53 protein-coding genes and 1 pseudogene (1 of these 54 cut by a window edge) are annotated in these 56,239 nt (G+C 70.4%); 28 read left to right on the forward strand and 26 right to left on the reverse strand.

Annotated features, from left to right (window positions below; all coding sequences use genetic code 11):
* The first annotated feature begins 184 nt into the window (after nt 1–184).
* The gene (locus ACWCQS_RS26800; protein WP_451006810.1) at nt 185–721 is read left to right on the forward strand and encodes a DUF4383 domain-containing protein; all 537 of its coding nucleotides are present in this window, start codon (nt 185–187) and stop codon (nt 719–721) included.
* Nucleotides 722–730: 9 nt separating this feature from the next.
* Nucleotides 731–949 carry an FmdB family zinc ribbon protein gene (locus ACWCQS_RS26805; RefSeq protein ID WP_388621916.1) on the forward strand — a complete coding sequence of 73 codons (219 nt, stop codon included), beginning with the start codon at nt 731–733 and terminating at the stop codon, nt 947–949.
* Here ACWCQS_RS26805 and ACWCQS_RS26810 read toward each other — a convergent pair.
* From ACWCQS_RS26810 to ACWCQS_RS26820, 3 genes are read right to left on the reverse strand one after another with little or no spacing between them, the layout of a single operon-like run.
* Complete coding sequence (locus tag ACWCQS_RS26810) at nt 946–1,758, reverse strand: HAD family hydrolase (protein ID WP_451006811.1); 813 nt, start codon at nt 1,756–1,758, stop codon at nt 946–948. The two genes, ACWCQS_RS26805 and ACWCQS_RS26810, sit on opposite strands and share 4 nt — an antisense overlap.
* Nucleotides 1,758–4,196 (reverse strand): phosphoribosyltransferase, encoded by a 2,439-nt coding sequence (locus tag ACWCQS_RS26815; protein ID WP_451006812.1) that lies wholly within the window; start codon nt 4,194–4,196, stop codon nt 1,758–1,760. The genes ACWCQS_RS26810 and ACWCQS_RS26815 overlap by 1 nt, the downstream gene beginning before the upstream one ends.
* Nucleotides 4,193–5,362 carry an HpcH/HpaI aldolase/citrate lyase family protein gene (locus ACWCQS_RS26820; RefSeq protein WP_451006813.1) on the reverse strand — a complete coding sequence of 390 codons (1,170 nt, stop codon included), beginning with the start codon at nt 5,360–5,362 and terminating at the stop codon, nt 4,193–4,195. Before ACWCQS_RS26820 ends, ACWCQS_RS26815 begins: the two co-directional genes overlap by 4 nt.
* A gap of 188 nt (nt 5,363–5,550) precedes the next feature.
* Between ACWCQS_RS26820 and ACWCQS_RS26825 the strand changes: the two genes are divergently transcribed.
* Nucleotides 5,551–6,273 carry a TerD family protein gene (locus ACWCQS_RS26825; protein WP_451006814.1) on the forward strand — a complete coding sequence of 241 codons (723 nt, stop codon included), beginning with the start codon at nt 5,551–5,553 and terminating at the stop codon, nt 6,271–6,273.
* A 91-nt stretch (nt 6,274–6,364) separates the two neighbouring features.
* Here the strand turns inward: ACWCQS_RS26825 and ACWCQS_RS26830 are convergent, their stop codons facing one another.
* The 6 genes from ACWCQS_RS26830 to ACWCQS_RS26855 form a co-directional block, all read right to left on the reverse strand.
* Nucleotides 6,365–7,102 (reverse strand): TerD family protein, encoded by a 738-nt coding sequence (locus ACWCQS_RS26830; RefSeq protein WP_451006815.1) that lies wholly within the window; start codon nt 7,100–7,102, stop codon nt 6,365–6,367.
* 142 nt (nt 7,103–7,244) lie between these two features.
* Complete coding sequence (locus ACWCQS_RS26835; RefSeq protein ID WP_451006816.1) at nt 7,245–8,384, reverse strand: DUF475 domain-containing protein; 1,140 nt, start codon at nt 8,382–8,384, stop codon at nt 7,245–7,247.
* Nucleotides 8,385–8,564: 180 nt separating this feature from the next.
* On the reverse strand, nt 8,565–9,143 hold the full coding sequence (locus ACWCQS_RS26840; RefSeq protein ID WP_351798132.1) for a TerD family protein: 579 nt from the start codon (nt 9,141–9,143) through the stop codon (nt 8,565–8,567).
* Nucleotides 9,144–9,250: 107 nt separating this feature from the next.
* The gene (locus ACWCQS_RS26845; protein ID WP_451006817.1) at nt 9,251–9,826 is read right to left on the reverse strand and encodes a calcium homeostasis/redox stress adaptation protein; all 576 of its coding nucleotides are present in this window, start codon (nt 9,824–9,826) and stop codon (nt 9,251–9,253) included.
* Nucleotides 9,827–9,974: 148 nt separating this feature from the next.
* Complete coding sequence (locus ACWCQS_RS26850; RefSeq protein ID WP_451006818.1) at nt 9,975–10,433, reverse strand: peroxiredoxin; 459 nt, start codon at nt 10,431–10,433, stop codon at nt 9,975–9,977.
* Between the two features lie 134 nt (nt 10,434–10,567).
* Nucleotides 10,568–11,005, reverse strand: a complete 438-nt coding sequence (locus tag ACWCQS_RS26855; protein WP_361244565.1) for a DUF3052 domain-containing protein — start codon at nt 11,003–11,005, stop codon at nt 10,568–10,570.
* A 416-nt stretch (nt 11,006–11,421) separates the two neighbouring features.
* Between ACWCQS_RS26855 and aceE the strand changes: the two genes are divergently transcribed.
* Entirely contained in the window at nt 11,422–14,169 is a 2,748-nt protein-coding gene (gene aceE / locus ACWCQS_RS26860; RefSeq protein WP_451006819.1) for a pyruvate dehydrogenase (acetyl-transferring), homodimeric type, read from the forward strand.
* 415 nt (nt 14,170–14,584) lie between these two features.
* On the opposite strand, the gene ACWCQS_RS26865 is transcribed toward aceE, so the two are convergent.
* A complete protein-coding gene (locus ACWCQS_RS26865; protein WP_451006820.1) occupies nt 14,585–16,204 on the reverse strand; it encodes an MFS transporter in 1,620 nt (539 codons plus the stop codon).
* Between the two features lie 66 nt (nt 16,205–16,270).
* Between ACWCQS_RS26865 and ACWCQS_RS26870 the strand changes: the two genes are divergently transcribed.
* The 3 genes from ACWCQS_RS26870 to ACWCQS_RS26880 all read left to right on the forward strand — a co-directional run bounded on the left by ACWCQS_RS26870 (nt 16,271) and on the right by ACWCQS_RS26880 (nt 19,122).
* Nucleotides 16,271–16,906, forward strand: coding sequence for a TetR family transcriptional regulator (locus tag ACWCQS_RS26870; protein WP_451006821.1), 636 nt, complete (start codon nt 16,271–16,273; stop codon nt 16,904–16,906).
* Between the two features lie 83 nt (nt 16,907–16,989).
* On the forward strand, nt 16,990–18,207 hold the full coding sequence (locus ACWCQS_RS26875; RefSeq protein ID WP_451006822.1) for an alpha/beta hydrolase: 1,218 nt from the start codon (nt 16,990–16,992) through the stop codon (nt 18,205–18,207).
* A 66-nt stretch (nt 18,208–18,273) separates the two neighbouring features.
* A complete protein-coding gene (locus ACWCQS_RS26880; RefSeq protein ID WP_451006823.1) occupies nt 18,274–19,122 on the forward strand; it encodes a DUF4429 domain-containing protein in 849 nt (282 codons plus the stop codon).
* Between the two features lies 1 nt (nt 19,123).
* On the opposite strand, the gene ACWCQS_RS26885 is transcribed toward ACWCQS_RS26880, so the two are convergent.
* Nucleotides 19,124–20,140: an aldo/keto reductase gene (locus ACWCQS_RS26885; RefSeq protein WP_451006824.1), complete on the reverse strand. Its 1,017-nt coding sequence runs from the start codon at nt 20,138–20,140 to the stop codon at nt 19,124–19,126.
* Entirely contained in the window at nt 20,137–20,601 is a 465-nt protein-coding gene (locus ACWCQS_RS26890) for a MerR family transcriptional regulator (RefSeq protein WP_451006825.1), read from the reverse strand. Before ACWCQS_RS26890 ends, ACWCQS_RS26885 begins: the two co-directional genes overlap by 4 nt.
* Before the next feature lie 95 nt (nt 20,602–20,696).
* On the opposite strand from ACWCQS_RS26890, the gene ACWCQS_RS26895 reads away from it, so the two are divergent.
* Together ACWCQS_RS26895 and ACWCQS_RS26900 are read left to right on the forward strand one after the other, a co-directional pair.
* Nucleotides 20,697–21,173, forward strand: a complete 477-nt coding sequence (locus ACWCQS_RS26895) for a GNAT family N-acetyltransferase (RefSeq protein ID WP_451006826.1) — start codon at nt 20,697–20,699, stop codon at nt 21,171–21,173.
* Between the two features lie 19 nt (nt 21,174–21,192).
* Nucleotides 21,193–22,023: a serine hydrolase domain-containing protein gene (locus ACWCQS_RS26900; protein ID WP_451006827.1), complete on the forward strand. Its 831-nt coding sequence runs from the start codon at nt 21,193–21,195 to the stop codon at nt 22,021–22,023.
* A gap of 9 nt (nt 22,024–22,032) precedes the next feature.
* Here the strand turns inward: ACWCQS_RS26900 and ACWCQS_RS26905 are convergent, their stop codons facing one another.
* Nucleotides 22,033–22,686 (reverse strand): pirin family protein, encoded by a 654-nt coding sequence (locus tag ACWCQS_RS26905; protein ID WP_451006920.1) that lies wholly within the window; start codon nt 22,684–22,686, stop codon nt 22,033–22,035.
* Nucleotides 22,687–22,759: 73 nt separating this feature from the next.
* Here ACWCQS_RS26905 and ACWCQS_RS26910 point away from each other — a divergent pair, with 73 nt between their 5' ends.
* From ACWCQS_RS26910 to fabF, 5 genes are all read left to right on the forward strand, one after another.
* Nucleotides 22,760–23,977, forward strand: a complete 1,218-nt coding sequence (locus tag ACWCQS_RS26910) for a PucR family transcriptional regulator (RefSeq protein WP_388621947.1) — start codon at nt 22,760–22,762, stop codon at nt 23,975–23,977.
* 89 nt (nt 23,978–24,066) lie between these two features.
* Nucleotides 24,067–24,984, forward strand: a complete 918-nt coding sequence (locus ACWCQS_RS26915; protein ID WP_451006828.1) for an ACP S-malonyltransferase — start codon at nt 24,067–24,069, stop codon at nt 24,982–24,984.
* Between the two features lie 10 nt (nt 24,985–24,994).
* The gene (locus ACWCQS_RS26920; RefSeq protein WP_451006829.1) at nt 24,995–26,026 is read left to right on the forward strand and encodes a beta-ketoacyl-ACP synthase 3; all 1,032 of its coding nucleotides are present in this window, start codon (nt 24,995–24,997) and stop codon (nt 26,024–26,026) included.
* An 82-nt stretch (nt 26,027–26,108) separates the two neighbouring features.
* The gene (locus ACWCQS_RS26925) at nt 26,109–26,357 is read left to right on the forward strand and encodes an acyl carrier protein (RefSeq protein WP_135785772.1); all 249 of its coding nucleotides are present in this window, start codon (nt 26,109–26,111) and stop codon (nt 26,355–26,357) included.
* 84 nt (nt 26,358–26,441) lie between these two features.
* Complete coding sequence (gene fabF, locus ACWCQS_RS26930) at nt 26,442–27,704, forward strand: beta-ketoacyl-ACP synthase II (protein WP_451006830.1); 1,263 nt, start codon at nt 26,442–26,444, stop codon at nt 27,702–27,704.
* 78 nt (nt 27,705–27,782) lie between these two features.
* On the opposite strand, the gene ACWCQS_RS26935 is transcribed toward fabF, so the two are convergent.
* A complete protein-coding gene (locus ACWCQS_RS26935; RefSeq protein ID WP_030341287.1) occupies nt 27,783–28,277 on the reverse strand; it encodes a DUF3145 domain-containing protein in 495 nt (164 codons plus the stop codon).
* Between the two features lie 276 nt (nt 28,278–28,553).
* Between ACWCQS_RS26935 and ACWCQS_RS26940 the strand changes: the two genes are divergently transcribed.
* A complete protein-coding gene (locus ACWCQS_RS26940) occupies nt 28,554–29,447 on the forward strand; it encodes an SGNH/GDSL hydrolase family protein (protein ID WP_451006831.1) in 894 nt (297 codons plus the stop codon).
* Nucleotides 29,448–29,473: 26 nt separating this feature from the next.
* Nucleotides 29,474–30,445, forward strand: a complete 972-nt coding sequence (locus ACWCQS_RS26945; protein WP_451006832.1) for an aldose epimerase family protein — start codon at nt 29,474–29,476, stop codon at nt 30,443–30,445.
* On the opposite strand, the gene ACWCQS_RS26950 is transcribed toward ACWCQS_RS26945, so the two are convergent.
* The 4 genes and pseudogenes from ACWCQS_RS26950 to ACWCQS_RS26965 all read right to left on the reverse strand — a co-directional run bounded on the left by ACWCQS_RS26950 (nt 30,442) and on the right by ACWCQS_RS26965 (nt 33,291).
* Nucleotides 30,442–31,347, reverse strand: a complete 906-nt coding sequence (locus ACWCQS_RS26950; RefSeq protein WP_451006833.1) for a hypothetical protein — start codon at nt 31,345–31,347, stop codon at nt 30,442–30,444. The two genes, ACWCQS_RS26945 and ACWCQS_RS26950, sit on opposite strands and share 4 nt — an antisense overlap.
* A gap of 139 nt (nt 31,348–31,486) precedes the next feature.
* Nucleotides 31,487–31,999 (reverse strand): annotated as a pseudogene (locus tag ACWCQS_RS26955) (fibronectin type III-like domain-contianing protein); the annotation flags it as partial.
* Nucleotides 32,000–32,081: 82 nt separating this feature from the next.
* Entirely contained in the window at nt 32,082–32,468 is a 387-nt protein-coding gene (locus ACWCQS_RS26960; RefSeq protein WP_451006834.1) for a RidA family protein, read from the reverse strand.
* 10 nt (nt 32,469–32,478) lie between these two features.
* Nucleotides 32,479–33,291, reverse strand: coding sequence for an NAD(P)-dependent oxidoreductase (locus tag ACWCQS_RS26965; RefSeq protein WP_451006835.1), 813 nt, complete (start codon nt 33,289–33,291; stop codon nt 32,479–32,481).
* 59 nt (nt 33,292–33,350) lie between these two features.
* Here ACWCQS_RS26965 and ACWCQS_RS26970 point away from each other — a divergent pair, with 59 nt between their 5' ends.
* Nucleotides 33,351–34,298, forward strand: coding sequence for a LysR family transcriptional regulator (locus tag ACWCQS_RS26970; RefSeq protein ID WP_451006836.1), 948 nt, complete (start codon nt 33,351–33,353; stop codon nt 34,296–34,298).
* 15 nt (nt 34,299–34,313) lie between these two features.
* On the opposite strand, the gene ACWCQS_RS26975 is transcribed toward ACWCQS_RS26970, so the two are convergent.
* Genes ACWCQS_RS26975 through ACWCQS_RS26985 form a run of 3 tightly spaced genes read right to left on the reverse strand, consistent with a single transcriptional unit; the run spans nt 34,314 to nt 36,199 of the window.
* Nucleotides 34,314–34,928: a LysE family translocator gene (locus ACWCQS_RS26975; protein ID WP_451006837.1), complete on the reverse strand. Its 615-nt coding sequence runs from the start codon at nt 34,926–34,928 to the stop codon at nt 34,314–34,316.
* Nucleotides 34,925–35,719: an EI24 domain-containing protein gene (locus tag ACWCQS_RS26980; protein WP_451006838.1), complete on the reverse strand. Its 795-nt coding sequence runs from the start codon at nt 35,717–35,719 to the stop codon at nt 34,925–34,927. The genes ACWCQS_RS26975 and ACWCQS_RS26980 overlap by 4 nt, the downstream gene beginning before the upstream one ends.
* A gap of 42 nt (nt 35,720–35,761) precedes the next feature.
* Nucleotides 35,762–36,199, reverse strand: a complete 438-nt coding sequence (locus ACWCQS_RS26985) for a MarR family winged helix-turn-helix transcriptional regulator (protein WP_450980966.1) — start codon at nt 36,197–36,199, stop codon at nt 35,762–35,764.
* A 91-nt stretch (nt 36,200–36,290) separates the two neighbouring features.
* Here ACWCQS_RS26985 and ACWCQS_RS26990 point away from each other — a divergent pair, with 91 nt between their 5' ends.
* A complete protein-coding gene (locus tag ACWCQS_RS26990; RefSeq protein ID WP_451006839.1) occupies nt 36,291–37,289 on the forward strand; it encodes an NADP-dependent oxidoreductase in 999 nt (332 codons plus the stop codon).
* Between the two features lie 105 nt (nt 37,290–37,394).
* A complete protein-coding gene (locus ACWCQS_RS26995) occupies nt 37,395–37,814 on the forward strand; it encodes an organic hydroperoxide resistance protein (RefSeq protein ID WP_451006840.1) in 420 nt (139 codons plus the stop codon).
* A 162-nt stretch (nt 37,815–37,976) separates the two neighbouring features.
* Here ACWCQS_RS26995 and ACWCQS_RS27000 read toward each other — a convergent pair whose 3' ends face one another.
* A complete protein-coding gene (locus ACWCQS_RS27000; protein ID WP_451006841.1) occupies nt 37,977–39,128 on the reverse strand; it encodes a serine hydrolase domain-containing protein in 1,152 nt (383 codons plus the stop codon).
* Nucleotides 39,129–39,357: 229 nt separating this feature from the next.
* Nucleotides 39,358–40,302 carry an SCO2400 family protein gene (locus tag ACWCQS_RS27005; protein WP_451006842.1) on the reverse strand — a complete coding sequence of 315 codons (945 nt, stop codon included), beginning with the start codon at nt 40,300–40,302 and terminating at the stop codon, nt 39,358–39,360.
* 200 nt (nt 40,303–40,502) lie between these two features.
* Between ACWCQS_RS27005 and ACWCQS_RS27010 the strand changes: the two genes are divergently transcribed.
* The 8 genes from ACWCQS_RS27010 to ACWCQS_RS27045 all read left to right on the forward strand — a co-directional run bounded on the left by ACWCQS_RS27010 (nt 40,503) and on the right by ACWCQS_RS27045 (nt 50,871).
* Nucleotides 40,503–41,660, forward strand: a complete 1,158-nt coding sequence (locus ACWCQS_RS27010; RefSeq protein WP_451006843.1) for a mandelate racemase/muconate lactonizing enzyme family protein — start codon at nt 40,503–40,505, stop codon at nt 41,658–41,660.
* Nucleotides 41,657–42,661, forward strand: coding sequence for a zinc-dependent alcohol dehydrogenase (locus ACWCQS_RS27015; protein WP_451006844.1), 1,005 nt, complete (start codon nt 41,657–41,659; stop codon nt 42,659–42,661). The genes ACWCQS_RS27010 and ACWCQS_RS27015 overlap by 4 nt, the downstream gene beginning before the upstream one ends.
* A gap of 141 nt (nt 42,662–42,802) precedes the next feature.
* Nucleotides 42,803–43,783 (forward strand): hypothetical protein, encoded by a 981-nt coding sequence (locus ACWCQS_RS27020; protein WP_451006845.1) that lies wholly within the window; start codon nt 42,803–42,805, stop codon nt 43,781–43,783.
* 158 nt (nt 43,784–43,941) lie between these two features.
* Nucleotides 43,942–45,051 (forward strand): multiple monosaccharide ABC transporter substrate-binding protein, encoded by a 1,110-nt coding sequence (chvE, locus tag ACWCQS_RS27025; protein WP_451006846.1) that lies wholly within the window; start codon nt 43,942–43,944, stop codon nt 45,049–45,051.
* Between the two features lie 32 nt (nt 45,052–45,083).
* A complete protein-coding gene (mmsA, locus tag ACWCQS_RS27030; RefSeq protein ID WP_451006847.1) occupies nt 45,084–46,634 on the forward strand; it encodes a multiple monosaccharide ABC transporter ATP-binding protein in 1,551 nt (516 codons plus the stop codon).
* Nucleotides 46,631–47,875 (forward strand): multiple monosaccharide ABC transporter permease, encoded by a 1,245-nt coding sequence (gene mmsB / locus ACWCQS_RS27035; protein WP_451006848.1) that lies wholly within the window; start codon nt 46,631–46,633, stop codon nt 47,873–47,875. Before mmsA ends, mmsB begins: the two co-directional genes overlap by 4 nt.
* Nucleotides 47,876–47,935: 60 nt before the next feature.
* On the forward strand, nt 47,936–49,123 hold the full coding sequence (locus ACWCQS_RS27040) for an aldose epimerase family protein (protein ID WP_451006849.1): 1,188 nt from the start codon (nt 47,936–47,938) through the stop codon (nt 49,121–49,123).
* Between the two features lie 125 nt (nt 49,124–49,248).
* Complete coding sequence (locus ACWCQS_RS27045) at nt 49,249–50,871, forward strand: pyridoxal phosphate-dependent aminotransferase (RefSeq protein WP_451006850.1); 1,623 nt, start codon at nt 49,249–49,251, stop codon at nt 50,869–50,871.
* Nucleotides 50,872–50,985: 114 nt separating this feature from the next.
* Here the strand turns inward: ACWCQS_RS27045 and ACWCQS_RS27050 are convergent, their stop codons facing one another.
* Together ACWCQS_RS27050 and ACWCQS_RS27055 are read right to left on the reverse strand one after the other, a co-directional pair.
* Complete coding sequence (locus ACWCQS_RS27050) at nt 50,986–51,636, reverse strand: DUF4360 domain-containing protein (RefSeq protein ID WP_451006851.1); 651 nt, start codon at nt 51,634–51,636, stop codon at nt 50,986–50,988.
* A gap of 132 nt (nt 51,637–51,768) precedes the next feature.
* Nucleotides 51,769–52,227 (reverse strand): RrF2 family transcriptional regulator, encoded by a 459-nt coding sequence (locus ACWCQS_RS27055; RefSeq protein WP_451006852.1) that lies wholly within the window; start codon nt 52,225–52,227, stop codon nt 51,769–51,771.
* 78 nt (nt 52,228–52,305) lie between these two features.
* Between ACWCQS_RS27055 and ACWCQS_RS27060 the strand changes: the two genes are divergently transcribed.
* Nucleotides 52,306–55,263 (forward strand): beta-galactosidase, encoded by a 2,958-nt coding sequence (locus ACWCQS_RS27060; protein ID WP_451006853.1) that lies wholly within the window; start codon nt 52,306–52,308, stop codon nt 55,261–55,263.
* Here ACWCQS_RS27060 and arfA read toward each other — a convergent pair whose 3' ends face one another.
* Nucleotides 55,264–56,239 carry the 3' portion of an arabinosylfuranosidase ArfA gene (gene arfA / locus ACWCQS_RS27065; RefSeq protein WP_451006854.1) on the reverse strand. The gene runs 545 nt beyond the window's last position, so the window shows 976 of its 1,521 coding nt (coding positions 546–1,521); the start codon falls outside the window, past its right edge — the gene reads right to left on this strand; its stop codon occupies nt 55,264–55,266.

Raw genomic sequence — 56,239 nt, forward strand, 5'->3', positions numbered from 1 at the left:
GACCGAGACAGATGCAGTGCGGCAGACGGTGGCGCGGGTAGTGGCCCAGATCCGCGAGGAGCGTGGGGGGCACTGAGCGGGGGCCTGCCGTGGGTGCGCTGTGCTGCGGTCGGTTGCAGGGCGCGGTGTGGCGGGCGGATATTGGATGAACGCATGGCCTCCGCTAGCGCCCGAGGAGGCGGATATGGCCACACACGCAGCGCACACGCGGGACACGGGGCCGCGACGGCGGATCGAGTTCGACAAGCACCTGCCCGTCGACCATCGGCTGAACATGGTCTACCGGATCGGCGCGGGCCTGATCGGCGCGTTCCTCGTCGCCTTCGGCATCCTGGGTCTGATCAACCACATCGGCTTCTTCGACACCGGCGGTGCCACGGTCGCCGGGCTGAACACCAACGGAACGCTGAGCGTGCTGTCGATCGTCGTCGGCGCGATCCTGCTCGCCGGCATGGTGATCGGCGGAAACGTGGCGTCCACGCTGAACCTGGTGTTCGGGGTGCTGTTCCTGCTGAGCGGCTTCCTGAGCCTCGGCCTGCTGGACACCACGCACAATTTCCTGGCGTTCAAGATCCAGAACGTGTTCTTCAGCTTCATCGTGGGCCTGCTGCTGATGACCTTCGGCATGTACGGCCGGGTCGGCTCGACCCTGCCGCACGACAACCCCTACTGGCGGGCCCGGCACCCGGATGCCGTCGAGCGCGAGCAGGCCGGGCAGTAATCTGTGGCCATGCCTCGCTATGAGTACCGCTGCCGTACCTGCGGCGACACGTTCGAACTGAGCCGCCCCATGGCCGAGTCCGCCGCCCCCGCGACGTGCCCTGCGGGGCATGACGACACGGTGAAACTGCTGTCGACGGTGGCGGTGGGCGGCACGGCCACCGCTGCCCCCGCCCCCGCGTCCGGTGGGGGCGGCGGTGGCTGTTGTGGCGGAGGGTGCTGCGGCTAGTCCTGTTGTCGAGCAGCCCGTAGAAACTCCCGGACGATCCTCTCCCCCGCCAGCACCCCCCGCTCGGGCAGCGCGCTGATCTCCGGAGCGGTCCAACCGGTGTCGGACAGCTCGCCATGGCCCGGGCGCCAGCCGCGGTCGGCGGCGAGGAGGAGGTCGGCGTCCAGGAGGGAGTCCCCGGCGGCCAGCGTGCGCTCGGCGCCGGTGCGGCGGGCGATCTCGCGGACGGCCGCGCTCTTGGTGAGCGGCTTCGGTACGGCGTAGATCTTGCGGCCCTGGAGCGAGACGGTCCAGCCGCGGTTCTCCGCCCACACGGCCAGCTCCTTCACCCAGTCCTCGGGCAGCAGCTCGCGCTCGACGACGAGGTAGGTGAACAGGTCCTCGGCGATGCGGTGCTTGCGCACCCAGGCCGGGTCCGCCGAGCGCAGCAGATGGTCGTGGACCTCGGCCAGCGGCGCGCACTCGTCGGCGAGGCGGGCGAGCACACCGGCGTGCCAGTCGGTGTCCGTCACGCCGTCGACCAGCAGATGGCCGCCGTTGGCGCAGATCGCGTACTTCGGGGGCGGCCCGGGCAGGTTGATCCGCTGGTACTGCTTGCGGGTGCGGGTCGTCGTCGGCACGAAGACGGCCGTGTCGCCGAGGTCGGTGAGCAGCTGGGCCGCCGTCTCCGTCATGTAGGAGAGCGGCTTGGCCTCGTGCACCTCCACGCACAGCAGCCGGGGCGCCCGCGCGTCCGGCATGGTCAGCGCGAGGGCCGCCGAGGAGTAGATCAGCGTACGGTCGAGATCGCTCGCCACCAGCACCGGCATCAGACGTTCACCGCCTTGCCGTCGGCGCCCGTGGCACCGCGCGTGTACTTGGGGTGGATCAGCCCGACGCAGGTGTACGGCAGCTCACCGACCTCCTCGACGGGGACTCCCCGCTGCTCGGCGAGCATGCGTACGTGGTCGAGGTCGGCGCCGGCCCCTGCGCGCGCCAGGATCTTCCACGGCACCCGGCGCAGCAGCACCCGGGTGGTCTCGCCGACGCCGGGCTTGACGAGGTTCACGTCGTGGATGCCGTACTCCTCGCTGATCCGCTCCACGGCCCGCCAGCCGGCCCAGGTCGGGTCGCGGTCCTCGGCCATCAGCTCCTTGACCGCGGTGTCGACGGTGTCGGCGACCTCCGGGAAGCGGGCCGAGACGGCGTCGAGGAAGGCCACGGAGACGTCGGCGCCGGCGAGTTCGCGGTAGAACTTCGCGCCGTGGAAGTCGCTCGGGCCGACCAGGTCCGCGCGCAGGACGGTCCGCGATATCAGCCCGGAGACGGTCGAGTTGAGGCAGGCGGAGGGTATGAGGAAGTCCTCGCGGGTGCCGTAGGTGCGCACGCAGGAGCCCGGGTCGGCGAGTACGGCGATCTCCGGGTCGAAGCCGGTGACGCCCTCCTTCGCCTCGAACTCCTCGACGGCCTGGGCGAGTTCGCGGGTGATGGCGCCCTTGCCGGTCCAGCCGTCGACGAACACGACGTCGCGCGGGTCGTGGTGGGCGGCGAGCCAGCGCAGCGCGTTGGCGTCGATGCCCCGGCCGCGCACGATCGACACCGCGTAGTGCGGGAGATCGAGGCCGTGCCGGAACTGCGCCCAGCGGCGCATGAGGATGCCGACCGGGGTGCCCGCGCGGGCGAGCGAGACCAGCACCGGGCGCGGCGACCGCTCGGCGATGACGGCCTCGGTGACCACGCCGACGGCCTGCGCGATCCGGGCGGCGGAGGTGTCGAGGGCCGCGTGGAACAGCTCCTGGTACTGCTCGCTCGGCTGGTACTCCACCGGCAGCGACTCGGCGTAGTGCGCGCCACCGCTCTGGATGGCCTCCTCCCGCTCCTCGGTCGGCGCCTCCAGCGTGACGTCGGAGAGGTCCTGGAGCAGCCAGCCGACCTCCTCGGGCGCGTAGCTGGAGAATGCGGGGCCACGGAGGGGCTCGGGCAGCATGGCCGGCCTTTCGGAAGCGTGCGGTACGTACGACGGGACGACCGCGAGCAGGACGTGCGGGGTGTGTGCGGCGAGGCGGGTCAGCAGGCCGTCGGGCGCGTGCAGGGCGGGGGTGTCGGCGACGGAGTCGACCACGGCGACCACGGCGTCGAAGTCACCGCCCGCGACGTTGTAGGCGTACCGCTCGCCGGACCCGTCGGCCGGGTCGTCGTGCGCGGGAAAGACCAGCCGGGTACGGATCGCATACCCGGGGTCGTCCAGCGCCAGGACGGGCGAGCGGGTGGTGGTGGAGAACCGCACCTCGGCCGGTACGACCTGCTCCAGCTCACGGGCCAGGCGCAGGGGGGCGTACATCAGCTCCTCGGAGCCGAGCACGAGGACACGCCGGGCGGAGGCGGGCAGGGCGTCGGCCACCCGGGCGGCCATGGCGGGCAGCGCGGACTCCAGGCGGGCCCGATGGGCGGGCGTGAAGCCGTGCCGGCCACCGTCGGGGAGGCGGTGGGGCCAGTGGAGCTCCACCCGGGTGACACGGCCGTACGACGGCTCGGGCGAGCCGTGCCGCTGGTCGTGCTCGGCGACCAGCCGCTGCCCCTTGTCCAGCACACCCTCCGGCAGCCGTACGGTCCCGGTGGCGGCGGCGATCAGGTCCACCCGGGCGCCGATCCCGGTGGCGAACCGAGCCATCCGGTCGGCGTCCTCGGGCGAGCGCATGTCGACCAGGGCGACCACCACGTAACGCTTGCGCGGATAGCGTTCGTGCAGCTCACGGATGGTGTTCAGGACCGTGTTCCCGGTGGAGAACTCGTCGTCGACCAGGACCAGCGGACCATCTCCGGTCAGCAGGGCGGGATCCTCGGGGAGCAGCAGATGCGAGGTGGCGTGCGAGTGGCTCTCCTCGAAGCCGCCCGCACGGGCGACCCCGGCCACCGGCCGACGCGTGGAGTGCAGATACGGCGCCGCACCCAGGCCGTCGGCCACGGCGTGGCCCAGCCCGGTCGCGGTCTCCGCGTAACCCAGGACCACCGCACTCCGCGCCTCCCCCTCGGAGAGCATCGCGGCGACCTGTCGGCCGAGCCGGAACCCATGCCCGTACACCACCGCCGGCGACTGCGGAACGTGCTTGCCGAGCACGTTCGACACCAGCAGATGGGCCCGCTTGGGATTGCGCCGCAGGGCGAGCCCGAGCAGGGCTCGCAGGCCGTCGTCCCCCACGAGTTCGACGCCCAGCCGCTCGGCGACCCAGCTGCCGGACCAGACCCCGTGGTTCACTGCGTTCTTCATGCGTTCCTTATTCCGGCGGCGAGCAGCTCGACGAAGCCGACGTCCTCGTGGGCCACGCCGAAGGCCTCGGCGCGCAGCAGGGTCCGCTCGGCCCAGGCGCGGTGCGGCTTCACCTCGTTCATCTTGTTCGTGTAGGCCGACCGGAGTACACCCCCGCCGCCGCGTTCCGGCCGCAGGATGTCCTGGGCGTCGCTGTACTCCTCGTGGCTGACCACGGACAGCGCGTGGACGGGCAGCACGTGGGAGGGGTGGATGCAGGTCTTGCCGAGCAGGCCGTTGGCCTGGTCGAGGGAGATCTCCCGCAGCAGTCCGTCCATGGCGTGCTCGATCAGCCTCTCGCGCAGCTCGACGGCCTGCACCTCCAGGAAGGGGCTCTGCCTCAGCTGGGGCTTGAACATGCGCTCGGAGACCCGGAAGTACTCCCACACGGGTCCGGTCACGGTGAATCCGGTGCCGTCGGCCCGGCCCAGCATGTTCACGACGTCGGCGATCACCGAGGCGACGATCTGCACGTCGTAGGCGGTCATGTCGGGGGCGCGGCGCAGGCCGTAGGAGGAGCAGAAGTCGGTCACGCCGAGGCGCAGGGCGAGCACCCGGTCGCGGTACTTGTCGACCGCGCGGGCGATGCCCTCCAGGGTGTCCACGCGGGACTCGCGGTAGAGCAGCTCCGGGGACTCCAGGACGGGCATGGCGAACAGCCGGCGTCCGCTGAGCGCCTCGGCGGCCGTCAGGGCCTCCAGGAAGGGGATGCCGCGCTCCTCGGTGAACTTGGGCAGCACGAACCCGGACAGCAGCCGCACGGACGCGCCGAGGCGCCGTACGAGGTCGGGGATCTGCTCGGGGGCGCGCACCCGGATGAAGAGCAGCGGGGGCTCTGCGCCGGGCCGGGCGGCCAGGTCGGCGAACTGCCGGACGAGGTTCTCCTCACCGGCCACCACGTCCGCGTCGTCGATCGAGTCCTCCAGGCACAGCACCATCGAGACCACGCCGTTCCCGGCCTGCTTGACGATGTCGTCGGCGAGCCGCGGCCTGGTGGCCGGGCTGTACAGGGTGGCGCCGAGGGCGGCGGCGAGCAGCCGGGCCGGAGAGTCGGCGGTGAACGCGCACGGCTCCCGGTGGAAGAGGCGCTGCCGCACCTCGGGGGCGATGTGCCCGAAATGACGCATAGAACTCCCCCAGGGCGATGAGCCCGAGTCTCAGTGTTCGGTAAAGGGTGGCCGGTAATAGTACGTAGGGATCTGTGTCAGAGGTTCCCGGCGGGCATGAATTTCCGGTAACTCGCCCGTGTCGGCCACGCGCTGGGTCACCACCCCCCGCATTGTCGTGGCCAGGACCGAGAAGGCAGGATGACCGCATGACGCACGCGATGCTGAAGGGGTCGAACATCCCGCTGGAAGCCACCACGGTCCGCGCCGTGCTGCGCTGGGCGCCCGGACAGGAGGTCCCCGACGTGGACGCCTCGGCGCTGCTGCTGGGCCCCGACGGCCGTGTGCGCACCGACGAGGACTTCGTCTTCTACAACCAGCCCCGGCACCCCTCCGGAAAGGTGTGGCGGCTGGGCAAGAAGCGCGTCGCCGAGGGGCTGACCGACACGATCCAGACGGACCTGCCCGGCGTCGAGCCCGACGTCGGCCGGATCCTGCTGGTCGCGTCCGCGGACGGGGTCACCTTCGACCGGGTGCCGGCGCTGTGCATCCTGCTGTACGACGCCGCGGTCGCCGACGCCGAGCCGCTGGCCCGGTTCGAGATCAAGCCGGAGACCGGTGCGGAGACGGCGCTGATCTGCGGTGAGCTGTACCGGCGCGGGGAGGGCTGGAAGTTCCGCGCGCTGGGCGAGGGGTATTCGAACGGGCTGAAGGGGCTCGCGACGGACTTCGGTATCTCGGTGGACGAGTCGGAGGAGGTGCCTCCGGTGGTTCCGCAGCAGCCGCCCGCCTATGGGTATCCGCAGCCGACGTCGGCTCCGCCGGCGTATGGGTACCCTCAGCCGGTGCCGGTGCCGGTGCCAGTGGGCGCGGGGCCGGTGGATCCGAACTTCCGGTTGCCTCCGCAGGGGCCGCAGTTCATCGGGCGGTGAGTGCGCCTCATGGCTCGGGGCCGCGTGTGATTTTGCGGGTGCGGGTGCGTCGTGGTTCTTCGCGCAGTTCCCCGCGCCCCTTCGGGGCGCTTCACCTCTCCACCTTCGTCTTGTAACCCCTGCCCCACTGCAGCCCCCACCCGTACAACCGGTCCAGCTCGCCCTGGAAGCCGTACACGAACTTCACCTCCCGGCGTACGACCAGCTCGCCCTTGACGTTCTCGATCATCACCACCGCGCACGAGCGGGCCTGCGGATGCCGCTCGTCCAGGCCTATCTCGATCCGAGGACCGTTGCTGGGGTAGAGAGTCACGATCGCGTGGGTCCGGTCGAAGGCCGGGGTCTGGTCGTAGATGTAGACGAAGACCAGCAGGCGCTTGATGGCGTCGCGGTGGTCGAGGTTGACGTACATCGTCTCGCCGGACGCCGAGCCGAACCGGTCGTCGCCGCTGAGCTTTATGTACGGCGGTGCGTTGACGTCGCCGAGGTAGTTGCCGAGCGGCTGGACGACGCCCTTGGTGCCGTCGGTCAGTTCGTACAGGCAGCCCAGGTCGAGGTCGACGTTGACCATGCTCTGGCCGTGGCCGAGGACCTCCGGTGGCCTGAGGGCCCTGAAGGGGTGCCGGAAGAGGCTGGTGCGCTGGTTGCTGTCGAAGTCGGAGGTGCGCATCCGCCAGGTGAGGTTGATGCGCAGATGGCCGGTGGCCGCGTCCTGCTTGGTGAGGGACACCGTCTGGTGCCGCCTGGTCAGTTCGATGGAGTTCGTCGAGGCGTTGCCCGCGTCGAATTCGGCGGCGCCGGCGCCCCGCAGCCCGTCGAAGAAACCCATTCCCGCCCCCAGGTGCTCATGTACTCGTTCACCACGCCGTCGGGGCGGCCGACCGCGTCGGCCGCCCCGATTCAGAGCGTTCCTCGCCCGGCGGGGTGTCACACCCCGTCACGGCCCGGATCTGTCCCGTAGGGGACCCGGCTCACACCCCTGAGGAGACCTCGGCCCTCTCGTCGGTGCCCTCGCCCTCGGCCGCCAGCGCGCGGTTGCGGCGGACGGAGGACCAGAAGGACAGGGCGATCAGGACGACGCCGACGAGACCGGTGATGACCTCGTTGATCTCGTACTGGATGGTGACCATGAGGATCACGGCCAGGGCGCCGATCGCGTAGTGGGCGCCGTGCTCCAGGAAGACGTAGTCGTCGAGGGTGCCCTGGCGGACCAGGTAGACCGTGAGCGAGCGGACGTACATCGCTCCGATGCCGAGGCCGAGGGCCATCATCACGATGTCGTTGGTGATGGCGAAGGCGCCGATCACACCGTCGAAGGAGAAGGACGCGTCCAGGACTTCCAGGTAGAGGAACATGAAGAACGCGGCCTGGCCGGCCAGCAGCACCGCCGACTTCTTCTTGCCGGTGCGGGCGGCCTCTTCCTCCTCCTCGTGCTCGCGCTCCTCCTCTTCCTCCAACCGGTCCTCGAAGTAGCCGGACAGACCGCCGACGATCATGTACGTGATCAGGCCGGCGATACCGGCGATCAGGACCGTCTGCGCCTTGTCGACATGGGCGCCGCCGTGCTGGTGGGCGTGGGTGGCGAAGGTGAAGGAGGTGATCAGCAGGACGATCAGCGAGACGCAGACCGACAGCATGTCGATCTTGCCGAGCTTGGCCAGCGGCCGCTCCAGCCACTGCAGCCACTGGATGTCCCGGTCCTCGAAGATGAAGTCCAGGAAGATCATCAGCAGGAACATTCCGCCGAACGCGGCGATCGCCGGGTGGGCGTCGGTGACCAGCTGCTGGTAACGGTTCTTGTCGGTGAAGGCCAGGTGGACCGCGTCGACGGGGTTGAGCTTGGCGGTGAGGGCGACGATCACGACGGGGAAGACCAGCCGCATGCCGAACACCGCGATGAGAACGCCGACCGTGAGGAAGATCTTCTGCCAGAAGGCGTTCATCTTCTTCAGGATGCCGGCGTTGACCACCGCGTTGTCGAACGACAGCGAGATCTCGAGGATGGCCAGGATCGCGACGACACCGAAGGCCTCCCACCCCCCGTAGAAGACCGCGGCGACCAGGCCGAGCGCGGTGACCGCGAACGACCAGCCGAAGGTTTTCAGAAGCACTGGCTACCCAATCGTGTCTGGGGGTCCCTCCCAGACGAAGTCTGGGGGAGGGGCTCCCCCGCGCCGTACTCGGCTTTGCTAAACGTTGACCCCGAGTCTAGAGGTGCATCCGACCGGTGGTACCAGCCAGGGCAACCCTCACCGAAAAGCCACAGCGCAGGTCCCTGGGAGAGGGCGCGGCTACGAGACGTTCACCCCGAAGTCCAGGGCGATGCCGCGCAGGCCCGACGCATACCCCTGACCGACGGCGCGGAACTTCCATTCTCCCTGGTAGCGGTACAGCTCGCCGAAGATCATGGCGGTCTCGGTGGAGGCGTCCTCACTGAGGTCGTAGCGGGCCAGTTCCTGGCCGTCGGCCTGGTTCACGACCCGGATGAAGGCGTTGGAGACCTGGCCGAAGGTCTGGCCGCGCTCGTCCGCCATGTGGATGGAGACCGGGAAGACGATCTTCTCGCAGTGCGCCGGCACCTTGGCGAGGTCCACCAGGATCGACTCGTCGTCGCCCTCGCCCTCACCGGTGAGGTTGTCACCGGTGTGCTCGACCGAGCCGTCGGGGCTCTTGAGCTGGTTGTAGAAGACGAACCACTCGTCGCCGAGGACGCGGTTGCCGGCGCCGCACAGCAGCGCGCTGGCGTCCAGGTCGAAGGGGGCGCCCGTGGTGGAACGCGCGTCCCAGCCGAGGCCGATCATGACGTTGGTGAGATTCGGTGCGGCTTTGGAGAGGGAGACATTGCCTCCCTTGGCGAGCGTGACGCCCATGATGCTGGTCCTCCCCTAGTGGTGCTTCCCTGGTTGTCCTGCGCGTCCGGCGCCGCCCGTAAACGGTGCGGCGCCGGAACGGTGCAGGGGTCGTGACCCTGCCGGGATCAGACGTTGACGCCGAAGTCCTGCGCGATGCCGCGCAGGCCCGAGGCGTAGCCCTGGCCGATGGCGCGGAACTTCCACTCCGCCCCGTGCCGGTAGAGCTCGCCGAAGACCATGGCGGTCTCGGTGGAGGCGTCCTCGCTCAGGTCGTAGCGGGCGATCTCCTGCTCGCCCGCCTGGTTCACGACGCGGATGAAGGCGTTGCGGACCTGGCCGAAGGACTGCTGGCGGTTCTCTGCGTCGTAGATCGACACCGGGAAGACGATCTTCTCGATGTCGGCCGGGACGGCGGCCAGGTTGATCTTGATCTGTTCGTCGTCGCCCTCGCCCTCACCGGTGATGTTGTCACCGGTGTGCTCAACCGAGCCGTCGGGGCTCTTGAGGTTGTTGAAGAAGACGAAGTGCTGGTCGCTGGCGACCTTGCCGGTGTTGTTCAGCAGCAGCGCGCTGGCGTCGAGGTCGAAGTCGGAGCCGGTCGTGGTGCGCACGTCCCACCCCAGACCGACGATGACGGCGGTCAGGCCCGGGGCCTCCTTCGTCAGCGATACGTTGCCGCCCTTGCTGAGGCTGACTCCCACGGGTCCTCCATGTGGTGTCCAGGGGCGGGGAGCCCCGTCGTGCTTCGGATATGGGATCAACGAGCCGATCCTAGTGACGGGTTCCCGCCCCCCGCAGACCCTGGACCCGGAGCATCACAGGTGTCGGCCACGGTCGGCCTACAGAGGCCTACAGGGTGTCGAGCGCCTTCACGTAGTCGTTCAGGTCGCGCGCGTCCGGCAGGCCGTTGACCACGGTCCACCGCACGACGCCTTCCCTGTCGATGATGAAGGTGCCCCGGACGGCGCATCCCTTGTCCTCGTCGAAGACGCCGTACGCGCGCGAGACGTTGCCGTGCGGCCAGAAGTCGCTGAGCAGCGGATACTCCAGGCCCTCCTGCTCGGCGAAGACGCGCAGGGTGTGGATGGAGTCGTTGGAGACGGCGAGCAGCTGGGTGTCGCGGTCTTCGAACTTCGGCAGGTTGTCGCGCAGCTCGCACAGTTCGCCGGTGCACACGCCGGTGAAGGCGAAGGGGTAGAAGAGGAGGACCACGTTCTTCTCGCCGCGGAAGTCCGAGAGCTTCACGCTCCGGCCGTGGTTGTCCTTGAGCTCGAAGTCGGGCGCCTTGTCGCCGACCTGGATCGCCATCGTCGTGCATCCTTTCGGTGGGCCGTTCGGGTGAGCGCACAGCACACGCTCGGGTCCACCCTACGCAGCGATCACCGGGGCCTTCCGGACGGGCCGGGGCGAATTCCAGCCCGTCCGGTGGTGGGAAGAGGAGATCACCTCTTGGACTTGGCCGCCTTCGGCGTAGCAAGCCGGCTTCCGCTCCAGTCCTTGCCCACGCTGACGCTCTTCGACGCCGTCAGGCCGGCCGTCGTGGCGGCGTCCTGGATGTCGCTCGGCTCCACGTACCCCGTACGGCCGGTCTTCGGCGTCAGGAGCAGGATCGCGCCACCCTCTTCGATGTACGTGGTGGCATCCACCAGCGCATCCGTCAGGTCGCCGTCGTCGTCACGGAACCACAGCACAACGGCGTCGGCCACGTCGTCGTACTCCTCGTCCATCAGGTCGCCCTCGATGGTTTCCTCGATGGCCTCGCGGAGCTCCTGATCGACGTCGTCGTCGTAGCCGATCTCCTGGACCACCTGCCCGGGCTGGAACCCCAGCCTGGCGGCAGGGTTCGTCCGCTCCTCCGCGTGGTCCGCGGTCGCGCTCACGGGTTGCCTCCTGATCATGTCTTGGTGAGTATCTCAGCCACGCGCGTGCGCGAAGCATTGGCCGTAGTCCACACGGGCGGGACGGATCGCGCAAGTACCCGGCCGTTTGGACCGCCGAAACGGTGACGATCCGGGCCGTGTCGCCGCAACTCCTGGCACCGTACCCCGATTCCGCGTGACCCACATCACACCGATGTGCCCGGTTTGCTCCGTTCGGAATCATCTCAGAATCATCCGGTGATACGCCCCTCGAACACCTTTGCCAAGCGCGTCACACCCCGGGCGTATCGTTGCGTTTTGACCGGTGCGGACACGATGCACACACCGAGGAGATGACGTACGCCCTCCCGAGGTACACGATGGGGAGCGGTGTAGGCAGGTGCGGACAACTGGCCCTCTGACAGGTAAGGAACAGCGTGGCTTCCGGATCCGATCGCAATCCGATCATCATTGGCGGCCTTCCGAGTCAGGTTCCTGACTTCGATCCCGAAGAGACGCAGGAGTGGCTCGATTCCCTCGACGCCGCCGTGGACGAGCGCGGCCGGGAGCGGGCCCGCTACCTCATGCTCCGGCTGATCGAGCGGGCCCGCGAGCGGCGCGTGGCCGTGCCCGAGATGCGCAGCACGGACTACGTGAACACGATCCCGACCAAGAGCGAGCCGTTCTTCCCGGGCAACGAGGAGATCGAGCGCAAGATCCTCAACGCGACCCGCTGGAACGCCGCGGTGATGGTCTCCCGCGCCCAGCGCCCCGGCATCGGCGTCGGCGGCCACATCGCCACCTTCGCCTCCTCCGCCTCGCTCTACGACGTCGGCTTCAACCACTTCTTCCGCGGCAAGGACCAGGGCGACGGCGGCGACCAGGTCTTCTTCCAGGGCCACGCCTCCCCTGGCATCTACGCGCGCGCGTACCTGCTCGACCGGCTCACCGCGGACCAGCTCGACGGCTTCCGCCAGGAGAAGTCGCGGTACCCGAACGGCCTGTCCAGCTACCCGCACCCGCGCTCCATGCCGGACTTCTGGGAGTTCCCGACGGTCTCCATGGGCCTCGGCCCGCTCGGCGCGATCTACCAGGCGCGGATGAACCGCTACATGGAGGCGCGCGGCATCGCCGACACCTCCAGGTCGCACGTGTGGGCGTTCCTCGGCGACGGCGAGATGGACGAGCCGGAGTCGCTCGGCCAGCTGTCCATCGCGGCCCGGGAGGGCCTGGACAACCTGACCTTCGTCGTCAACTGCAACCTGCAACGGCTCGACGGCCCGGTGCGCGGCAACGGCAAGATCATCCAGGAGCTGGAGTCGATCTTCCGGGGCGCCGGCTGGAACGTGATCAAGCTGATCTGGGACCGCACCTGGGACCCGCTGCTCGCGCAGGACCGGGACGGCATCCTCGTCAACAAGATGAACACGACCCCGGACGGGCAGTTCCAGACGTACGCCACGGAGTCCGGCGCGTACATCCGCGAGCACTTCTTCGGCGACGACCACCGGCTGCGGGCGATGGTCGAGAACATGACCGACGACCAGATCCTGCACCTGGGCCGCGGCGGTCACGACCACCGCAAGATCTACGCGGCGTTCAAGGCGGCCAAGGAGCACAAGGGCCAGCCGACGGTCATCCTGGCCAAGACGATCAAGGGCTGGACGCTGGGCCCCAACTTCGAGGGCCGCAACGCCACGCACCAGATGAAGAAGCTGACGGTCGACGACCTCAAGCGCTTCCGGGACCGGCTGCACCTGCCGATCTCCGACAAGGAGCTGGAGTCCGGCCTGCCGCCGTACTACCACCCGGGCCGGGACACGGACGAGATCCAGTACATGCACGACATGCGCCACCAGTGCGGCGGGTACGTCCCGACGCGCGTCGTGCGCTCCAAGCCGCTCGCGCTGCCGGACGACAAGGCGTACGCGACGGTGAAGAAGGGCACGGGACAGCAGTCCATCGCCACGACGATGGCGTTCGTCCGGCTCCTCAAGGACCTGATGCGGGACAAGGAGATCGGCCGGCGGTTCGTGCTGATCGCGCCGGACGAGTACCGCACGTTCGGCATGGACTCCTTCTTCCCGAGCGCGAAGATCTACAACCCGCTCGGCCAGCAGTACGAGTCGGTGGACCGGGAGCTGCTGCTCGCCTACAAGGAGTCGCCGACCGGCCAGATGCTGCACGACGGCATCTCCGAGGCGGGCTGTACGGCCTCCCTGATCGCGGCGGGCTCGGCCTACGCCACGCACGGCGAGCCGCTGATCCCGGTCTACGTCTTCTACTCGATGTTCGGTTTCCAGCGCACCGGCGATCAGTTCTGGCAGATGGCCGACCAGCTGGCGCGCGGGTTCGTGCTGGGTGCGACCGCCGGCCGTACGACCCTGACCGGTGAGGGCCTGCAGCACGCGGACGGCCACTCGCAGCTGCTCGCCTCGACCAACCCGGCGTGCGTGGCCTACGACCCGGCGTACGCCTACGAGATCGCGCACATCGTCCAGGACGGCCTGCGGCGGATGTACGGCGGCGACGCCGAGCACCCGCACGGCGAGGACGTCTTCTACTACCTGACCGTCTACAACGAGCCCATCCAGCACCCGGCCGAGCCGGCGAACGTGGACGTCGAGGGCATCCTCAAGGGCGTCCACAAGCTCAGTGACGGCACGAGCGGCTCGGTCCCTGCGCAGATCATGGCGTCCGGCGTGGCGGTCCCCTGGGCGCTGGAGGCACAGCGGATCCTCGCCGCGGACTGGAACGTGCGCGCGGACGTCTGGTCGGCCACCTCCTGGAACGAGCTGCGCCGCGAGGCCGTGGCGTGCGAGGAGCACAATCTGCTGCACCCGGAGGAGGAGCAGCGGGTGCCGTATGTGACGCGGAAACTCAGCGGCGCCGAGGGGCCGTTCGTGGCCGTGTCCGACTGGATGCGATCGGTTCCGGACCAGATCGCGCGGTGGGTGCCGGGCACGTACCAGTCGCTCGGCGCGGACGGCTTCGGCTTCGCCGACACCCGGGGTGCGGCGCGGCGCTTCTTCCACATCGACGCCCAGTCGATCGTCGTCGCGGTGCTGACCGAGCTGGCCCGGGAGGGCAAGGTGGACCGCTCGGTGCTGAAGCAGGCCATCGACCGGTACCAGCTGCTGGACGTGTCGGCGGCGCATCCGGGGGCGGCGGGCGGCGACGCGTAGCCGCTGCGCTCGGCTTTGACCGGGGCGGCAACTGGGGTGGGGCTGCGGGGCGTTGCCGGGTGCGGGGGAGTGGGGGCTGATCGCGCAGTTCCCCGCGCCCCTTACGGGGGCGCTCCCCGCCGTCGTAGTCCCATACCCCCACACCGCGTCACCCAGCGGTCCGGGCGCCCCGAAGGGGCGACGAACCAGCAGACCCTCCCCGGTTGCCGGCCGGCCAAAGCGCCGCAGGCAACCGCGCCGCAGGCATTGGCGCGCGCAGCCCCCTCCGCAGCGCGCGCCACAGCCCTGCTGTCCTCCCATGCCCTGCGGAGGACTTGACCCACTGTGACCTGCGGCGCGCGCCCGGTGCGAGCGATCTTTAGCGGAGTCACCCTGATAGGGGAACTCCGCCCCGAAGACACCCGGGCGGAGAGCCTCAGATGTGGCCCACGCCCGCGCCCGCCTCCGCGTTCGCGCCCCGCTTGGTGAGCAGCGCGACCAGGACGGCGACCGCCGCCACACCCGCGGCGACCAGGGAGGCGAGGCTCATCCCGGAGATGAACGTGTGATGGGCGACCTCGGTGATCTTCGCGGCGATCTGCACCGACGCCCCCTTCGGCACCGGGGCCACGCCGACCTGGACCGACTCGGAGGCCTGGTGCAGTTGGACCGGGGTCGGCTTGGGCAGCCCTGTCTTCGCCCAGTTGCCCGGCAGGTCGCTGTCGACCTTGGAGGCCATCACCGCGCCCAGCACGGCCGTACCGAGGCTGCCGCCGATCTGCATGGCCGCCTGCTGGAGGCCGCCCGCCACTCCGGAGAGCTCCATCGGGGCGTTGCCGACGATGACCTCGGTGGCGCCGACCATGACCGGCGCGAGGCCCAGGCCGAGCAGCGCGAACCAGATCGACATCACACCGCTGCCGGTGTCGGCCTTGAGCGTGGACATGCCGTACATGGCGATCGCGGTCGCGGCCATGCCGCCGGCCAGCGGGATGCGCGGGCCGAGCTTGGTGATCGCGGCACCGGCGAGCGGCGAGCCGACGATCATCATGCCGGTGAGCGGCAGCAGGTGCAGGCCGGCGTCGATGGGGCTCATGCCGTGCACGTTCTGGAGGTAGAACGTCACGAAGAACAGGCCGCCCATGAACGCGATGGCCATCAGGACCATGAGGACCACGCCCGCCGAGAGCGGTACCGAGCGGAAGAGGCCCAGCGGGATCAGGGGCTCCGCGACCCTCGTCTCCCAGAACGAGAACGCGGCGAAGAGCACCACGGACGCGCCGATGAACAGCCACGTCCTACCGTCGCCCCAGCCCCAGGTCGGTGCCTTGATCAGGGCCCAGACCAGGCAGAACATCGCGCCGGAGAGCAGTGCGATGCCGAGGATGTCGAAGGAGCGCGGGGCGTTCTCGGCACGGTGGTCGCGCAGGATCAGCACGCCCAGGAGCAGGGCGAGCGCGCCGACCGGCACGTTGATGAAGAACACCGACTGCCAGTTGACGTGCTCGACGAGGACACCGCCGAGGATCGGACCGCCCGCGGTGGACGCGCCGATCACCATGCCCCAGATGCCGATGGCCATGTTGAGCTTCTCGGCCGGGAAGGTGGCCCGCAGCAGGCCGAGCGCGGCCGGCATCAGCAGCGCGCCGAACAGGCCCTGGAAGACACGGAAGGTGACGACCGCGGCGATGCTGTGGGACAGGCCGATGGCGCCGGAGGCGGCGGCGAAGCCGGTCACGCCGATCAGGAAGGTCTGCCGGTGGCCGAAGCGGTCACCGAGCTTGCCCGCGGTGATCAGGGAGACCGCGAGGGCGAGGAAGTAGCCGTTGGTGATCCACTGCACCTGGGCGAAGGTGGCCCCCAGGTCCTTCTGGATCGCCGGGTTCGCGATCGCCACGATCGTGCCGTCGAGGGCCACCATCATGACGCCCACGGCGACGGTGATCAGGGTGAGCCAGGGATGGCCGCGCAGCCCCGCGGCCGGAGGCGACTCGAGCGGGGCTTCCGGTGCCGTGTCCCCCGGCCCCGTCGCGTCGATGGTGGTCTGACTAGTCATGCGTTCGAGGCTAGTGACAGCCTCTGACAATTGACAAATGATTTCATCCGTCAGTAACTGACACACATGGAAACACTGCGCGAACGCAAGAAACAGCGCACCCGGGAAGCGCTGCTGCGGGCCGCCCTGGAGCTGTTCACGACCCAGGGGTACGAGCACACGACCGTCGACGAGATCACCGAGGCCGTCGACGTCTCGCAGCGCACCTTCTTCCGTTACTTCGCCGGCAAGGAGGACGTGGCGTTCGCGGTCCAGGAGATGACGGAGGCGCGCTTCGTCGAGGCCGTACGCGCGCGTCCGCCGCACGAGGCGCCGTTGGAGGCCCTGCGGCAGGCGGTCCTGGAGGGCTGGGACGGGATCCGGGAGACCGTCGAGTCGGCCGTACCCGTCGAGCTGTATCTGCGCATGTACCGGACGATCGAGACGACGCCCGCGCTGCTCGCCGCCCATCTGCGTCGCTCGGCGGCCACGGAGGAGACCATCGCGCGCCTGCTGGCCGAGCGCGAGGGCGTGGACGTCGACGCCGACCCTCGACCGCGGCTGGCCGTGGCGGTGTTCGGCGGAGTGATAAGGGTCACCGAACGGCAGTGGTGCACGGGCGAAGACTTCAGTCTGGTGGCGATCCGTCAACTCACCGCGTCCTACCTCGATCAGGTGGGTTCGGCACTTATGGGGAACTGGCGCTCAAATCGAGATCGTTGACAACGCGTTCGACGCCTCGCGAAACGTGATACCTGTCACTCCGTTACCCCGAGACCCTCCCGTTCTCCTAGTGTGTCCTCCCAGTGACTTCCTTCGACACCTCCCCGCAACTGAACGTCTGGCGCGCACTGCTGGCACTGGCCGTGGTGTTCGTGATGCTCGCGACCACCGGCTGGACCGCCCTGCACAGCCACAGGGAGTCGACCGCACTGCAGGCCTCGCTCACCAAGTGGGAGCACGGCAGCATCCACGGCCTCCAGCTGCCGGATCCCAAGGCCGCACCGTCCGTGCTCAGCCGTTTCTTCGCGTCCCTCTCCCCCGAGGACCAGGGCCGTCTCGCCCGCCGCTACCCGCTCGCGGTCGGCAACATGAACGGCGCCCCCGTGACCTTGCGCTACCGCGCCAACCACATGGCGCTGGAGCAGCAGCGCAAGGTCGAGAAGAAACGCATGCACGACAGCCGGCTCAGCGCGGCCGGACAGCAGGACGCGGGCCGTCGAATGCACCGCTACGAGGCCCTGACGAGCCCCGGCAGGCAGATCCTGGCCTTCGACCCCGAGGGCTCGGGCCGTATCGCGGAGGTGTTCGGGAACCTGGACCGGGCGCAGCGGATCTCGGTCGTCGTCCCCGGTGTCGACACCGATCTGCTCACCTTCCAGAAGACCAACCGCCAGTACACCGCCCCGGTCGGCATGGCCAAGGCGCTGTACGCGGCGGAGCGCGCGCAGAGCCCCACGACCCGTACGGCCGTGATCGCCTGGGCCGACTACACCGCCCCCGACGGCCTCGGCGTGGACGCGGCCACCGGGCTGCGCGCCGCGGAGGGTGCCGTACGGCTGAACGCGCTGCTCGGCGGCCTGCCCGGCCGTGCCCCGGTGACGACGGTCTGCCACAGCTACGGCTCCGTGGTCTGCGGGGTGGCCGCGCACGGCATGCCGCGCCGGGTGACCGACATAGCCGTGGCCGCGAGCCCCGGCATGCGGGTCTCCAGCGCCTCCCACCTGGACACGACGGCCCGGGTGTGGGCCATGCGGGACTCCAGCGACTGGATCCAGGACGTGCCGTACCTGGAGCTCGGCGGACTCGGGCACGGCGCCGATCCGGTGTCCTCGGCGTTCGGTGCGCGCGTGCTGTCCGCCCGGGACGCACAGGGCCACGCCGGCTATTTCCAGCCGGGCACGGACAGCCTGCGCAACCTCGCCGACGTGGCCGTCGGGGCGTACGACGCAGTGACGTGCGCACGCGAGAACGACCTGTGCCGGGCCGGTGTGTCCGGCAGCACCACGGCAGGACGCGCGTAGAAACAGCAGGAAGTGCGGTCTGCGCGGGTGGCGACGGAGGAGCACGTGCCGCATACGATGAGCCGCATGGGTGACGTACTGGCGGGTTTTCATGCCGTCTGGGAGTTCGAGTCCGACTCCGTGCTCATCCGTTACGAACGGGGGATTCGGACACCGAAGCTGTTCCAGGCACTCGGGGAGCGGCGGGTTCCGCTGTCCGCGGTCGAGGGCGTGACGCTCTCCCCGGGCAGGCGCGGCACCGTCGTGCTGCGGCTGCTGCCGCGCGTCGGCGCGGATCCGCTGATGGAGGCGGCGGACGGGCAGCTGAAGGAGGGCTCTGATCCGTACCGGCTGGTGCTGCCGACCGAGCGGGAGACGCTCGCCGAGTACTACGCCGACGAACTGAAGGGGCTGTTGACCGAGTCCGGGGCCACCGAGCGGCATCTGGTGGCGGCGCCCGAGGCGCCGCTGTCGTTCAAGGCGTACGACGGCAAGGCGAGCTTCGACGGTACGGCCGTGCAGTTCCGCTGGTCGTGGACGGGGGCGTCGTCGGCGAAGTGGAAGGCCGGCGACCAGAGTTTTCCGGTCACGCAGCTGAGCGGGGTGGAGTGGCGGTCGCCGGAGGTGTTCGAGGGGCATCTGCGGCTGGTTCGCCGTGCCCCCGGCTCGGACGCGTCCCCGCAGCCCGACCAGGATCCGGCGGCCGTGGTCTTCGGGCTGGGGTACGGGCCGGTGCACGAGTCGCTGCCGTTCGCCGCAGCGGTCCTGGCGGCCGTACGCACGCGGGGGCCGGTACCTGCGGTACCGGCCCCGTCACGGCGCGACCCGGCGGACATCGCCGAACGGATCCGGCATCTCGGGGAGTTGCACCAGGCCGGGTTGGTCACCGACGAGGAGTTCTCCTCGAAGAAGGCCGAACTCCTGGCGGAACTCTGAGCTACTCCCGGCCCGCGGAGGTGAACGCCATGTCCGCGTAGCGCTCGCCGGCCACCTCGGCCGCGATGGGCTCCAGTTGGGACAGTTCCTCGTCCGTCAGGACGATGGCCGTCGCGGCCACGTTCTCCGCCACCCGGCCCGGCTTGCGGGTGCCCGGGATGGGAACCACCGGGAGCGTGTCGATCGTCGCCCGCTGCTGTACCCAGGCCAGGGCGATCTGGCCGAGGGTGGCGTCGTGGGCTTCGGCGATCGCGCGGATCGGCTCCAGGAGGGCCGCGTTGGCGGTCGCGTTGGCGCCGGTGAAGCGGGGCTGCTGACGGCGGAAGTCGTCGGCCGTGAGCTCCTGTTCGGCGTGGGTGAAGGAGCCGGTGAGGAAGCCGCGGCCGAGCGGCGAGTACGGCACCAGGGCCACGCCCAGGTCCCGCGCGGCCGGTACGACCTTCGCCTCGATGTCCCGGCTGAACAGGGACCACTCCGACTGCACGGCCGCGATCGGGTGCACGGCGTGCGCGGCGCGCAGCTCGTCGGCGGTGACCTCGCTCAGCCCGAGGTGCTTGACCTTGCCCTCGCGGACCAGCTCCGCCATCGTGCCGACGGTCTCCTCGATGGGGACGTTCACATCGCGGCGGTGCATGTAGTACAGGTCGATCACATCGACGTCGAGCCGCTTCAGGCTGGCCTCGACGGCCTCGCGGATGTACGGCGCGTCGTTGCGGATGATCCGCTTGGTCGGGTCGTCCTGCGGGATCGACAGGGCGAACTTGGTGGCGATGACCACCTCGTCCCGGTGCGCCGTGAAGAAGGGGGAGAGGAAGCGCTCGTTCTCCCCCGCGCCGTAGGCGTCCGCCGTGTCGTACAGCGTCACGCCCAGCTCCAGCGCCCGCTCCAGCGCGGCACGCGCCTGGCCGGCATCCGTGGGGCCGTACGCGAAGCTCATGCCCATGCAGCCGAGGCCCTGGACGCCCACCTCCGGTCCGTTCTCGCCGAGCCGTACCGTCGGAATCCTGGCGTCGGTCATCGCGTGGTCCCCTCCATCGCGTAGAAGCTGATCTTGCGGTCGAGCACGCTGAGCGTGTCCCGCAGTTCGGCGATCCTGTTCAGCACGTCCTGGCGGGTCGACTCCAGCAGGTCCCGCCGTTCGCCGTAGGTGCTCTCGCCCTCCCGGACCAGTTCCGCGTACCGGACCATGTCCGCCACCGGCATGCCGGTCAGCCGCAGCTTGGTCACGAAGTCCAGCCAGTCCAGGTCGCGGTTGCTGTAGCGCCGCTGACCGGTGTGCGAGCGGTCGACGTGCGGCATCAGGCCGATCCGCTCGTACCAGCGCAGGGTGTGCGCGGTCAGGCCGGTGAACGCGACGACCTCACTGATCGTGTAGCGGTCCTGGCCGTCGGGGCGTGGATGGCGTCTGGGCGGGGCGGAGCAGATGTCGGCGGGGGTCGTTCGCGCGGTGTCCGCGGGCGTCGTCTGCATCACCGTCATGGCCCCCACGCTATGGGGTTGGAGTGCACTCCAAGCAAGCGGATTCGGTAAGAAACCCGGGGACGCGGGCCGGGCTTCTGGCTAGCGTGCGACACATGAGTCTTGTACGCCGGGCCGTGCCCGAGGATGCCATGGAAGTGCTGCGTCTGCGCCAGGTGATGATCGACTCCCTGTGGAGCGGGGGAGGCGGCGCATCGACGGACTGGCATGCCGAGTCGCTGCCGACGCTGCAGAAGCGGCTGGCCGAGCCGGACGGTGACTTCGCCGCCTTCGTCGTGGACCATCCGGACCGGCCGGGGGCGCTGGCCGCGCTGGTGGTGGGAACGCTGGAGTACCGCATCGGGAAGGCCGGGAATCCGCACGGGCGGGTCGGACACGTCTTCAGCGTCGCGACCGACCCGGACGCCCGGCGGCGGGGGTACGCGCGCGCGGCCATGGAGGAGCTGCTGGCCTGGTTCCGGGAGCGTGGTGCGGGTCATGTGCTGCTGAACGCCTCCTCAGAGGCCGAGCCGCTGTACGCCTCGCTCGGCTTCAAGCGGGACCCGGACCCGTCGATGCGGCTGCTGCTGTGAGCCGCATAGGCTCGGGAGCATGTCGTTGAACAGCCTGACCAGCCCCGCGTCGATCGAGGAGTGGCCCGTCCCCACCGCGGCGGCGGGTGTCGTACGAGCCGACGGGACCGTCCTCGGGACGCACGGTCCCCTCGGGCACCGCTTTCCGCTCGCCTCGGTCACCAAGCCGCTGGCCGCGTATGCGGCGCTGGTCGCGTACGAGGAGGGCGCGATCGAGCTGGTCGAGCCGGCCGGGCCGCCCGGCTCGACCGTCCGCCACCTCCTCGCGCACACCTCCGGGCTGGCCTTCGACGAGCACAAGGCGATGGCGCCTCCCGGCGAGCGCCGTCTCTACTCCAACGCCGGGTTCGAGCAGCTCGGGGACCACATCGCCAAGGCGACGGACATTCCGTTCGCCGAGTATCTGCGGCAGGCCGTGCTGGAGCCGCTGGGCATGACGTCCACCACATTGGAGGGCTCCCCCGCGAAGGACGGGGTGTCCACGGTGGCCGACCTGCTGCGGTTCGCGGCGGAGGTGCAGGCGCCGCGGCTGCTGGATCCGCGGACGATCGCGGAGGCGATGAGCGTGCAGTACCCGGGGACGAAGGGCGTGCTGCCCGGGTACGGCCACCAGAACCCGAACGACTGGGGGCTCGGCTTCGAGATCCGCGACTCCAAGTCGCCCCACTGGACGGGGAGTTCATCCTCTCCGCGCACCTTCGGGCACTTCGGGCAGTCGGGTACGTTCCTGTGGATCGACCCCGATGCGGGAGTCGCGGCGGTCGCCCTGACGGACAGGGCGTTCGGGCCCTGGGCGATCGAGGCGTGGCCGGTGTTCACGGACGCGGTGCTGGCGGAGCTGCGAGGCTGAGGTCGCCCCCTACCCGCCCATCTCCCACATCAGCAGCTCGGTCGCCGTCACCCCCACCGCCTCCAGGCCCTCCGCCCCCGCGATCCGGGCAGAGTCCCCCGCGCCCAGTTGTTCCGCCCCCAGCCGGACGCCACCGCGCACCACATGCACGTACACGAACGCGGCGTCCGGCACCGCGGTCCGCTCCCCCGCCGCCAGGCGCCGTATGTGCAGCATCGCCCCCGCCTCCGGCACCGCGTACGGCGTGGAGTCGGCTATCCCCGGGATGATCTCGTACGACGGCTCCCCGCCGGGGTCCCGCGGCGCCAGCCACATCTGGACGAAGGTGAGCGGCGACGACCCGTCGTTGCGCTCCACGTGGCGGACGCCCGCCGCGGCGCTGAGGTGCTGGACGTCACCGGCGCGGACCTTCGTCTCCTGGCCGGTGGAGTCACGGTGGGTCAGCTCGCCCTCGACGACCCAGGTGACGATCTCGGTGTGGCTGTGCGGGTGTTCGTCGAAGCCGGCACCGGGTGCCAGCCGCTCCTCGTTGCAGGCGATGACCGCCCCGAAGCGGAGGTTGTCGGGGTCGTAGTGCGGCCCGAAGGAGAAGGCGTGCCACGACTCGATCCCGGCCTCGGGCTCGCCCCCGGGGTAGCGCTCACCGGCGCGCCGTACGTCCATCACGGGCACCACCGTAGACCTCACCTGCGACCCAGCGGCACACGGTCCCGTCCCGATAAGGCAGTCTTGTCCCGTGCCCGAACCCGAATCCCACAGCAGCGAGCCCCACGCCGAACACCACGCACGCGACGTCCACCCGCACTCCGCGACCCTCAGGCGGCTGGAGAAGTCGTCCGGGTCCCTCGCCGCGCAGGCCATCGCGCGGATGGACGAGACCCTGCCGTGGTACCGGGCCATGCCCCCGGAGAACCGTTCCTGGATCGGGCTCGTGGCCCAGGCCGGCATCGCGGCCTTCACCGAGTGGTTCCGGCACCCGGACGCCCCGCAGGCGATCTCGACCGATGTCTTCGGCACCGCGCCGCGCGAGCTGACCCGGGCCATCACGCTGCGGCAGACCGTGGAGATGGTGCGCACCACCATCGAGGTCATGGAGTCGGCGATCGACGAGGTGGCCGCGCCCGGTGACGAGAGCGTGCTGCGGGAGGCGCTCCTCGTGTACGCCCGGGAGATCGCCTTCGCCACCGCGCAGGTGTACGCGCAGGCCGCCGAGGCACGCGGTGCCTGGGACGCGCGGCTGGAGTCGCTGGTCGTGAACGCCGTACTCAGCGGGGAGGCGGACGAAGGGGCCGTCAGCCGGGCCGCCGCGCTCGGCTGGAACTCGCCGGAGCATGTGTGCGTCGTGCTCGGGACCGCGCCCGACGGGGACAGCGAACTGACCGTCGAGGCGATCCGGCGGGCCGCTCGGCACGCCAAGCTGCAGGTGCTCACCGGGGTGCTCGGGGACCGGCTCGTCGTCATCGCGGGCGGCAGCGCCAATCCGCTCGCCGTCGCCAAGTCGCTGATCGGGCCCTATGCCGCCGGGCCGGTCGTCGCGGGGCCCGTCGTGCCCGATCTGCTGGCCGCCACCCGGTCCGCGCAGGCCGCCGCCGCGGGCCTGAAGGCGTGTTCGGCCTGGCAGGACGCGCCGCGGCCGGTGCTGGCGGACGATCTCCTGCCGGAGCGCGCGATCGCGGGCGATCCGAGCGCCCGCGAGCAGTTGGTGGAGGAGATCTACAGACCTCTCGAAGAAGCCGGTTCGGCGCTGCTGGAAACCCTGAGTGTCTATCTGGAGCAGGCGAGCAGTCTGGAAGGCGCGGCCCGGATGCTCTTCGTTCACCCGAACACCGTGCGCTACCGGCTCCGACGTGTGACGGACGTCACCGGCTGGTCGCCTTCGGATGTAAGATCCGCGTTCACGCTGCGGATCGCGCTCATCCTGGGGCGTCTGGCCGACGGCGAGACCCCCGCATAGGGTTTTGTCGGGGGCCCACAAAAGCCCTTCGTGTTCTTCGTCCCTGTCCCCACGGGCGGCCGTGGCCGTCCCCAAGAGAGAGTGTGAGAGTGCTCGTACTCGTCGCTCCCGGCCAGGGCGCCCAGACGCCCGGCTTCCTGACTCCCTGGCTCGAACTGCCCGGCGCCGCCGACCGTGTCGCCGGCTGGTCGGACGCCATCGGACTGGACCTGGTCCACTACGGCACCCAGGCCGACGCCGACGCCATCCGTGACACCGCGGTGGCCCAGCCGCTGCTGGTCGCCGCCGGGATCCTGTCCGCCGCGGCACTGGGTGACACCGCCCCGGACGCGGTGGCCGGTCACAGCGTGGGCGAGATCACCGCCGCCGCCTTCGCGGGCGTCCTGGACGACACCGCCGCGCTGGGCCTGGTCCGCAAGCGGGGTCTGGCGATGGCCGACGCCGCCGCGGTCACCGAGACCGGCATGTCGGCGCTGCTCGGCGGCGACCCCGAGACCTCCGTCGCGCATCTGGAGAAGCTGGGCCTGACCCCGGCGAACATCAACGGCGCGGGCCAGATCGTCGCCGCGGGCACGCTGGAGCAGCTGGCCGCGCTGAACGACGACAAGCCCGAGGGCGTCCGCAAGGTCGTCCCGTTGAAGGTCGCCGGCGCCTTCCACACCCGCCACATGGCTCCCGCCGTCGAGACGCTGGCCAAGGCCGCCGCGGAGCTGAACCCGGCCGACCCGAAGGTCCGTTACGTCTCCAACAAGGACGGCCGTGCCGTCGCGACCGGTGCCGAGGTGCTGGAGCGGCTGGTCGGCCAGGTCGCCAACCCCGTGCGCTGGGACCTGTGCATGGAGACCTTCAAGGAGCTGGGCGTCACCGCGCTCATCGAGGTGTGCCCGGGCGGCACGCTGACCGGCCTGGCCAAGCGAGCGCTGCCCGGCGTCACGACGCTGGCCCTGAAGACCCCCGACGATCTCGACGCGGCCCGCGCGCTCATCTCCGAGCACGCCGGCGCCTAAGGAGCCGTACATGGCGAAGATCAAGCCCAGCAAGGGCGCCCCGTATGCGCGCATCCTCGGTGTCGGCGGCTACCGGCCGACCCGGGTGGTGCCCAACGAGGTGATCCTGGAGAAGATCGACTCGTCCGACGAGTGGATCCGCTCGCGCTCCGGCATCGAGACCCGGCACTGGGCCGGTCCCGAGGAGACCGTGGCCGCGATGTCGATCGAGGCGGCCGGCAAGGCCATCGCGGACGCCGGCATCGGCGCCGAGCAGATCGGTGCCGTGGTCGTCTCGACGGTCTCGCACTTCAGCCAGACCCCGGCCGTGGCCACCGAGATCGCCGACAAGCTGGGCACTGACAAGGCCGCCGCATTCGACATCTCGGCCGGCTGCGCGGGCTTCGGCTACGGCCTGACCCTCGCCAAGGGCATGGTGGTGGAAGGTTCCGCCGAGTACGTGCTCGTCATCGGCGTGGAGCGGCTCAGCGACCTGACCGACCTGGAGGACCGGGCCACGGCCTTCCTGTTCGGCGACGGCGCCGGGGCGGTCGTCGTCGGTCCCTCGCAGGAGCCGGCCATCGGCCCGACCGTGTGGGGCTCCGAGGGCGACAAGGCCGAGACGATCAAGCAGACCGTGCCCTGGAACCGCTTCCGGCTCGGCGACGTCTCCCAGCTGCCGCTCGACAGCGAGGGCAACATCAAGTTCCCCGCCATCACGCAGGAGGGCCAGGCGGTGTTCCGCTGGGCCGTGTACGAGATGGCGAAGGTCGCCCAGCAGGCGCTGGACGCGGCCGGGATCAGCCCGGAGGAGCTGGACGTCTTCATCCCGCACCAGGCCAATGTGCGGATCATCGACTCGATGGTGAAGACCCTCAAACTGCCGGAGCACGTCACGGTCGCCCGTGACATCCGCACCACCGGCAACACCTCGGCCGCCTCGATTCCGCTCGCGATGGAGCGGCTCCTGGCGACCGGGGAGGCGAAGAGCGGCGACACCGCGCTCGTCATCGGATTCGGGGCGGGTCTCGTCTACGCCGCAACGGTCGTTACCCTCCCCTAGGCACTCCGTGCCGGATCTTGGGATCGGGCACGGCAGCAATTTGCCACAAACCGTCTGGAACATCGAAGAAGGAGCGCCTGACATGGCCGCCACTCAGGAAGAGATCGTCGCCGGTCTCGCCGAGATCGTGAACGAGATCGCCGGGATCCCCACCGAGGACGTCCAGCTGGACAAGTCCTTCACCGACGACCTGGACGTCGACTCGCTGTCCATGGTCGAGGTCGTCGTCGCCGCCGAGGAGCGCTTCGACGTGAAGATCCCGGACGAGGACGTCAAGAACCTCAAGACCGTCGGTGACGCGACCGACTACATCCTCAAGCACCAGGGCTGAGTCACCTCTTAGGCCCAGGCTGCAAGGCCCCGCCACCCGGCGGTGGCGCCGTAGAATCCCGCATCCGTTGGAGAAAGAATTCCCGTGAGCCCGACCAATCGCACCGTGGTCGTCACCGGTATCGGCGCAACCACACCGCTGGGTGGCGACGCAGCTTCGTTCTGGGAGGCCCTGCTCGCCGGCAAGTCCGGTGTCAGCCTCCTGGAGCAGGAGTGGGCGGCCAACCTGCCGGTCCGCATCGCAGCGCAGATCGCCGTCGAGCCGGGCGAGATCATCCCCCGGCCGCAGGCCCGCAAGCTGGACCGCTCGGCGCAGTTCGCGCTGATCGCCGCTCAGGAAGCCTGGAAGGACGCCGGTTTCACCGCCAGGGCCGGTGAGGACGCGTCCGTGAACCCCGACCGTCTCGGTGCGGTCATCGCCTCCGGCATCGGCGGCGTGACGACGCTTCTGGACCAGTACGACATCCTCAAGGACAAGGGCGTACGCCGCGTCTCCCCGCACACCGTGCCGATGCTGATGCCCAACTCCCCGGCGGCCAACGTCGGCATCGAGCTGGGTGCCCGCGCCGGTGTGCACACCCCCGTCTCGGCCTGCGCCTCGGGCGCGGAGGCCATCGGGTACGCGATCGAGATGATCCGCACCGGGCGTGCGGACGTGGTCGTGGCCGGTGGTACCGAGGCCGCCATCCACCCGCTGCCGATCGCCGCGTTCGGCAACATGATGGCGATGTCCAAGAACAACGACGACCCGCAGGGCGCCTCCCGTCCCTACGACGCCGGCCGTGACGGCTTCGTGCTCGGTGAGGGCGCCGGAGTGATCATTCTGGAGTCCGAGGAGCACGCCAAGGCCCGCGGCGCCCGGATCTACGTCGAGGCGGTCGGCCAGGGCATCTCCGCCGACAGCCACCACATCACCCAGCCGGAGCCGTCGGGCAACGGCATCGCGCACGCGCTGCAGAACCTGCTCGACACCACGGATCTGAAGCCGGCCGAGGTCGTGCACGTGAACGCGCACGCCACGTCGACGCCGCAGGGTGACGTGGCCGAGATCAAGGCGCTGCGCAAGGTGTTCGGCGACGACGTCGACCACATGGCGATCTCCGCGACGAAGTCGATGACCGGTCACCTGCTGGGCGGCGCCGGTGGCATCGAGACCGTGGCGTCGATCCTGGCGCTGGTCAACCGCACTGCTCCGCCGACCATCAACATCGGCGAGCTCGACCCCGAGGTGAACGCGGACGTCGTGCGCGACGAGGTGCGTGCGCTGCCCGAGGGCCGTATCGCCGCGCTGAACGACTCGTTCGGGTTCGGTGGGCACAACGTGGTTCTGGCGTTCCGCACGATCTGAGTACGCGAGAAGGGGCCCCTGCCGATCGGCAGGGGCCCCTTCTCATGCCCGGATACGGAAAGATCCAGTCAGGAAAACTCACACCACCTGGTGGAGCCAGCGGACCGGGGCGCCCTCGCCGGCGTACCTGAACGGTTCCAGTTCGTCGTCCCACGGCTTGCCCAGGAGCTTGGCGATCTCTGCTTCCAGGTCGGTCTCGCCGCGCTGGGAGCGGGTCAGGGCGGCGCGCAGGCGGTCCTCGGGGATGAGGATGTCGCCGTGGATGCCGGTGACGGCGTGGAAGATGCCGAGGTCGGGGGTGCAGCTGTAACGCTCGCCCTCGGCGGTCGGGCAGGGCTCGGCGGTGACCTCGAAGCGGAGCAGGTGCCAGCCGCGCAGCGCGGAAGCCAGCTTGGAGGCCGTACCGGCCTCGCCCTGCCAGGAGAACTCCGAGCGCCAGGTGCCGGGGGCCGCGGGCTGCCGGATCCAGTCGAGGTTGACGCGCGTGCCGAGCACCCCGGCGACGGCCCACTCGACGTGCGGGCACAGCGCGCGCGGCGCGGAGTGCACGTACAGAACTCCACGTGTCGTCACCGGAACCTCCGGGCAGAGCGGGACATCTTGCGGACTGGCTGGCGGCAGCGGCCCGACGGCCGCGTTGATGGCGAGGCTACCCTGCGGCGGTGCAAGGAGTGTGACGTACCGTCGGTCCCGGTGTCAGGAAACCCCCGCCATTCACCCAGGGGGACGCTTGTACGGGGGTGCTCCGTTCCAGGACGCCCGGTCGGGAACCCTCGCGCGTTGTTATGAGAGGGAGCACATACGAACACCCGGGGGCACCGGGTTCGACGACGAGGGGATCAGCAGGGGATGCGGAAGCCGAGCAGCCGTGGGCACGCCGCTCTCGCCGTCGTGGCGGCCGCCGTGCTGGGCGTCGCCGGGTGCGACGCCGGGGGCGGAAGCGCGCCCGCGTCGGAGGGCACCAAGGCACGCGCGGCCAGACCCGCGCCGGTGTGGAACCGCAGCCCCGGCTCGATCGCCGCGGTCGGCGACTCCATCACCCGCGGCTTCGACGCGTGCACGGTGCTCTCGGACTGCCCCGAGGTGTCCTGGGCGACCGGCAGCGACGCGCAGGTGGACAGCCTGGCGGTGCGGCTGCTCGGGGTCACGGGCGCGGCGGAGCGCAGCTGGAACTACGCGGTGACCGGCGCCCGGATGGCGGACCTGCCCGAGCAGATGTCCCAGGCGGCGGCGCGCGGCCCGGAGCTGGTGACGGTGATGGTGGGCGCGAACGACGCCTGCCGGTCCTCGGCGCGGGCGATGACCTCGGTGGCCGACTTCCGCGCGGACTTCGAGGAGGCGCTGCACACCCTGCGCGCGGCGTCGCCGAAGACCCAGGTGTACGTCGCGAGCGTGCCGAACCTGAAGCGGCTGTGGTCGCAGGGGCGGACCAATCCGCTGGGCAAGGAGGTGTGGAAGCTCGGCATCTGCCCGTCGATGCTGTCCGACGCCGACGATCTGACCAGCGCGGCCGTGCTCCGCCGGGACCGGGTGCAGCAGCGGGTGGTGCAGTACAACAAGGTGCTGAAGGACGTCTGCGCCAAGGACAGCCGCTGCCGCTTCGACAACAACGCGGTCTACGACTACAGCTTCGGCACCGACCAGCTCAGCCACTGGGACTGGTTCCACCCCAGCAAGGACGGTCAGGCACGGCTCGCGTCGATCGCGTACCGGACGATCACCGCCGCCAATCCGGTTGCCTAGAACACTCCTCGCCTACTGTTTTCCACATGAGCGAACTTTTCGGCACACTGTCCGACGGCACCGAGGTCCACCGCTGGACGCTGGAGCGGGGCGGGACACGCGTGGAGGTCCTGACGTACGGCGGGATCGTGCGGTCGCTCCAGGTGCCGGACCGGGAGGGCCGGACGGCGGACGTGGTGCTCGGCTTCCCGGACCTGGACGGCTATCTCACCCACCCGGAGCCGTACCTCGGCGCCCTGATCGGCCGGTACGCCAACCGGATCGCGCACGCCCGCTTCCCGCTGGACGGCTCGGTGTACGCCCTGGAGCCGAACGACGGCCCGAACTCCCTGCACGGTGGCGTGCTCGGCTTCGACAAGCGGGTGTGGGGTGCGGAGCCCGTCGAGCACGGGGTACGGCTGAGCCGGACGAGCCCGCACGGCGAGGAGGGCTTCCCGGGCCGCCTGGACGTGTCGGCGACCTACACCCTGGACGCGTCCGGTGCGCTGCGGATCGCCTACGAGGCGGTCACGGACGCGCCGACCGTGATCAACCTCACCAACCACAGCTACTTCAACCTGGCCGGAGCGGGTCATGCGGGCGGGCACGAACTGCGGCTCGCCGCCTCCCGTTTCACCCCGGTGGACGCCGGCCTGATCCCGACGGGCACCCTGGAGGACGTCACCGGATCCCGGTTCGACTTCCGCACCTCCCGCAAGGTCGGCTCGGGCTACGACCACAACTTTGTCCTGGACAAGGGCGTGACCCCCGCCCCGGAGGAGGTCGCCGAACTCCACGACCCGGCGTCCGGCCGCACCCTGACCGTGGCGACGACCGAGCCGGGCCTCCAGCTGTACACCGCCGACCACCTGGGCGAACCCTTCGCCCCGGGCGACGGCATCGCCCTGGAGACCCAGCACTTCCCGGACTCCCCGAACCGCCCGGAGTTCCCGAGCACGGTGCTCAGGCCGGGCGAGGTGTTCCGCTCGGAGACGGTGTACGGGTTCGGGGTCCGCTAGAGCGTCTCGCCCCTCATCCGCCTGGCCGCCTTGCCCAGCAGGGACATCGCGGCTCCACAGATCAGCAGCGTGCAGCCACCGGCCACCACCGGCCCGACCGAGCCGCCCTTGATGCCCTCACCGGTGACCGTCGTGGCCAGCACAAAGATGATCGAGTAAAGGCTCCGCCCCACCTTCGCCCCGGCCGGAATCACCTGAAGCAGCTGCGGAACGGTGGTCGCGGCGGCCACCGCCATACCGAACGGCAAGGCCGCGCCCAGCATCAGCGCGCCGAAGCCCAGCGAGTTGCCGTACGCACCCCAGCCGGCGCCCTTGTAGAGCAGATAGCCGGTCGCGGCGAGGGACAGCAGGACCAGCAGGCCGTTGAGATAGGCGGCCTGCGTGGCGGCCTTGCGGGCGCCGGGCAGATGCGCGGCCGGGGAACGCCAGGCGTCCGCCGTGATGAGCCGCAGCTGCCGCTTGAGGGCCTGCATCTGCATCAGCGAGAAGACACCGAAGCCCAGCAGGGCCAGCCCGGCGAGCGCCGCGACGAATCCGAGGGGCTTTTCGGTGATGCCGTAGTGGACGCCGCCGAAGGTGAGCGGGATGCCGAGCACCATGCCGTAGGCCATGGGCTTGGACTTCGCCTGGATCTTCAGCGCCAGATCACGCTGGGCGGGGGTGAGGTTCGGATCCAGCCGCATCCGGCCCTCGCCGACGTGCTGGGCGGGGGGCTGGGGGGACTGCTGGGGCGGATAGGGCTGTTGAGGCGGGTACGGCTGCTGCGGGTACCCCTGTGGCGGATACGGCTGCTGCGGCGCGTAGGGCTGCTGCGGATACGGCTGCTGGTACTGCGGCGGCCGGCCGTACGGCCCCGTCGGCGGCTGCTGGCCGTACGGCCCCGGCTGCTGGCCTGGATACACGATGTCTCTCCCCCGTGCCGTGCCCGGTGTCTTCCGGTGTTCGCGGGCCGGGAGTCTGCCATACGGGCCCGGAGGCGACGAGCCCCGGTCCGGGGGTCAGGTCCCGGACCGGGGCTGCTCATGGGGGACTTGTCCCGGATCAGACGTTAATCGGCGCGGTGAGTCTGCGGTCCGCGATCGAGCGTCCGGCGCTGATCTCGTACGAACCCTTCACAAACGCCCACGCGTTCGCCGTCTCGTCCCAGATCTCGAAGGCGCGGCGCGGCAGGGCGACGGTCACCTCGACGCTCTCGCCGGGACCGGCCTCGGCGGAGGCGAAGCCGGCGGGCCGGCGGGCCGGGCGCCCGGGGTCGGGGTCGGGGTCGGCCGGGGAGAGGTAGACCTGGACGACCTCGCGGCCGGGCCGCTCACCGGTGTTGCGGAGACGGATGCGCGCGGTGGTGCCATCGACGTCCAGGGACTCGTAGGCCCAGTCGGTGTAGCCGAAGGGGTGGGCGGGGGTGCGGCCGGCCTGCTCCCAGGCGCGGTAGCCGATGAACAGGTCTTCCGTGTAAGGCAGTTCACCGTCCGTGGGGACGACCTGGGTGACCGGGCCGTCGGTGAGGGAGCCCCGGGTGGTGGGGAGCCGGCCGCCGGGCTCGTGGGCGTGCGTATGTCACCGAGCGGTACGCGCGGGTGCGGGAGTCCATGGCGGCGGTGCTGCGCACCGAGTACGGCGACCGCCACGGTTGCTCTCAGGAGGGTTGTACGGCCGCCACGACCTCCACCTCCACCTGCGCCTCCGGGCGGAACAGTCGTGGCACTTCGAAGGTCATGCTCGTCGGCGGGGCCCCCGTGAGGAACTGCCGCCGTACGGTGCCGTATTCGTCGAGCTTGCTGATGTCGGTCAGATAGGTGCGGATGTTGATGACGTCCGCGAGGCTCGCGCCGTGCGCCTTGAGCAGGGCGTCGATCGTCTCGAAGACGCCCCGGGTCTGCTCGGCCAGGGTGTGGCCCTCGGCGATCTGGCCCGAGAGGAACAACAGGGCGCTGCCGTCGGCGTGTTCGACGCGGGCCACCTGGGAGTAGTAGGGGCTCAGGGGCTGCGGTGCGGTGGCGGGGCTGTTCAGGGTGATCTGCACGGGGAGTCCTTCAGACGGTACGGATGATGTGGGCGGCGGCCCGCGCGATGTCGGCGCGGGCCAGCGCGGGGTCCGCCGCGGCCCGCTGGAGCTGCTCCAACGCCGCTGCGGCCATCGGCAGTTCTGCGGCACCCGTGGCGATGCGCAGGTCCTTCACGGCGAGGTCGGTCGCGAAGAGCGCCCCGTCGGCGAAGGCACGGTCGACCGCGCCGCCGAGCGGGCCCGCCTTCAGCGCCGCACGGGCCGTGTCGCCGTCCAGGCCCAGCGCGGCGGCGAGCCGCAGCGCCTCGGCGACCAGGCCGACACCGCCGATCACCGCCGTGTTGACGACGAGTTTGAGGGACGCCCCGGAGCCGAGCGGGCCGGTGCGGGTGACCGTGCCCAAGAGAGACAGGACGTGCTCGACCGCGGCCGTGTCCCCGCCCGCGAGGATGCCGAGCGTGCCCTCGGCGGCCCGGTCGGTGCTGCCCATGACCGGCGCGTCGACGAGGGTGACCCCGTCCCCCAGCCGGCCGGCCAGTTCCCGTACGGCGTCCGGTCCGACGGTGGACATCTCGACCCACGTCGTACCCGGCCGCAGCTCCGGCGCGACGGCGTCGGCCACGGCGGTGAGCGCGTCCGGCCCGGCGAGCATGGTGATCACGACGTCGGCGTCCCGCACCGCCTCCGCCGGTGACCCGGCGCGCCAGGCCCCCTCGGCGACGAGCGGCTCGGCGCGGGCCGCGGTGCGGTTCCAGACGGTGAGCGGATGACCGGCCGTGAGGAGCCGATGGGCCATCGGGACGCCCATGTGCCCCAGCCCCAGAAAAGCGATCTTCTCCATGCCGTCGACGCTAGGACCGGGCCGTGCGATGCGACAAGCGAATGTCTAGCATCGAAGCCATGCTTACTTCGCATGACAGGCGCCGCGCGCACCCCGAGCCGCCCGACCTGTCCACCGTCTGGCTGCGGGTGTTCCTGGAGGTGGCCCGGCACGGCTCGTTCACGGTGGCCGCGCGGACGCTGGGCTGGACCCAGTCCGCCGTGTCCCGGCAGATCTCCGCACTGGAGTCGGCCCTCGGCGGCAGTCCGCTCTTCGACCGGCTGCCGCGGGGGGTGCGGCTCACCGAGGCCGGCCGGACGCTGGTGCCGTACGCCGAGGCCGTGTCCGAGTCACTGCGCGGCGCGGCCCGCGACCTGGCCGAGCTGCGGGCGGCGGCGGGCGGGCGGCTGCGGTTCGGCGCGTTCGCCACCGCCGACGCGGCGCTCGTCCCGCACGCGCTGGCCGTCTTCCGCGCCCGTCAGCCCCGGGTCCGCGTCTCGCGCGAGGAGGGCCTCTCCCCCGGCCTGCTGGACCGGCTGACGGCGGGCCGTCTCGACCTCGCGGTGGTCTCCACGACGGGCCGCGCCCCGCTGGAGGCGTACGAGCTGCACCATCTCCTCGACGAGACCCTGTATGTCGCCGTGCCCGCCGGCCATCCGCTCGCCCGGGCCGACGGGCCGGTGCGGCTGGCCCGGCTCGCCGACGCCGACTGGATCGCCGGCAGTTCCCGGCCCGAGGGCACCCTCCTCGACGCGGCCGTGCGGCTGGGCTTCCGGCCGCGGGTCGCGCACGTCGTCGGCGAGTGGACCGCCAAGCAGGGGTACGTCGCCGCCGGCCTCGGAGTGACCCTGGTCCCGGCGCTGGCCGCCGCGTCCGTACGGCCGGATGTCGCCCTGCTGCCGGTGCACGCCGAGGACGCCCCGCCGCGCGCGGTGTACGCGGCGACGGTCCGCGGACGCACGCTGACGACGGCGGCGCGGGCCTTCGTCACGGCACTGCGGGAGGCGGCGGAGCGGATCCCCGGCTGAGCCGGACGGGCGGGTTCAGTGCGACGGCGCGAGCGCGAGGCTGACGCCGAGGCCGGCCAGGACCGAGCCGATGACCTTGTTGAGGATCTTCTGGCCGCGCAGCATCAGGGCCCGCATCCTGGCCTGCGAGAAGAAGGTGGCGACCACGCCGAACCACAGCAGGTGGGCGAGCGACATGAACAGGCCGTAGCCGACCTGCCGGTACAGCGGGGTGTCGGGGCTGACGACCTGGGCGAAGGTGGAGACGACGAAGAGGGTCGTCTTCGGGTTGAGGACGTTGGTGAGGAAGCCGGTGCGCAGCGCGGCGAACGGGGTCAGCTCACGGCGGTCCGCCAGGTCGATCTTCAGCTCGCCGCGGGTGCGGTAGGTGCGGATGCCGACGTACACGAGGTAGGCCGCGCCGATCAGCTTGATCACCGTGAACAGGGCGGTGGAGGAGGCGATCAGCAGGCCGACGCCGAGCAGGGTGTAGGTGACGTGGACCAGGACTCCCGCGGCGACGCCGGCGGCGGCGAGCAGACCGGTGCGGCGGCCGTACAGATAGCTGTTGCGGACGATCATGGCGAAGTCGGCGCCGGGGGCGATCACGGCGAGGACCGTGATGACGGCGACGGCGAGTATCTGGGTCACGGGGTGGCGTTCTCCTCTTCGGACTCGTCGGCAACGCCGTCGGCGTTCTCCTCGCCCAGCAGCTCGCGGGCGAGGAGCGTGGCGCCCGCGACCGCGCCCGGCATCAGGAACACCGCGACGAACGGGATCAGAAAGGCCAGGCCGAGGGGCGTGCCGAAGCCCCAGACCAGGGTCTTGCGGGAACGGAGCAGGGCGAGCCGGGCGCGCAGTTCCACGCCCCGGCGCTGGAGGGCGACGGCGGTGAGTTCCTCGGTGAGGAAGAAGCCGGTGACGAAGAAGCCGAGCACGGGGACGGCGGTCTGCCCGACGACCGGCAGGAAGCCGAGGGCGAAGAGCAGTACGCCCCACAGCGCAACCCGCACCAGGATGCGCAGGCTGTCCCGGGCCGAGATCCACAGCTCGCGCCACAGCGGCAGGTCCGACCGCGGGGCGGTGCCGTCGGGCGAGGCTGCGGCGTCGACCTGCTCCGACAGGTTCTCGTAGAAGGGCTGGCCGATCAGCAGGGTGACGGCCGTGAACGTCAGCACGGCGAGCAGCAGCCCGAGGGCGAAGAGGACGGCCGTGAGGAAGCCGCGGAACAGGCCCTGCCAGGGGCTGGACCAGTGGTCCGCGAACGGCGTCGCCCAGGTGACCGCGTCCTCGCCCCACACCGCGAGCGCGACCAGCGCCGCGGCGTAGAGCACCAGGGTGATCAGCCCGGGCAGCAGTCCGAAGCCGTAACTCCGGCCGTGCCGGCTCATCCAGCGCTGGCCCTTCAGCAGATGACCGAACCCCACCCCAAGATCGCGCATGCGGAGACTTTACCGATTCCCCGCCGGCCGGCACCGGTCTTCTCAGGCGTCGAGCATCCGGCGCAGCAGGTCGCGCAGGGAGCGGCGCTCCTCCTCCGACAGCCCGGCGAGGGGCTCGCGGGCGAAGCGGAGGCCTTCGCGCAGGTCCTGGGCCATGCGCACGCCCTCGTCCGTGGCGGCGGCCAGCTTCACGCGGCGGTCGGCCGGGTCCGGGCGGCGCTCGACCAGTCCCCGGGACTCCAGGCGGTCCACTATCCCGGTCACGTTGGACGGCTCGCACTTGAGCTTCTGCGCCAGCTTGCGCATGGGCAGCGGCTCCAGCGAGAGCAGGCTGAGCAGCCGGGCCTGCGGTCCGGTCAGGGTGTGCTCGCCCGCCGCCTTCTCGTAGTCCGCGTAGAAGCGGGCGACGACGTCACCGATCAGTTCGACGACCTCCATGGTCAGGGCGTCGGGGCGGCGGGTCTTCGATGGGGTGGACATGCTCTCCAGGATACCCCGTTACTTGACATCCTGAAATATTCAGGAGCATGGTTGTTTCAGGTTCTGAAGTATTTGAGAAAGGCCCTCTGTCATGACCAACCGTGAGTGGCACCTGCTCAGCCGTCCCGTCGGCTGGCCGAAGCCCGAGGACTTCGCCCTCGTCGAGACCCCCGTCCCGACCCCCGGCGAGGGCCAGGTGCTGGTGCGGAACAAGTACCTCTCCGTGGACCCGTACATGCGCGGCCGCATGAGTGCCGCGAAGTCGTACGCCGCCCCCTACGAGCTGGGCAAGGTCATGCAGGGCGGCGCGGTCGGCGAGGTGATCGCCTCCAACGCCGAGGGCATCGGGACCGGCGACCACGTCCTGCACTTCTTCGGCTGGCGCGAGTACGCCGTCGTGGACGCGAAGAACGCCGTCAAGGTCGACCCCGCGGCCGCGCCCCTCTCGACGTACCTCGGCGTTCTCGGTATGACCGGCCTGACCGCCTACGCCGGACTGCTGCGCACCGCCTCCTTCAAGGAGGGCGACATCGTCTTCGTGTCCGGCGCGGCGGGCGCCGTCGGCAGCCAGGTCGGCCAGCTCGCCAAGCTGCTCGGCGCCTCGCGGGTCATCGGTTCGGCCGGCTCCGACGAAAAGGTCAAGCTGCTGGTCGAGGAGTACGGCTTCGACGCGGCGTTCAACTACAAGAACGGCCCGGTGAGCGAGCAGCTGCGCGCTGCCGCGCCGGACGGCATCGACGTCTACTTCGACAACGTCGGCGGGGACCACCTGGAGGCGGCCATCGGCTCGCTCCGCCAGGGTGGCCGGATCGCGATCTGCGGCATGATCTCCGTCTACAACAACACCGAGCCCGCACCCGGCCCGCGCAACCTCGCCCGGCTGATCCAGACCCGGGGCCGCATGGCGGGCTTCCTGGTCGGCGACCACTACGACCTGCAGCCGGAGTTCGTCCAGAAGGTCGGGCCGTGGGTCGCCTCGGGCGAGCTGAAGTACCGCGAGACGGTCGTCGAGGGCATCGAGAACACCCTGGAGGCGTTCCTCGGGGTACTGCGCGGCGACAACATCGGCAAGATGATCGTCAAGCTCTGACCGGCCAGGGCTTCTGCTGTGTTTTCGGCATGCGGTAACTTCTTTCCGAAATCCGTCGTCGATCGTGGGCGCGAGTCGCGGCGGACCGAGGAGGAAGACAACCGCATGCCCATCACGCAGTCCGACGTCCTGTACACCGCCGTCGCCACCGCCGAGAACGGCCGGGACGGCCGGGTCGCCACGGATGACGGCCGACTCGACGTCGTCGTCAACCCGCCCAAGGAGATGGGCGGCAACGGCGCCGGCACGAACCCGGAGCAGCTGTTCGCCGCGGGATACTCCGCCTGCTTCCAGGGCGCGCTGGGGGTCGTCGCCCGGCAGGAGGGGGCCGACGTCTCCGGGTCGACCGTCACCGCGAAGGTCGGTATCGGCAAGAACGAGGACGGGTTCGGGATCATCGTGGAGATCTCGGCGAACATTCCCCACGTGTCCGCCGAGGTGGCCCGGGAGCTGGTGGAGAAGGCTCACCAGGTGTGCCCGTACTCGAAGGCCACGCGGGGGAACATCAGCGTGACGCTGGTCTGACGGTCGTCGTTGCGTACTGCGGAGACCGCATCCTTGGACGTGGGGTGCGGTCTCTTTTTCGGCGGGGGGCGTCTGCCGGGTGCGGTGCTTCTTCGGGTGCGGGTGCGTCGTGGCTGGTCGCGCCCGCGCGGCGGAGCCGCATATCGACACAGCCCCGCGCTCCTAGGGAGTCAGCGCCGCCCGGTGCAGCACGCGCACGAACCTGTCGTTCTCCGGTGCCGCCCCTCCCGGGAACGCCATCCGGCGGCGTGTGTAGCCGTACGCCAGGCCGCTGCGTGGGTCGGCGAAGGCCTGGCTGCCGCCTGCGCCGCTGTGGCCGAAGGCACCGGCGCCCAGGACCGGGTGCCACATGTCGGCGGTGGCCTGGAAGCCGAGGCCGTACGACTTGTGGGCGCGGGCCACCAGGTCGTAGCCCACGGAGTGGATCTGGCCCACCTCGGCGACCGTGTCGGGCTTGAGCAGCGGCGGGCGGTCGTCCAGTTCACTGATCGCCGCCGCGTACATGGTGGCGAGCCCGCGCGCGGAGGCGACGCCGCCCGCCGACGCCGGTCCCTTGGCCCGTACGAGACGGGAGTTGGCGTAGTCGGCCAGGGTGCCCGGCTCCGGGACGTGGGCGTTGTAGGCAATCGAGGCCAGCGTGTGCGGGCCGGTCGGCTGGGCGTCCAGCAGGGCCTGCTGCTCGGGCGTCGGGGGCATCGGCCGCACCGAGCGGAACCGGGGCTCCTCGGACTCGGGCAGGCCCAGGAAGAAGTCCGTGCCGTACGGCACGCGGACCCGCTCCTCGTAGACCTCCTGGAGCGTGTGGCCCGTGGCCCGGCGGACCACCTCTCCGGTGAGCGCGCCGATCACCAGCGCGTGGTAGCCGAAGGCCGTGCCCGGGCGCCAGAACGGCTTCTGGTCGGCGAGGCGTTCGGCCATCGCGCGGTCGTCGGCCAGTTCCTCGGCGGAGAACCCGGCGTCGATCCCGACCAGACCCGCCCGGTGCGCGAGCAGGTCCCTGAGGGTCACCCCGCCCTTGCCCTCGGCGGCGAACTCGGGCCAGTAGTAGGTCACTTTGCGGTCCAGCTCCAGTGTGCCGTCCTGCACCAGGAGGGCGACCACCAGATGGGCGGCACCCTTGGTGGACGAGAACACGCCGTACAGCGAGTCCGCCTCCGCGCCCGCCCACAGGTCGACGACCCGCCGACCCCGCACATACGCGCACAACTGACCCTCGTAGTCGTCGCGTTCCCCGGCGACGAACGCGGCGAACTCCTCGCGCACCGCCTCGAAACCCTCGGCGACTGTGCCCTGGACGGTGATCTGCTGCGTCATCCGCTCTCCTCAACCTGAGCCGCTGCTCGCTGCTCCCTCTCGGCACAACGCCCGTTCCCGTTCGGGGCGTTCCCGAGACCCGTACGGCGGGATGTACCTGTTCGACTCAACCGCCGCGGACGCCCATGGGTGTCACCACTGCCCCGGATGGCGGATGGCGCGGGGTGGCGCGCAGCGCACGGCGGGGCTCAGGCGATGGCACGGGGGGCGCGCGGGTGCGCGGGCGGGGTCAGGTGCACCACCACAGGAAACGGTTGCAGGTCTTGGTGGGCGAGGGCGCCGGGGACGGAGCCGAGGTCGTCGGGGCGCTGGAGGGGGTGGGGGCAGGCCGGGAGGTGGCGGTGGGCGCCGGGGCCTTGGGGGTGGTGCCGGAGCCCGCCGTGGGGGTCTGCGACGCCTTGCCGGTGTCCTTGGCGTCGGGCGACTTGGAGGTCTTGTCCTTCGGGGACTTGGAGGCGGACGCGGAGGCGTCCGGGGAGGCAGAACCGGCCGCGCCCGGTGCCGTACCGGAGGTGCCGGAGGCCGGGTCGGCCGTGGCGCCGGGGGACGTGGAGGACGTGCCGCCGTCGGCCGCGGTGTCCCCGGCGGTGTCCGGCTGCCCGCTGGAGAACGGTGAGAAGGGCGCGTCCGTGCCGAGTTCGGCGAATCCCAGGCTGCCCGCGGCCAGCACGAAACCCGCGGTGATCAGCACCGTACGGCGGCGCCGGCGCCGGTGTGCGGCGGCCTTGCGGTCGCGGCGGCTGGCGTCGGCGTCGGCGGGGCTCACGGTGGTGCTGCCGCGCGCGCGGCGCCGGGCGGCCCGGCCACCGGGTTCCTGGTCGGTGTCGGGGTCGGGATCGCTCGGGGAATCGGGCTCGGGATCGCCGTCGGCCGCGGCCTCGGTGCCGGGCTCGTCCCCGGGGTCCCAGTCCTCGCGCGGCTCCGGTTGCTCCGTCCACGCCGCCCGTTCCGGACCGGCCGGGTCGTACTGCTGGGGGATGCGGTACTGCTGGGACTCGTACTGCTGGGCGTACTGCTCCGCGTACTGCGGGGGGACTCCGTACCCCGGTGCCCCACCCGTGCTCGCGCGCGCGTACGCGGCCGATGCTTCCGCGGCGGCGGGCACCGGAGTTCCACACCCGGGGCAGGCCAGGGCGCCGTTGAGGTGCCGTTGGCACGGGTGGCAGTAGTCCATGACGCCGGAAGACTAGATTCCCCATCGGTCACGTTCCTAGGCACCGCTGTGAAGGTTTCGTAGAAAGCGAAAGAATTCTCGAAAGGCTTGTCGAAACCGTTACCTGTTCGACCCATTGACACCCCCACCGCACCGTCCTTACTGTCACGCCAGCATTTCGAACGTGTGACGAAATCTCGAACAGCTGAGGGGCAACTGCCGTGCGCATCACCGGAATCAGCACACACGTGGTCGGCACGCCGTGGCGCAACCTGACCTACGTCCAGGTGCACACCGACGAGGGGATCACGGGAGTCGGCGAGACCCGGATGCTCGGGCACACCGACGCGCTGATCGGCTATTTGCGGGAGGCCGAGGCCAATCACATTCTCGGCTCGGATCCGTTCGCGGTCGAGGACCTCGTCCGCCGGATGAAGTACGGCGACTACGGCCGTGCGGGTGAGATCGTCATGTCCGGCATCGCGGTCGTCGAGATGGCCTGCTGGGACATCAAGGGCAAGGCGCTGGGCGTGCCGGTGTGGCAGCTGCTCGGCGGCAAGGTCACCGACAAGGTGAAGGCCTACGCCAACGGGTGGTACACGACCGAGCGAACGCCCGAGGCGTACCACAAGGCCGCCCAGCAGGTCATGGAGCGCGGTTACCGGGCGCTGAAGATCGACCCGTTCGGCACCGGGCACTTCGAGCTCGACCACCAGCAGACGCTGTACGCCGTCTCCCTCATCGAGGCCGTGCGCGACGCCATCGGGCCGGACGCCGAGCTGATGCTGGAGATGCACGGCCGTTTCTCCCCCGCCACCGCCGTCCGGCTGGCGAAGGAGCTGGCGCCCTTCAAGCCGGCCTGGCTGGAGGAGCCGGTGCCGCCGGAGAACCTGAAGGCGCTGGAGAAGGTCGCGGCCAAGGTGGACATCCCGGTCGCCACCGGTGAGCGGATCCACGACCGGATCGAGTTCCGCGAGCTGTTCGACAGCCAGGCCGTGGACATCATCCAGCCCGATGTCGGCCACATCGGCGGCATCTGGGAGACCCGCAAGCTCGCCGCCACCGCCGAGACGCACTACATGCTGATCGCGCCGCACAACGTCGGCGGCTCGGTGCTCACCGCCGCCTCCCTCCAGGTCGGCTTCACCTCCCCGAACTTCAAGATCCTCGAACACTTCAACGACTTCGCGGACGCGGAGATCAAGAAGGTGGTCAAGGGGGCCCCGCAGGTCGTGGACGGGTACTTCCACCTCTCCGAGGCGCCCGGTCTGGGCGTGGAGCTGGACGTCGACGCCGCCGCCGAGTTCCCGCAGCAGCAGGCCCGGTTCGACCTGTGGGCCGAGGGCTGGGAGCAGCGCAAGCCGAAGGGGACCAAGTGAGCACCGCCGTCGTCGTCGAGGCCCCGGGCCGGCACCGGCTCGTGCCGCACACGCCGCGCGAGCCCGGCCCCGGCGAGGCGCTGGTGGCCGTGCACGCGGTCGGCATCTGCGGCAGCGACCGCGAGGTGTACCAGGGCAACCGGCCCGAGGGGTACGTCCGTTACCCGCTCGTCCCCGGGCACGAGTGGTCGGGCACGGTCTCCACGGTGGGCGCCGGGGTGCCGGCGGGACTCGTCGGGCGCAAGGTGGTCGGCGAGGGCTTCCGCAACTGCCAGGTCTGCGACCGCTGCCACGCCGGTGAGACCACCCTGTGCACCGACGGCTACGAGGAGACCGGGTTCACCCAGCCCGGCGCCATGGCCGGCACGCTCACCCTCCCGGCCCGGCTGCTGCACGTCCTGCCGGACGACGCCGACCTCACCGCCGCCGCCCTGCTGGAGCCGGCCGCCTGTATCGCGGCCGCCGCGCTGAAGGCCCGCGCCCTGCCGGGCGAGCGGGTCGCGGTGGTCGGCACGGGGACGCTCGGGATGTTCGCGGTGCAGTTCCTGAAGGCCGTCTCGCCGGCGGAGCTGCTCGTCGTCGGCACCAGGAACGACCGGGAAGCGCTGTCGCGGCAGTTCGGCGCGACCGGCTTCCGGCTGAAGGACCAGGAACTCCCGGCCGACTTCGACGTCGTGATCGAGACGGCCGGCTCGGCCTCCGCCGCGCGCACCGCCGCCTCACTGCTCCGGCGCGGCGGACGGCTGGTGCTGACCGGGATCCCGGCGCCGGGCGCGGACGGGCTCGACCCGACCGATCTCGTCGTACGGCAGCTGGAGGTGCACACCGTCTTCGGGGCGCCGCCGGACGCCTGGGCGCACACCGTGCGGGTCTTCGGCGCCGGGCTGCTGGACCCGCTGCCGCTGGTCACGCACGAGCTGCCGCTGACCGAGTTCCCGCAGGCCATCGAGCTGGTCGGGGCGGGTGATCCGAAGGTGGGCAAGGTGCTGCTCCGCCCCTGATGACGTACGCCGGTCAGGGCGTGACCTGACGGCGCCCTGACCGGCGTACCACCACGGCCGCCTTTTTCGCAGCACCACCCGGGCCGTTCTCCGCCCCGAGCCGCGAACCTCGTCCGAAATACCGAACACGAAGGACAGCTTGTGACGACCGACGCTTCCGCCACGGCGGCCCGCCGACCCGGTGAGCAGGCGCTCACCACCCTCGGCCTGGGCGCGCCCGCCCTCGACCCCGCCGACGCCTCCGCGCACAGCTTCCCGGGCGGTGGCCGCTGGCGCACCGAGATCCCCTCGTGCGAGGGTCCCGAAGCGCTGGCGGTCGTGCTGAAGGAGGCCTCGCGCCTCGACGTCCCGATCCACCGGATCAGCCAGGGCAGCGGCGTGTGGATGCTCACCGACGCCGAGATCACCGAGATGGTCGAGGCCACCGCCGCACGCGACATCGAACTCTGCCTGTTCACCGGCCCGCGCGGCACCTGGGACATCGGTGGCTCGGTGCGCTCCGACTCGCGGGGGGCCGGACTGCGCGCACGGGGCCACGACGCCGTCGCCGGCTGCGTCGAGGACGCTGTACGAGCCACCGAACTGGGCGTCAAGTGCCTGCTGGTCGCCGACGAGGGCGTGCTGTGGACCCTGCACCGGGCCCGTGCGGCCGGGATCATCCCGGCCGACACCACGCTGAAGGTCTCGGCGCTCATCGGCCCCGTCAACCCGGCCTCGTACGCCGTCTTCGAGCGGCTCGGCGCCGACTCCGTCAACGTGCCCAGCGATCTGACGCTGGATCACCTCACCGAGATCCGCCGGGTGTCCGCGGCACCCATGGACATGTACATCGAGGCCCCCGACGACCTCGGCGGCTATGTGCGGATGTACGAGGTCGCCGAGCTGATCCGGCGCGGCGCCCCGCTCTATCTGAAGTTCGGTCTGTCCAAGGCACCCGGCATCTACCCGTGGGGCACCCACCTCAGGGACGTGACCCTGGACACCGCCCGGGAGCGGGTGCGGCGCGGCCGCCTCGCCCTGGACCTGCTCGCCCGGCACGGCGCGGACGGCGACATGGCGCCGCTCGGCTCGCGGCTGCCGGGGGCTTTGAACCGGTTCCCCGCCGAGCGCTCCGCGGGATGAGCGAGGGGAGCTGCGGGCCGTCTGCAACCGCAGGCCGCTCGTGGCTGGGCGCGCCCACGCGGCGGAGCCGCACATGTCCCCGCCCCGCGCCCCTCACGGGGCGCTTCACCGACCCCGCAAGAACATCTCAACGCCGAGAAGAACAAGGACGGATCACCATGCGCAACCGCAGAGCCGCACTCACCGCGATATCCGCGACCGCCTCGCTCGCCCTCACCCTGACCGCGTGCGGGCAGAGCAGCTCGGGCGGCAGCAAGGAGAAGACCGGTGACGTCAAGGGCGCCACCATCGGCATCGCCATGCCGACGAAATCCTCCGAACGCTGGATCAACGACGGCAACAACGTCGTGAAGAACCTGCAGTCCATGGGCTACAAGACCAAGCTGGTCTACGGCGAGGACGACCCGAGCACCCAGGTCTCGCAGATCGAGAACCTCATCACGCAGGGCGTGAAGGGCCTGATCGTCGCGGCGATCGACAACAAGTCGCTGAACAACGTGCTCCAGGAGGCGCACTCCGCGAAGATCCCGGTGATCGCCTACGACCGGTTGATCCTCGGCACCCCGAACGTCGACTACTACGCCTCCTTCGACAACGAGAAGGTCGGCGTCCTCCAGGGCACCTACATCGTGCACAAGCTCGGCCTGGACGCCGGCAAGAAGGGCCCGTTCAACATCGAGCTGTTCGCGGGCTCGAACGACGACAACAACACCAAGTACTTCTTCAACGGCGCGATGAGCGTGCTCAAGCCGTACATGGACAAGAAGCAGCTGGTGGTCAAGTCCGGGCAGACCCAGCTCAACCAGGTCACGACGCTGCGCTGGGACGGCACCACCGCGCAGAAGCGCATGGAGGACATCCTCACCTCCGCCTACAAGAGCGGCCGGGTCGACGCGGTGCTCTCGCCGTACGACGGCATCTCCATCGGCATCCTGTCCGCCCTGAAGTCGGACGGCTACGGCTCGGGCAGCAACCCGCTGCCGGTCATCACCGGTCAGGACGCCGAGCTGGCCTCGGTCAAGTCGATCATCGCCGGGCAGCAGACACAGACCGTCTACAAGGACACCCGGCAGCTCGCCAAGGTCGCCGCGACCATGGTGGACGACGACCTGAAGGGCAAGAAGCCGCAGGTCAACGACACCAAGACCTACGACAACGGCAGCAAGGTCGTGCCCGCCTACCTGCTCCAGCCGGTCAGCGTCGACAAGACCAACTACAAGCAGGTGCTGGTGGACGGCGGCTACTACACCGAGTCCGAACTCAAGTAAGCGCCCGCCCCTACGGATTGGAAGGCACGACCATGGCGGGACCCGTCCTGGAAATGCGCTCGATCGTCAAGACCTTTCCCGGTGTCAAAGCGCTGTCGGACGTCACCCTGACGGTCCGTCAGGGCGAGGTCCACGCCATCTGCGGGGAGAACGGCGCCGGCAAGTCGACCCTGATGAAGGTGCTCTCCGGCGTCCATCCGCACGGCACCTACGAGGGCGAGATCCTCTTCGAGGGAGAGGTCTGCCGGTTCAAGGACATCCGGGCGAGCGAGCAGCACGGCATCGTCATCATCCACCAGGAGCTGGCGCTGGTGCCGTACCTCTCCATCGCGGAGAACATCTTCCTCGGCAACGAACACGCCACGCGTGGACTCATCAACTGGCGCGAGACCCTGCGCCACGCCACCGAACTGCTGCGCCGGGTCGGCCTCGACGAGCACCCGGAGACCCGCGTCGCCGACATCGGCGTGGGCAAGCAGCAGCTCGTGGAGATCGCCAAGGCCCTGTCGAAGGAGGTGAAGCTGCTCATCCTCGACGAGCCGACGGCGGCGCTGAACGACGAGGACAGCGGCAAACTCCTCGACCTGATCCTGGAACTGAAGGACCAGGGCATCACCTCGATCATCATCTCCCACAAGCTCAACGAGATCCGCCGGGTGGCCGACTCGGTGACGATCATCCGCGACGGGCGGTCCATCGAGACGCTCGACGTGAAGGCGCCGGAGACCACCGAGGACCGGATCATCAGCGGCATGGTGGGCCGCGACCTCGACCACCGCTTCCCGGAGCGCACCCCGCACGAGCCGGAGGAGGGCGCGGCCCCCGCGCTGGAGATCCGCAACTGGACCGTGCTGCACCCGATCGACCAGCAGCGCAGGGTCGTGGACGACGTGTCGATCAGCGTCCGCCGGGGCGAGATCGTCGGCATCGCGGGCCTGATGGGCGCCGGCCGCACCGAACTCGCGATGAGCGTCTTCGGCCGCACCTACGGCCGGTACGCGGGCGGCACGGTCCTCAAGGACGGCACGGAGATCCGTACGAAGACCGTCGCGGAGGCGGTGGAGCACGGCATCGCGTACGTCACCGAGGACCGCAAGCACTACGGCCTCAACCTGATCGACACCATCAACCGGAACATCTCGCTGACCGCGCTGAAGAAGGTCGCGAGGCGGGGCGTGGTGGACGAGCAGGCGGAGCGGCAGGTCTCCGAGGGGTTCCGCACGTCCATGAACATCAAGGCGCCGACGGTGTTCGAGCCGGTGGGCAAGCTGTCCGGCGGCAACCAGCAGAAGGTCGTCCTCAGCAAGTGGATCTTCGCCGGTCCGGACGTGCTGATCCTGGACGAGCCCACGCGCGGCATCGACGTGGGCGCCAAGTACGAGATCTACACGGTCATCGACCAACTGGCCGCCCAGGGCAAGGCGGTCGTCTTCATCTCCTCCGAGCTGCCGGAGCTGCTCGGCATGTGCGACCGCATCTACACGATGGCCGCGGGACGGCTGACCGGTGAGGTGCCACGGGCCGAGGCCACGCAGGAAGTGCTGATGCGCCAGATGACGAAGGACAAAGAGGTAACCCGATGAGCACGGACGTCACCGACAAGACCCCGGCGGCCGCGCCGCCGGGCAAGGGCGGACCGACCGCCGGCGAGGGCCTGTTGCAGCTGGTGCTCGGCGGCCTGCGCCGCAACATGCGCCAGTACGGCATGCTGATCGCGCTCGGCCTGATCGTCGTCCTCTTCCAGTTCTGGACCGGCGGCGACCTGCTGCTGCCGCGCAACGTCTCCAACCTGGTGCTGCAGAACAGCTACATCCTGATCCTCGCGATCGGCATGATGCTGGTGATCATCGCCGGGCACATCGATCTGTCGGTCGGCTCGATCACGGCGTTCGTGGGCGCCTTCGCGGCCGTACTGACGGTGCAGCACCATGTCGCGTGGCCCGTCGCCCTGGTGCTGTGCCTGCTGGTGGGCGCGGTGGCGGGCTCCGTACAGGGCTTCCTGATCGCCTATTTCGGCATACCGTCGTTCATCGTCACCCTCGCCGGGATGCTGCTCTTCCGCGGCCTGACGGAGATCTTCCTCAAGGGCCAGACCCTCGGCCCGTTCCCGAACGGCCTGCAGAAGATCGGCAACGGCTTCCTGCCCGAGGTCGGTCCCAACACCAACTACCACAACCTCACCCTGCTCCTCGGCATCGTCCTGATCGCCGCCGTGGTGTGGCAGGAGGTGCGCGACCGGCGCCGCCAGCAGGAGTTCTCCCTCGACGTGGTGCCGATGAAGCTGTTCCTGCTCAAGCTCGTCGCGCTGGTCGCCGCGGTCCTCGCCCTCACCATGCTGCTCGCCAGCTACGACGGCGCGCCGATCATCCTGATCATCCTCGGCGTCCTGGTGGGCGGCTACGGCTACGTCATGCGCAACTCGGTCTTCGGCCGGCACATCTACGCCATCGGCGGCAACCTGCCGGCGGCGAAGCTGTCCGGTGTGAAGGACAAGCGCATCACCTTCCAGGTGTTCCTGAACATGGGCGTGCTCGCGGCCCTGGCGGGTCTGGTGGTCGCCGCCCGTCTGAACGCGGCCTCGCCGAAGGCGGGCGACGGCTTCGAACTGGAGGCCATCGCCTCCTCGTTCATCGGCGGCGCCTCCATGAGCGGCGGTGTCGGCACCGTGCTCGGCGCCATCATCGGCGGTCTCGTCCTCGGCGTGCTGAACAACGGCATGAACCTCCTCAGCGTCGGCACCGACTGGCAGCAGGTCATCAAGGGTCTGGCCCTGTTGGCGGCGGTCGGCTTCGACGTGTGGAACAAGCGCAAGTCCGGTTCGTAAGTCAGATCGGGCCCCACCGGAAAGAGCCGGTGGGGCCCCTCCTCTCAGGGAGCCGCATCCATGGAACTGAACAGACGCACGGTCATCGCTGGAGCCGCGGCGGCCGGTATCGCCGCCACCACCCTCGGCACGACGCAGACATCAGCCGCTGCCGCGGCGGGCGCCCAGGCCGCGTCCGCCACGTCCGGGGGCCGCAAGCCGGTGAAGGAACTGTTCGGCACGCTCGCCGACGGCACGAAGATCTACCGCTGGTCGCTGGAGAACGGCGGCACGCGGCTGAAGGTCCTGAACTACGGCGGCATCGTCCAGACCCTGGAGGTCCCCGACCGCCGCGGCCACTACGCCAACGTCGTCGCGGGCTTCGACAACATCGCCGACTACGTCGCCAAGAGCCCGTACTTCGGCGCCCTGATCGGGCGGTACGGCAACCGGATCGGCAAGGGCCAGTTCACGCTCGACGGCAAGAGCTACCAGCTCTCCGTCAACGACGGCGTGAACAGCCTGCACGGCGGCAAGCAGGGCTTCGACAAGCACGTGTGGGACGTCGAGCCGTTCGCCGAGGGCTCCGACGTCGGCCTGCACCTGCACTACACCAGCGTCGACGGCGAGATGGGCTACCCGGGCACGCTCAAGGCGAAGGTGACGTACACCCTGACCCGGCACGGTGAGTGGCGCATCGACTACGAGGCCACCACGGACAAGGCGACCATCGTCAACCTCACCAGCCACGTCTACTGGAACCTGGCCGGCGAGGGCAGCGGCACGATCGAGGACCACGAGCTGCGGATCGCCGCGTCCCGGTACACCCCCACCGACTCGGGTCTCATCCCGACCGGCGAGCTGGCGAAGGTCGCGGGCACCCCGTTCGACTTCCGCCACGCCAAGCCGATCGGCCGGGACATCCGCGCCGGGCACGTCCAGCAGGTGCAGGCCAAGGGCTACGACCACAACTGGGCCCTGGACAAGGGCATCACGGCACACCCGGAACATGTGGTGACCCTGCGCGACCCGCGCTCCGGCCGCACCCTGAAGATCGCCACCGACCAGCCCGGCCTGCAGTTCTACTCCGGCAACTTCCTCGACGGCACCCTCACCGGCACCGGCGGCCACACCTACCGTCAGGGTGACGCCCTGTGCCTGGAGACCCAGCACTTCCCGGACTCGCCGAACCACGCGAACTTCCCGTCGACCGTGCTGCGGCCCGGGCAGACGTACCGGACGACGACGATCCACACGTTCGAGGCGTGAACCGGGGCGCGCACCGTGGCGTGAACCACCTCACACGACAGGCGAGTTGAACGCCACTGCCGCCCCCTCCGTATCCAAGGGTGGCCCGTGCTCCCCCGCACGGGCCACCTGAAACGGAGGTTCCTTTGGCCGGCAACGTCACCTCGTTGTTCCGCGGCGGCGCCGCCCACAGCCCTTCGATGGCGGCGCTGACGCGAGAGGGCGGCGACGGAACCGGCCCGGTGGACTTCTGCATCCCGTGCAACCCGTACTTCCCCACCCCGGCCATGTACGACGAGCTGGCGGTCCGGCTGCGCGAGATCATCACGTACTACCCGAGCAGCGCCGACGCGATCACCGCGGAACTGTGCAGCCTCCTCCAGCTGCCGCCGCAGTGCGTGGCGATGGGCAACGGCTCCACGGAACTGATCACCTGGATGGACCACCTGCTGGTCCGCGAGTCCCTGGCGATCCCGGTGCCCACCTTCGGCCGCTGGACCGACCAGCCGATGGAGACCGGCAAGCGGGTCGACATGTTCCCGCTCCAGGAGGCGAGCGGGTTCGCCCTGGACCTCGCCCAGTACGCGGACTTCATCCGCACGCGGGGCACGCGGGTGGCGGTGATCTGCAATCCCAACAACCCCGACGGCGGCTATCTGCGCAAACAGCAGGTAGTGCAGTTCATGGACGCGATGGCGGACCTGGACCTGGTGATCGTCGACGAGTCCTTCCTGGAGTTCGCCGACGCGGAGGCCGAACCGAGCGTCGTCCAGGAGGCCATGATCCGCCCCAACGTCGTCGTGCTGCGCAGCCTCGGCAAGAACTTCGGCCTGCACGGCGTCCGCTTCGGCTATCTGGTGGCCAACCCGGCGCTCGCGGGGAAGGTGCGGGGGATGCTCCCGAAGTGGAACCTCAACTCCTTCGCCGAGCACGTGGTGTTCATGCTGAGGGAACACGGCCCCGAGTACGCCCAGAGCCTGCAGCAGGTCCGCCGCGACCGCCTGGAGATGACCAGCCACCTCTCCGCACTCCCGGGTCTGACGGTGTATCCGTCCCAGGGCAACTTCCTCTTCGTACGACTGCCCGTCGGCGCCGAGGGCACGGTGGTCCGGGACCGGATGCTCACCGAGCACCGGATCCTGGTCCGCGAGTGCGGCAACAAGATCGGCTCGTCCAGCCGCTTCCTGAGACTCGTGGTGCGCCCCCAGGTCGACGTGCGTCGCCTGGTGTCCGGCCTGGAGCAGGTGCTCTACGGGTCCAGGAGGGGAGCCGCCGTACCCGAGCTGGGCACCGGGACCAGCTACAGCTCGGGTACGGCGGCGGTGGACCGGCTGATGAGCGAGACGAACGGGGGTGGCATGCGGTTGCCCGCGGCGCCGCAGCCGGCGCCCGCGCCCCAACCGATGCCGGTGTCGCAGCCCTTGCCCGCGGCGGCTCAGCCGATGCCGGTGCCTCAGCCGACGGCACCGCAGCCCGCGCCGGTACAGCAGCCGATGGCACCGGTGGCCGTCCCCCAGCCGGCCCCGGCGCCGGCGCCCGCACCCCTGCCCGCGCCCGCGCCCCTGCCCGCGCCGGCCCCCGTACCCGCTCCCACCCCGGTACCGGCACCCGCCGCCGCGGTCGCCCCCACTCCCCCCGGTGTCCCGGCGCGGGGCGGCCTCACGGCGGCCCAGGTGCGCGGGATGACGGCACCGGCGACCGATCTGACCCCGGCGCCGGCCACGGGGTGGCCCAATGCGCAGAGCTGGCCGAACGCGGCGGGGGCCTAGCCGCATACGCGCCATGGGCAGCCCGGGCATCAGCAGGCGACCGGCCACCCACTCAGGCAGCGGGCGGCACCCCGGCGGCCGATCGGCCCCGGGTGCCGCCCGCGCCGTACAGGTCTACTTGCTCGGGCACTGCTTCCACGCCAGGTGGTACACCGTGCTGATGTCCCCGTCCGTGGAGTCCATGGTCATGAAGCTGACCTTGTCCGAGGCCTGGGTCCCGGCGTTCACCCGTAGCTCGGTGTTGATGTTGAAGTTGCGCAGCACCCCGCAGGGCGCCCAGACCAGTTGGGCCCAGTCGGTGCTGTCGGTGGCCTGCCAGTCGTCGTTGTAGGGGCCGTTGAAGGGATGGTTCCTGGGCACGGTCTGCGAGGAGCCCTGGAAGTAGTACGAGGCCTTCTGCGCGGCGCTCGCGCCGGGCTGGAGCGAGAGGAAGCCCCGGTAGTCGGCGCTGGCTATCGCGTAGGTGAAGCCCTGGGGGACGTGCACCACCAGGTTGAGCTGGCAGTTCTTGCGGAAGGCCGTCGGGTCGGAGGCGCCGCCGGCCTGGGCCAGGTACTCGCTGTAGGTCACCGTGAACGCCGTGTTGTCCGGCGAGACGGCCACCGCGGCCGTACCCGCGGGACAGCCGGAGCCGTTCACCGTGGCCACATCGATGACGATCTTGTCCGGGGGCGGGTTGTCGAACACCGGCGAGGAGGGGTGCGCGGGCAGCGCGGTGGTGAGGAGCGCGGCTACGGCGCCGCTGAGGAGGAATCCACCAGCCATCGTTTCTCCCGTGGTCAGGTGTGGGGGGTCTGTGTGGAAGCTGTGAAGCGTTCCGCATCGTAGGAAGCCCCCGTCACCCCCGGGAGGGTCAACTCCGGCCATTCACAGCGGGCCGTTCACACCGAGCAGCCCCTACGGGTTCTCCCAGGCCGCCGGTTCCGCCGCCAGCGCCCGGACGGGCTCCGGCAGCGCGTCCGCCGCGAGGTCGGCGACGGTGACGCCCTCCAGGATCCGGCGGACGTTCGCGCGCAGCGCGATCCACAGGGGCAGCAGGGGCTGTGCGCTGCCGGTGTAGGCGAGGCCCGTGGGGCGTTCGCCGCGGACCGAGACGATCGGGCCGTCCACCGCCCGGATCACGTCGGCCACCGTGATCTCGGCGGCGTCCCGCGCCAGCCGGTAGCCGCCGCCTCCGCCCCGCCTGCTGTCGACGATCCCGCCGCGCCTCAGGTCGCCCAGGATCCCTTCCAGGAACTTGTGCGGGATGCCCTGGGCGGCGGCGATTTCCTCCGCCTTCACCGGGCCGTTACCCTGCCGTACGGCCAGCTCCAGTACTGCCCGTACCGCGTAATCCGCCCGCGCCGAGATCCTCATGGGTCCATTGTGGGGCGTCGGCCGCGTGGAGAATGGCCTGCACCCGCGCCCCGTAAGATCGCCCGCGGAGGATCCACCTTGGCGCTCAGCAGACGTACTTTCAGTGCCCTGGCCGGCTCGACCGCCCTCGGGCTCGCCCTGGGCGGCAGCGGCGGCCCCGGGGCGCCTTCGGCGTACGCGGCGCGCAGTGTGCCGACCGGCCCGGCGCCCGCCCCGCCGAGCGCCGACGGCCACCGGCACACCATCGGCTACGACCACTACTCGCTGCTCGTGGACGGCAGGCGGCTGGTGGTGTGGTCCGGCGAGATGCATCCCTTCCGGCTGCCCAGTCCCGCCCTGTGGCGGGACGTGCTGCAGAAGATGCGGGCCCACGGCTACAACGCGGTCAGCATCTACGTGGCCTGGAACTACCACTCCCCCGCGCCCGGCCACTACGACTTCACCGGCGTCCGCGACCTGGACCTGTTCCTGCGCACGGCCGCCGAGACGGGGCTGTACGTCATCCTGCGGCCCGGCCCGTACATCAACGCCGAGGTGGACGGCGGCGGCTTCCCGGGCTGGCTGACGGCGGCGAAGGGAACGGCCCGGACCGACGATCCGGCCTATCTGTCGTACGTCGACGAGTGGCTGACCCAGGTGAACCGGATCGCCCGCAGGCATCTGTTCACCCAGGGCACCGGCACGATCCTGCTGTACCAGATCGAGAACGAGTACGACGCCCACGTCGACGAGGCCGGCCGGGCGTACATGTCCCACCTGTACAAGAAGGTGCGCGCGGACGGCATCGACGTCCCGCTGTTCCACAACGACAAGGGCAGGAACGGGTACTGGGTGCCCGGCTCGTTCGACACCGGAGGTGAGAAGGGCGGCTGGCTGTACGGCTTCGACGGGTACCCGTCGCCGTCGCAGACCCCTCCGGACTGGGGGACGTTCGGGCCCGGCGGGGCGAAGGGCGGGGCCAGTGCATCGCCGGCCACACCCGGGTTCGTGCCCGAGTTCGGCAGCGGCTGGTTCGACCCGTGGGGCGGGGCCTGGTTCGACGGCAAGGGGTACGCCGAGTCCCGGCGCACCCGGGATGCCGCCTACGAGCGCCGGTTCTATCTGACCAACCTCGCCAACGGGCTCACCCTGCACAACGTCTACATGACCTTCGGCGGGACCTCCTGGGGCTGGCTGCCCGCGCCGGTCGTCTACACGTCGTACGACTACGGCGCCGCCATCGACGAGGCGCGGAACGTCACCGCCAAGATCGCGCCGATGCACCAGCTCGGGCATCTGCTCCAGCGCGTGCCCGACTTCGCCAAGCTGGACCGGGCGGCGGACGTGAGGGCCGAGGGCCTGAAGGTCTACCACCTGACCAACCCGGACACCGGCGCCCACATCTATGTCGCCCGCAACGACGGCACGGATCCGGTCACCACCGATCTGCCGACCGACGCCGGGCGGCTCCGGATCACCGTGCCCGGCAAGGACGCCAGGCTGCTCGCGACGGGGCTGAAGCTGGGCAAGCGGACGCTGAAGTGCTCCACAGCCGAGCCGATGCTGGCTCTGACGGCCGGCCGGCAGGACATCGCGCTGTTCTCGGGGCGCAGCGGTGACATGGCCGAACTGGTGCTGAAGTGCCCGGTGGAGCCGAGCGTCATGCGGCTGGACCCCGAGGCCGCCTGGGTCTTCGACGACAGCGACAGCTCCCTGCATGTGAACGTCCCGCTCGGCGAGGGCGGGCTCACCCGCGTGCTGGTGCAGAAGGGCGAGACGGAGACCCCGCTGCTGCTGCTCTTCGCCGACGACGCCACCGCCGTACGCCTGTTCCCGTACGACACCCCGTCCGGGACCCTGCTGGTGTACGGCCCGGCGTTGCTGCGCCACGCCGAGCTGCGCGGATCCGAGGTCCATCTGACGGGTGACATCACCGATACGACCACCATCGAGGTGTGGGGGCCGCGCGGGATCGACAGCCTGGTGTGGAACGGCCGCACCCTGCCCACCCGGGTGACCCTGTCCGGCAGCCTGATGACCACCGGCCTGCTGCCCGCCGTCCCCGAGGTGAAGCTGCCCCAGCTGGGCGGCTGGCGGATGCGCACGGAGAACCCGGAGGCCGGGCCCGGTTTCGACGACTCGGCCTGGGCGGTCGCGGACAAGAAGTCGTCGTTCAGCACCACGCCGGTCCCCGACGGCCAGCCGGTCCTCTTCGCCGACGACTACGGCTTCCACTACGGGGATGTCTGGTACCGCGGCTCCTTCACCGACGCCACCGGCCTTCAGGAGGTCTCGCTCGCCTACAGCACCGGCACGCAGGGCCTGCTGATGGCCTGGCTGGACGGGGAGCCGCTGGGCACCCATCGGATGCCGGTGCCGGACAAGAACACGACTGTACGGAAGGGCAGTTGGGCGGACACGGCCGTGTTCCCCGTCCGCGAGCGGCTGCGCTCTCCCGGCCGGCATGTGCTGTCGGTCCTCGTCCGGCGCATGCAGCACGACCAGGACGGCAAGGGGCTCGACAGCCACAAGGTGGCACGCGGACTGACGGCGGCGGCCTTCAAGGGCGCCTCGCCGAGCGTGAGCTGGCGGATCCAGGGCGCGGCGGCCCCCGACCCCGTGCGCGGGCCGATGAACAACGGCGGCCTGTACGGCGAGCGGCAGGGCTGGCATCTGCCCGGCTTCCGGGACGACGACTGGGAGCAGGCGACCTTCCCGCGGACCGCCCGGTACCAGGGCGTGACCTGGTACCGGACGACCTTCCGGCTGGCGGTGCCGGCCGACATCGACGCCTCGATCGGCCTGACCCTGGAGGACGACCCGTACCGCGCCTACCGCGCCCAGATCTTCCTCAACGGCTGGAACATGGGCCAGTACATCAACAATGTGGGCCCGCAGCACACCTTCGTCCTGCCGAACGGCGTCCTGCGCACCCGGGGCACCAACACCCTGGCTCTGGCGGTCCTTTCGGAGTTCACCACGCTGTCGGGGCCGGGCCGGGTGAGCCTGACGCTGCTCGGCAGGGCGAGCGGCGGGCTGCCGGTCACGCCGGTCTGATCACGCGAGCCTGATCACGTTCCAGGACAGCGGTTCCAGTACGGCGGTGAGGGTGCCGTCCGCCAGGGCGGTGCCCTCGACCGGGTGCGGGACGACCCGCTCGGGCTCGTCGAGGGTGTTGCGGGCGTCGGGGTCGGCGTCCGCCAGCGCGCTGTGCTCGGCGACGGTGGTCAACCCAAGCCCGTTGAGGGTGACTTCGAGCGGCAGGGCGGCCGTACGGCTGCGGTTGACGGCGAACACCGTGACCGTGCCGTCGGCCGCGCGGACGGCCGTGGCGTGCAGCAGGTCCGTCTCGCCGTACTTCTTCGTCTCGTACGTCGGCGAGTCCACGCGCACGTCGAGCACCTCGCCCCGGCCGTGCTTCGACGCCAGCGCGAACGGGAAGAACGTCGTCTGCCGCCAGGCCGGGCCGCCCGGCTCGGTCATGATCGGGGCGATCACATTGACCAGCTGGGCGAGGCAGGCGACGGTGACGCGGTCGGCGTGCCGGAGCAGGGCGATCAGCAGCGAGCCGAAGACGACGGCGTCCGTGACGCTGTAGTTGTCCTCCAGCAGCCGAGGCGCCTCGGGCCAGTCGGACTGGTCGAAGGTCTTGGCGTGCTCCTCCCAGCGGGAGAGGTACCAGACGTTCCACTCGTCGAAGGAGAGGTTGATCCTCTTCTTGGACTTGAGCTTCGCGCCGATGTGGTCGGCGGTGGCGACCACGTTCTCGATGAAGGACTCCATGTCGACGGCCGAGGCGAGGAAGGAGTCCACATCGCCGTCGGTGGGCTCGTAGTAGGCGTGCAGGGAGATGTGGTCGACCAGGTCGTACGCCTCCTGCAGGACGGTCGCCTCCCACTCGGCGAAGGTGGGCATGGCCTGGCTGGAGGAACCGCAGGCGACCAGTTCGACTTCAGGGTCGGCCTGGCGCATGGCCCGTGCCGTCTCGGCGGCGAGCCGGCCGTACTCCCGTGCCGTCTTGTGGCCGGTCTGC

The sequence above is a fragment of the Streptomyces sp. NPDC002076 genome (genome assembly GCF_053593835.1).

Excerpts from the sequence above, each read along its gene's own strand:
- ACWCQS_RS26830 (WP_451006815.1), bottom strand. The coding sequence starts at position 7,102 with ATGGGTTTCTTCGACGGGCTGCGGGGCGCCGGCGCCGCCGAATTCGAC.
- ACWCQS_RS26850 (WP_451006818.1), bottom strand. The coding sequence starts at position 10,433 with ATGGCGATCCAGGTCGGCGACAAGGCGCCCGACTTCGAGCTCAAGGAC.
- ACWCQS_RS26810 (WP_451006811.1), bottom strand. The coding sequence starts at position 1,758 with ATGCCGGTGCTGGTGGCGAGCGATCTCGACCGTACGCTGATCTACTCC.
- ACWCQS_RS26820 (WP_451006813.1), bottom strand. The coding sequence starts at position 5,362 with ATGCGTCATTTCGGGCACATCGCCCCCGAGGTGCGGCAGCGCCTCTTC.
- ACWCQS_RS26965 (WP_451006835.1), bottom strand. The coding sequence starts at position 33,291 with ATGGAGAAGATCGCTTTTCTGGGGCTGGGGCACATGGGCGTCCCGATG.
- ACWCQS_RS27055 (WP_451006852.1), bottom strand. The coding sequence starts at position 52,227 with ATGAGGATCTCGGCGCGGGCGGATTACGCGGTACGGGCAGTACTGGAG.
- ACWCQS_RS26805 (WP_388621916.1), top strand. The coding sequence starts at position 731 with ATGCCTCGCTATGAGTACCGCTGCCGTACCTGCGGCGACACGTTCGAA.
- ACWCQS_RS27000 (WP_451006841.1), bottom strand. The coding sequence starts at position 39,128 with ATGACGCAGCAGATCACCGTCCAGGGCACAGTCGCCGAGGGTTTCGAG.
- ACWCQS_RS27005 (WP_451006842.1), bottom strand. The coding sequence starts at position 40,302 with ATGGACTACTGCCACCCGTGCCAACGGCACCTCAACGGCGCCCTGGCC.
- ACWCQS_RS26940 (WP_451006831.1), top strand. The coding sequence starts at position 28,554 with ATGCGGAAGCCGAGCAGCCGTGGGCACGCCGCTCTCGCCGTCGTGGCG.
- ACWCQS_RS26920 (WP_451006829.1), top strand. The coding sequence starts at position 24,995 with ATGGCGAAGATCAAGCCCAGCAAGGGCGCCCCGTATGCGCGCATCCTC.
- ACWCQS_RS26985 (WP_450980966.1), bottom strand. The coding sequence starts at position 36,199 with ATGTCCACCCCATCGAAGACCCGCCGCCCCGACGCCCTGACCATGGAG.
- ACWCQS_RS26880 (WP_451006823.1), top strand. The coding sequence starts at position 18,274 with ATGGGTGACGTACTGGCGGGTTTTCATGCCGTCTGGGAGTTCGAGTCC.
- mmsA (WP_451006847.1), top strand. The coding sequence starts at position 45,084 with ATGGCGGGACCCGTCCTGGAAATGCGCTCGATCGTCAAGACCTTTCCC.
- chvE (WP_451006846.1), top strand. The coding sequence starts at position 43,942 with ATGCGCAACCGCAGAGCCGCACTCACCGCGATATCCGCGACCGCCTCG.
- ACWCQS_RS26890 (WP_451006825.1), bottom strand. The coding sequence starts at position 20,601 with ATGACGGTGATGCAGACGACGCCCGCGGACACCGCGCGAACGACCCCC.
- ACWCQS_RS26825 (WP_451006814.1), top strand. The coding sequence starts at position 5,551 with ATGACGCACGCGATGCTGAAGGGGTCGAACATCCCGCTGGAAGCCACC.
- ACWCQS_RS26885 (WP_451006824.1), bottom strand. The coding sequence starts at position 20,140 with ATGACCGACGCCAGGATTCCGACGGTACGGCTCGGCGAGAACGGACCG.
- ACWCQS_RS26945 (WP_451006832.1), top strand. The coding sequence starts at position 29,474 with ATGAGCGAACTTTTCGGCACACTGTCCGACGGCACCGAGGTCCACCGC.
- ACWCQS_RS26815 (WP_451006812.1), bottom strand. The coding sequence starts at position 4,196 with ATGAAGAACGCAGTGAACCACGGGGTCTGGTCCGGCAGCTGGGTCGCC.
- ACWCQS_RS26900 (WP_451006827.1), top strand. The coding sequence starts at position 21,193 with ATGTCGTTGAACAGCCTGACCAGCCCCGCGTCGATCGAGGAGTGGCCC.
- ACWCQS_RS27050 (WP_451006851.1), bottom strand. The coding sequence starts at position 51,636 with ATGGCTGGTGGATTCCTCCTCAGCGGCGCCGTAGCCGCGCTCCTCACC.
- ACWCQS_RS26895 (WP_451006826.1), top strand. The coding sequence starts at position 20,697 with ATGAGTCTTGTACGCCGGGCCGTGCCCGAGGATGCCATGGAAGTGCTG.
- ACWCQS_RS26990 (WP_451006839.1), top strand. The coding sequence starts at position 36,291 with ATGACCAACCGTGAGTGGCACCTGCTCAGCCGTCCCGTCGGCTGGCCG.
- ACWCQS_RS26800 (WP_451006810.1), top strand. The coding sequence starts at position 185 with ATGGCCACACACGCAGCGCACACGCGGGACACGGGGCCGCGACGGCGG.
- ACWCQS_RS26995 (WP_451006840.1), top strand. The coding sequence starts at position 37,395 with ATGCCCATCACGCAGTCCGACGTCCTGTACACCGCCGTCGCCACCGCC.
- ACWCQS_RS26970 (WP_451006836.1), top strand. The coding sequence starts at position 33,351 with ATGCTTACTTCGCATGACAGGCGCCGCGCGCACCCCGAGCCGCCCGAC.
- ACWCQS_RS26980 (WP_451006838.1), bottom strand. The coding sequence starts at position 35,719 with ATGCGCGATCTTGGGGTGGGGTTCGGTCATCTGCTGAAGGGCCAGCGC.
- mmsB (WP_451006848.1), top strand. The coding sequence starts at position 46,631 with ATGAGCACGGACGTCACCGACAAGACCCCGGCGGCCGCGCCGCCGGGC.
- ACWCQS_RS26865 (WP_451006820.1), bottom strand. The coding sequence starts at position 16,204 with ATGACTAGTCAGACCACCATCGACGCGACGGGGCCGGGGGACACGGCA.
- ACWCQS_RS26840 (WP_351798132.1), bottom strand. The coding sequence starts at position 9,143 with ATGGGCGTCACGCTCGCCAAGGGAGGCAATGTCTCCCTCTCCAAAGCC.
- ACWCQS_RS27040 (WP_451006849.1), top strand. The coding sequence starts at position 47,936 with ATGGAACTGAACAGACGCACGGTCATCGCTGGAGCCGCGGCGGCCGGT.
- ACWCQS_RS26925 (WP_135785772.1), top strand. The coding sequence starts at position 26,109 with ATGGCCGCCACTCAGGAAGAGATCGTCGCCGGTCTCGCCGAGATCGTG.
- ACWCQS_RS26870 (WP_451006821.1), top strand. The coding sequence starts at position 16,271 with ATGGAAACACTGCGCGAACGCAAGAAACAGCGCACCCGGGAAGCGCTG.
- ACWCQS_RS26905 (WP_451006920.1), bottom strand. The coding sequence starts at position 22,686 with ATGGACGTACGGCGCGCCGGTGAGCGCTACCCCGGGGGCGAGCCCGAG.